Annotated in this window: 45 protein-coding genes (1 of these 45 running past the window's edge); 19 read left to right on the plus strand and 26 right to left on the minus strand. The window is 40.1% G+C overall.

All coding sequences use genetic code 11. The features are described from left to right. Positions 1 to 155 precede the first annotated feature (155 nt). Positions 156 to 641 (minus strand): hypothetical protein, encoded by a 486-nt coding sequence (locus R0J88_RS15215; protein ID WP_410900324.1) that lies wholly within the window; start codon positions 639 to 641, stop codon positions 156 to 158. Positions 642 to 1,159: 518 nt separating this feature from the next. On the opposite strand from R0J88_RS15215, the gene R0J88_RS15220 reads away from it, so the two are divergent. Continuing rightward, on the plus strand, positions 1,160 to 1,645 hold the full coding sequence (locus tag R0J88_RS15220; RefSeq protein ID WP_410900325.1) for a hypothetical protein: 486 nt from the start codon (positions 1,160 to 1,162) through the stop codon (positions 1,643 to 1,645). A gap of 20 nt (positions 1,646 to 1,665) precedes the next feature. On the opposite strand, the gene R0J88_RS15225 is transcribed toward R0J88_RS15220, so the two are convergent. After that, positions 1,666 to 2,871, minus strand: a complete 1,206-nt coding sequence (locus tag R0J88_RS15225) for an anhydro-N-acetylmuramic acid kinase (RefSeq protein WP_410900326.1) — start codon at positions 2,869 to 2,871, stop codon at positions 1,666 to 1,668. Between the two features lie 147 nt (positions 2,872 to 3,018). Here R0J88_RS15225 and R0J88_RS15230 point away from each other — a divergent pair, with 147 nt between their 5' ends. From R0J88_RS15230 to R0J88_RS15240, 3 genes are all read left to right on the plus strand, one after another. Continuing rightward, positions 3,019 to 3,507 (plus strand): GNAT family N-acetyltransferase, encoded by a 489-nt coding sequence (locus R0J88_RS15230; RefSeq protein ID WP_410900327.1) that lies wholly within the window; start codon positions 3,019 to 3,021, stop codon positions 3,505 to 3,507. A 180-nt stretch (positions 3,508 to 3,687) separates the two neighbouring features. Next, positions 3,688 to 4,716 carry an NADP-dependent oxidoreductase gene (locus R0J88_RS15235; RefSeq protein ID WP_410900328.1) on the plus strand — a complete coding sequence of 343 codons (1,029 nt, stop codon included), beginning with the start codon at positions 3,688 to 3,690 and terminating at the stop codon, positions 4,714 to 4,716. A 54-nt stretch (positions 4,717 to 4,770) separates the two neighbouring features. After that, positions 4,771 to 5,388: a glutathione S-transferase family protein gene (locus R0J88_RS15240; RefSeq protein WP_410900329.1), complete on the plus strand. Its 618-nt coding sequence runs from the start codon at positions 4,771 to 4,773 to the stop codon at positions 5,386 to 5,388. 154 nt (positions 5,389 to 5,542) lie between these two features. Here the strand turns inward: R0J88_RS15240 and R0J88_RS15245 are convergent, their stop codons facing one another. Both R0J88_RS15245 and R0J88_RS15250 read right to left on the minus strand, forming a co-directional pair. After that, on the minus strand, positions 5,543 to 6,211 hold the full coding sequence (locus R0J88_RS15245) for a response regulator (protein WP_008130878.1): 669 nt from the start codon (positions 6,209 to 6,211) through the stop codon (positions 5,543 to 5,545). Next, the gene (locus R0J88_RS15250; protein WP_410900330.1) at positions 6,204 to 7,529 is read right to left on the minus strand and encodes a DUF4118 domain-containing protein; all 1,326 of its coding nucleotides are present in this window, start codon (positions 7,527 to 7,529) and stop codon (positions 6,204 to 6,206) included. The genes R0J88_RS15245 and R0J88_RS15250 overlap by 8 nt, the downstream gene beginning before the upstream one ends. A 282-nt stretch (positions 7,530 to 7,811) precedes the next feature. On the opposite strand from R0J88_RS15250, the gene R0J88_RS15255 reads away from it, so the two are divergent. Together R0J88_RS15255 and R0J88_RS15260 are read left to right on the plus strand one after the other, a co-directional pair. Next, positions 7,812 to 8,465 (plus strand): potassium channel family protein, encoded by a 654-nt coding sequence (locus R0J88_RS15255; protein ID WP_410900331.1) that lies wholly within the window; start codon positions 7,812 to 7,814, stop codon positions 8,463 to 8,465. A 2-nt stretch (positions 8,466 to 8,467) separates the two neighbouring features. Further along, a complete protein-coding gene (locus tag R0J88_RS15260) occupies positions 8,468 to 9,832 on the plus strand; it encodes a TrkH family potassium uptake protein (protein ID WP_410900332.1) in 1,365 nt (454 codons plus the stop codon). 36 nt (positions 9,833 to 9,868) lie between these two features. Here the strand turns inward: R0J88_RS15260 and R0J88_RS15265 are convergent, their stop codons facing one another. The 4 genes from R0J88_RS15265 to R0J88_RS15280 form a co-directional block, all read right to left on the minus strand. Continuing rightward, positions 9,869 to 10,177 carry a YkgJ family cysteine cluster protein gene (locus R0J88_RS15265; RefSeq protein WP_410900333.1) on the minus strand — a complete coding sequence of 103 codons (309 nt, stop codon included), beginning with the start codon at positions 10,175 to 10,177 and terminating at the stop codon, positions 9,869 to 9,871. 140 nt (positions 10,178 to 10,317) lie between these two features. Beyond that, a complete protein-coding gene (locus tag R0J88_RS15270) occupies positions 10,318 to 10,725 on the minus strand; it encodes a substrate-binding domain-containing protein (RefSeq protein ID WP_010556059.1) in 408 nt (135 codons plus the stop codon). Between the two features lie 12 nt (positions 10,726 to 10,737). Then, positions 10,738 to 11,811, minus strand: coding sequence for a porin (locus R0J88_RS15275; protein WP_039037250.1), 1,074 nt, complete (start codon positions 11,809 to 11,811; stop codon positions 10,738 to 10,740). Positions 11,812 to 11,928: 117 nt separating this feature from the next. Then, on the minus strand, positions 11,929 to 13,857 hold the full coding sequence (locus tag R0J88_RS15280) for an ATP-dependent DNA helicase RecQ (RefSeq protein ID WP_410900335.1): 1,929 nt from the start codon (positions 13,855 to 13,857) through the stop codon (positions 11,929 to 11,931). Between the two features lie 237 nt (positions 13,858 to 14,094). Here R0J88_RS15280 and R0J88_RS15285 point away from each other — a divergent pair, with 237 nt between their 5' ends. The 3 genes from R0J88_RS15285 to R0J88_RS15295 all read left to right on the plus strand — a co-directional run bounded on the left by R0J88_RS15285 (position 14,095) and on the right by R0J88_RS15295 (position 19,237). After that, positions 14,095 to 15,399: an NAD(P)/FAD-dependent oxidoreductase gene (locus tag R0J88_RS15285; protein WP_410900336.1), complete on the plus strand. Its 1,305-nt coding sequence runs from the start codon at positions 14,095 to 14,097 to the stop codon at positions 15,397 to 15,399. Positions 15,400 to 15,535: 136 nt separating this feature from the next. Then, complete coding sequence (locus R0J88_RS15290; RefSeq protein WP_410900337.1) at positions 15,536 to 17,626, plus strand: cupric reductase; 2,091 nt, start codon at positions 15,536 to 15,538, stop codon at positions 17,624 to 17,626. Between the two features lie 111 nt (positions 17,627 to 17,737). Continuing rightward, positions 17,738 to 19,237: a phospholipase effector Tle1 domain-containing protein gene (locus tag R0J88_RS15295; RefSeq protein ID WP_410900338.1), complete on the plus strand. Its 1,500-nt coding sequence runs from the start codon at positions 17,738 to 17,740 to the stop codon at positions 19,235 to 19,237. Between the two features lie 373 nt (positions 19,238 to 19,610). Here R0J88_RS15295 and eat read toward each other — a convergent pair whose 3' ends face one another. The 3 genes from eat to R0J88_RS15310 are packed head-to-tail and all read right to left on the minus strand — an operon-like array spanning position 19,611 to position 23,336. Next, positions 19,611 to 21,014 carry an ethanolamine permease gene (gene eat / locus R0J88_RS15300; protein ID WP_410900339.1) on the minus strand — a complete coding sequence of 468 codons (1,404 nt, stop codon included), beginning with the start codon at positions 21,012 to 21,014 and terminating at the stop codon, positions 19,611 to 19,613. A 52-nt stretch (positions 21,015 to 21,066) separates the two neighbouring features. Continuing rightward, positions 21,067 to 21,933 (minus strand): ethanolamine ammonia-lyase subunit EutC, encoded by an 867-nt coding sequence (gene eutC / locus R0J88_RS15305; RefSeq protein ID WP_410900340.1) that lies wholly within the window; start codon positions 21,931 to 21,933, stop codon positions 21,067 to 21,069. Then, entirely contained in the window at positions 21,933 to 23,336 is a 1,404-nt protein-coding gene (locus R0J88_RS15310; RefSeq protein ID WP_410900341.1) for an ethanolamine ammonia-lyase subunit EutB, read from the minus strand. The genes eutC and R0J88_RS15310 overlap by 1 nt, the downstream gene beginning before the upstream one ends. A 216-nt stretch (positions 23,337 to 23,552) precedes the next feature. On the opposite strand from R0J88_RS15310, the gene R0J88_RS15315 reads away from it, so the two are divergent. Continuing rightward, positions 23,553 to 24,512, plus strand: a complete 960-nt coding sequence (locus R0J88_RS15315; protein WP_410900342.1) for a helix-turn-helix domain-containing protein — start codon at positions 23,553 to 23,555, stop codon at positions 24,510 to 24,512. 528 nt (positions 24,513 to 25,040) lie between these two features. On the opposite strand, the gene arfA is transcribed toward R0J88_RS15315, so the two are convergent. The 8 genes from arfA to R0J88_RS15355 all read right to left on the minus strand — a co-directional run bounded on the left by arfA (position 25,041) and on the right by R0J88_RS15355 (position 34,873). Further along, positions 25,041 to 25,241, minus strand: coding sequence for an alternative ribosome rescue factor ArfA (arfA, locus tag R0J88_RS15320; protein ID WP_006793520.1), 201 nt, complete (start codon positions 25,239 to 25,241; stop codon positions 25,041 to 25,043). A 171-nt stretch (positions 25,242 to 25,412) separates the two neighbouring features. Then, positions 25,413 to 27,953, minus strand: a complete 2,541-nt coding sequence (locus tag R0J88_RS15325; protein WP_410900343.1) for a TonB-dependent receptor plug domain-containing protein — start codon at positions 27,951 to 27,953, stop codon at positions 25,413 to 25,415. Positions 27,954 to 28,201: 248 nt separating this feature from the next. Further along, positions 28,202 to 29,113: a sensor histidine kinase gene (locus R0J88_RS15330; protein ID WP_276755438.1), complete on the minus strand. Its 912-nt coding sequence runs from the start codon at positions 29,111 to 29,113 to the stop codon at positions 28,202 to 28,204. Positions 29,114 to 29,233: 120 nt separating this feature from the next. Next, positions 29,234 to 30,361, minus strand: coding sequence for an HDOD domain-containing protein (locus R0J88_RS15335; protein ID WP_410900344.1), 1,128 nt, complete (start codon positions 30,359 to 30,361; stop codon positions 29,234 to 29,236). Further along, positions 30,358 to 32,364: an EAL domain-containing protein gene (locus R0J88_RS15340; protein ID WP_410900345.1), complete on the minus strand. Its 2,007-nt coding sequence runs from the start codon at positions 32,362 to 32,364 to the stop codon at positions 30,358 to 30,360. The genes R0J88_RS15335 and R0J88_RS15340 overlap by 4 nt, the downstream gene beginning before the upstream one ends. A gap of 294 nt (positions 32,365 to 32,658) precedes the next feature. After that, positions 32,659 to 33,936 (minus strand): ATP-binding protein, encoded by a 1,278-nt coding sequence (locus R0J88_RS15345; RefSeq protein WP_410900346.1) that lies wholly within the window; start codon positions 33,934 to 33,936, stop codon positions 32,659 to 32,661. Further along, complete coding sequence (locus R0J88_RS15350; RefSeq protein ID WP_410900347.1) at positions 33,936 to 34,511, minus strand: chemotaxis protein CheX; 576 nt, start codon at positions 34,509 to 34,511, stop codon at positions 33,936 to 33,938. Before R0J88_RS15350 ends, R0J88_RS15345 begins: the two co-directional genes overlap by 1 nt. Continuing rightward, positions 34,508 to 34,873 carry a response regulator gene (locus R0J88_RS15355; RefSeq protein WP_008133194.1) on the minus strand — a complete coding sequence of 122 codons (366 nt, stop codon included), beginning with the start codon at positions 34,871 to 34,873 and terminating at the stop codon, positions 34,508 to 34,510. The genes R0J88_RS15350 and R0J88_RS15355 overlap by 4 nt, the downstream gene beginning before the upstream one ends. A gap of 245 nt (positions 34,874 to 35,118) precedes the next feature. Between R0J88_RS15355 and R0J88_RS15360 the strand changes: the two genes are divergently transcribed. Continuing rightward, entirely contained in the window at positions 35,119 to 36,453 is a 1,335-nt protein-coding gene (locus tag R0J88_RS15360; protein WP_008133193.1) for an HD domain-containing phosphohydrolase, read from the plus strand. Between the two features lie 74 nt (positions 36,454 to 36,527). Then, a complete protein-coding gene (gene hemH, locus R0J88_RS15365) occupies positions 36,528 to 37,547 on the plus strand; it encodes a ferrochelatase (RefSeq protein ID WP_006793511.1) in 1,020 nt (339 codons plus the stop codon). Between the two features lie 785 nt (positions 37,548 to 38,332). Here hemH and R0J88_RS15370 read toward each other — a convergent pair. Further along, positions 38,333 to 39,490: a benzoate/H(+) symporter BenE family transporter gene (locus R0J88_RS15370; protein WP_006793510.1), complete on the minus strand. Its 1,158-nt coding sequence runs from the start codon at positions 39,488 to 39,490 to the stop codon at positions 38,333 to 38,335. Between the two features lie 354 nt (positions 39,491 to 39,844). Between R0J88_RS15370 and R0J88_RS15375 the strand changes: the two genes are divergently transcribed. Continuing rightward, on the plus strand, positions 39,845 to 40,543 hold the full coding sequence (locus R0J88_RS15375) for a hypothetical protein (RefSeq protein ID WP_410900348.1): 699 nt from the start codon (positions 39,845 to 39,847) through the stop codon (positions 40,541 to 40,543). A gap of 158 nt (positions 40,544 to 40,701) precedes the next feature. Continuing rightward, positions 40,702 to 41,445, plus strand: coding sequence for a zinc-dependent metalloprotease family protein (locus R0J88_RS15380; RefSeq protein WP_006793508.1), 744 nt, complete (start codon positions 40,702 to 40,704; stop codon positions 41,443 to 41,445). Positions 41,446 to 41,522: 77 nt separating this feature from the next. Here the strand turns inward: R0J88_RS15380 and R0J88_RS15385 are convergent, their stop codons facing one another. Beyond that, positions 41,523 to 42,746 (minus strand): alkaline phosphatase family protein, encoded by a 1,224-nt coding sequence (locus tag R0J88_RS15385; protein WP_410900349.1) that lies wholly within the window; start codon positions 42,744 to 42,746, stop codon positions 41,523 to 41,525. Between the two features lie 191 nt (positions 42,747 to 42,937). Between R0J88_RS15385 and dgt the strand changes: the two genes are divergently transcribed. Next, complete coding sequence (dgt, locus tag R0J88_RS15390) at positions 42,938 to 44,404, plus strand: dGTPase (protein ID WP_410900350.1); 1,467 nt, start codon at positions 42,938 to 42,940, stop codon at positions 44,402 to 44,404. Positions 44,405 to 44,572: 168 nt separating this feature from the next. Further along, positions 44,573 to 46,165: a cell surface protein gene (locus R0J88_RS15395; RefSeq protein ID WP_410900351.1), complete on the plus strand. Its 1,593-nt coding sequence runs from the start codon at positions 44,573 to 44,575 to the stop codon at positions 46,163 to 46,165. Between the two features lie 1,089 nt (positions 46,166 to 47,254). Here R0J88_RS15395 and R0J88_RS15400 read toward each other — a convergent pair. The 5 genes from R0J88_RS15400 to R0J88_RS15420 form a co-directional block, all read right to left on the minus strand. After that, positions 47,255 to 48,352 (minus strand): Fic family protein, encoded by a 1,098-nt coding sequence (locus R0J88_RS15400; RefSeq protein WP_410900352.1) that lies wholly within the window; start codon positions 48,350 to 48,352, stop codon positions 47,255 to 47,257. Between the two features lie 669 nt (positions 48,353 to 49,021). Then, a complete protein-coding gene (locus tag R0J88_RS15405; RefSeq protein ID WP_410900353.1) occupies positions 49,022 to 50,089 on the minus strand; it encodes a hypothetical protein in 1,068 nt (355 codons plus the stop codon). Positions 50,090 to 50,182: 93 nt separating this feature from the next. After that, positions 50,183 to 50,782 carry a DUF1570 domain-containing protein gene (locus R0J88_RS15410; RefSeq protein ID WP_410900355.1) on the minus strand — a complete coding sequence of 200 codons (600 nt, stop codon included), beginning with the start codon at positions 50,780 to 50,782 and terminating at the stop codon, positions 50,183 to 50,185. A 218-nt stretch (positions 50,783 to 51,000) separates the two neighbouring features. Then, complete coding sequence (locus R0J88_RS15415; protein ID WP_410900356.1) at positions 51,001 to 54,156, minus strand: DEAD/DEAH box helicase family protein; 3,156 nt, start codon at positions 54,154 to 54,156, stop codon at positions 51,001 to 51,003. Between the two features lie 8 nt (positions 54,157 to 54,164). After that, on the minus strand, positions 54,165 to 54,767 hold the full coding sequence (locus tag R0J88_RS15420; RefSeq protein WP_410900357.1) for a class I SAM-dependent methyltransferase: 603 nt from the start codon (positions 54,765 to 54,767) through the stop codon (positions 54,165 to 54,167). Between the two features lie 332 nt (positions 54,768 to 55,099). Here R0J88_RS15420 and R0J88_RS15425 point away from each other — a divergent pair, with 332 nt between their 5' ends. The 3 genes from R0J88_RS15425 to R0J88_RS15435 all read left to right on the plus strand — a co-directional run. Then, positions 55,100 to 55,843 carry a transporter substrate-binding domain-containing protein gene (locus tag R0J88_RS15425; protein ID WP_410900358.1) on the plus strand — a complete coding sequence of 248 codons (744 nt, stop codon included), beginning with the start codon at positions 55,100 to 55,102 and terminating at the stop codon, positions 55,841 to 55,843. Between the two features lie 39 nt (positions 55,844 to 55,882). After that, positions 55,883 to 56,620, plus strand: coding sequence for a substrate-binding periplasmic protein (locus R0J88_RS15430; RefSeq protein WP_410900359.1), 738 nt, complete (start codon positions 55,883 to 55,885; stop codon positions 56,618 to 56,620). 220 nt (positions 56,621 to 56,840) lie between these two features. Then, positions 56,841 to 57,671, plus strand: partial view of an ABC-F family ATPase gene (locus R0J88_RS15435; protein WP_410900360.1) — the 5' portion only. 768 nt of this gene lie beyond the right edge of the window; only the first 831 of its 1,599 coding nucleotides appear in the window; its start codon is at positions 56,841 to 56,843; its stop codon lies beyond the right edge, outside the window.

Here is a 57,671-nt window from a genome sequence, read left to right on the forward strand (position 1 = left end):
GCCCAAAAGCTATTAAAATAATGCTAATTATAAAAATGAATTTGGTCACTACTCGATCCTGATAGTTATATAACGCCGTAATAAACGGCACAAAATAGCAGGCTAAAATTGGCGACGAAGGAGCACAAGCCTGCTGTTTTGTGTCCTTTGTTTAATTACTTTGTTAGCTGTACGATTTTTATGATTTTGTTTTCTTTAGCTATTGTTAAGTAGCTAATTTCTAGGCAATTACCATTTTTTATAACTTTACCTGGTAACTCTTTTTCATAGAAAAAAGGTGTTCTTGTATAGCTATTATAAGAAAACTCGACCTCTTTCACTTCGAATGTTGCTGTATTTCCCTTAACTTCGTCTAGACGATAGTTTTGAATACAACCAGATACAAGTGAAAACTCACCCGAATCCATCTGTTTTTTAACATCAATATCTTGTTGTAGCTCTGAGTATGTACCAAACAATGCAATGAAAAAAATCAATCCAAAAATTGTTAAAAGCCAATTTCGTGAAATCTTAACCATGCTTAATACAAGATCAGAGGCGGCTGGCAATCTAACAAAAGCTACAAGCAAAAATAAAACAGGTAACACCCACAAAAAGTAATCAATGTTGGGGGTTAAACTGATTTCAAAATATGGGCTCAAATTTCACCTAGTACAGCTAACATGTTTATAGCGAGCGAATCGCGCGTTTTTCTACCACGGCGGAGCTCGTTTTTCTTGTTTGTTTATTAGTAACAAACTTGCCAACTAATTGCCAGCGTTATTAAAATCCTTCAGTGATCGCTTTTCTTCATAGTATAAAACGAGCAACGGGGTCGTTTTATTGACTATGCGAGCGACCGTACTATGGCTGTATATATACAGCTAAAATTCATAGAATTGAAAATGAAAACTCGCTCTGCGTATATAAATTATATTGCTGCCTACATGCTTACCCCACAATATTTATAAGCACTATTTATACTCTCTTAGGCTGGATCGCAAGTTTCACCTACTTTCACAACAAACGTCACCTAAATTCAATGAAAACCCTATAACGATCTTTTTTGATCAAAATGCAGCGATTATCCGATTAAGTGCAATTTGTCATAAAACTGCAATCTAAGTAGGCGATAATTTAAACTCAAACTGTATTTTTTATAATCTAGAAGACGAAGTAAATGACCACACCTTTAGTGCAACTAACATTTGCACTGCAATCACTTGATGATCCGATGTCTGCGGCTATGAGCCACACCATGGAATACGAAAACCTTTCGCTACAAGCTAATGCGCTTCATGCAATTACATTGCAATGCGATTTGCCAGATGCTGTAAATGAAGGTGATGTTATTTCGCTGAGCGCAACACATCCAAGTGCCCGTGGCGCTCAGTATTTTACTGAGAGCGTTATTACGCAAGCAGATTTAGAGCGTGGTTACGTTAACCTTACTTTAAACAAAATTACCCATAGCCAATGTTTTGTAATGCAGCTTATGTTGCACGGAAAATACGCTACATTAAAAAATAGCCTTCAGTTTGATATGAACATTAACGCATTTGAGGGCGGCTATAACGCGCCACTTGTAAATATCGAGCATTCAAAACCACACGGTTTTCGCCGGTATTTTGCTGGGGTAGGCTCGACCTTTTTATCATTGTTTTAAAACGCTTTTATCAATAGCGGTTAGTCGGGAAAACTTATTTTTCCCATAGTCACTCCCGCAATACCTTGCGCGGTATTATTAAGGTGTTGCTGCTCACCTGCTAGGCATTCGTTGGCTAAAATAGCAAATAACACGGCTTCTTTAGCATCGGGATCTATTCCTAGTACCTGTGTGTTTTTAAACGCTTTAACTTCTGGGCAAAGTGTTAAAAGCTGCTCCATTAATAGTGGGTTATGTATTCCACCACCACTGGCATACACCACACAATTTGCCTCGTGTTTAGCACACTGTTTTATTGCATCGCTTATTACATTAGCACTAAATGCATTGAGTGTTGCCATTACATCGTGGTGAGTTAAGTCAAGCGTATTGGTGAGTCCTTGAGCCGCTTTTAAATACGCTAAATTAAACACTTCTGGCCCTGTTGTTTTGGGCATGCTTAAATTAAAAAAGTCATCTGCGCATAATGCATGAAGTAAAGGCATATTTACTTTCCCTGCTTTTGCTATTTTTGCACCGTCGTCAAAATGCATCCCCTCAAAATATTTTTGTACGTAGGCATCCATTATTGTATTACCCGGGCCAATATCAGAGCTAAATACACTGTTTGCATCACCGCTTTTGGGTAAAAAAGTTAAGTTAGCTATACCACCCATGTTAAGTAAAATACGGTTTTCAACAAGGCTTGAAAAAAACAAGTAATCGCCATATACCGCAAGGGGGGCACCTTCGCCTCCTGCGGCTATGTGCTTTTGCCTAAAATCGCCAATGGTTGTAATGCCGGTAGTAACGGCTATTTGGTCGCTGTCGCCAATTTGTAACGTGCCATTAGTAAAGCTTTTATGATTATGTTGCGACTGTGGGCAGTGGTAAATTGTTTGCCCGTGGCTGGCTATAACATCAATTGTACTAGGGTCCACTTGCCACGCTTTTAAGCACTGATTAACCATATTGCCATGGAGCTTACCTACCCACGGGTGCAATAAGGTTACTAGTTCTAAATCGCACTCTCGTTTGGCAAATACCTGCTTTATTTTAGTTTTATAATCGTCGCTATATTCAACGGTGATAAAATTTAATATTTCAATATGTGTGTTTAAGCCCGCGCCGCTTACCTTACACAGCGCTACATCGAGCCCATCTAACGAGGTACCACTCATTAAACCTACAATTAAACGGCTTGGCTTTTGGGCACTATTATATAGGGCGGCTATGTGTGGGTGCATAAAAGGTATCTTAAACAGTATTATATTTTGCTTATATTAGAGTACTTTAAAACAAAGTTATAGGCGTAAGTGGTTAATCTTTGTGATTGTGCTATCTCTAATTGCTTGCTAAGTTAAACCGTACTCACCCTATACTTAATTTAAACAATGATCACCCTAAGAGACTTTAAACCACAAGACGCGCCACACATTATTAATACCTTAAATGATGAACAGGTTACGCGCTTTTTATCGTCTAAAATTCCATTTCCGTATACTCAAGCCGACGCCGACTGGTGGATAAGTCAAGGTTCTAAAAGTGGAATAGTTAAGGCCATTGTTGTAGATGAGGAATTTGCGGGGTGTATAGGCATAACGCCCGGAGAGTTCGAGTATAGCCGCAGTGGCGAAATAGGCTATTGGCTTAATAGTGACTTTTGGGGGCAAGGAGTAATGACTCACGCTATTACAAAAATTTGCGATGACGCATTTAAAAGCTCAAACCTAAACCGTATTTTTGGCGCCGTATTTGATGGTAATACTGGTTCTATAAAGGCACTGACTAAATGTGGTTTTAAGGCCGAGGCCGTTCTTAACCAAGCCATTTATAAAAATGGCGCATTTTACAATAGCCATATTTTTAGCAAGCTCAAATAATCTGTTTAGAATAATTACTCCGCTTAAGGTTGAATTAACAGCCCCTCGCCCAAAACTCTTGTTATAAAGTACAAATTTGTACATATTTATACTACTTAGCGCGCATTATTGTTTATGACAATCGGGTTATTAAACGCATACACATTCGTTAAGTGGGTTCATATCCAAAAGGAGAATTTTATGTCTACAACTAGTCGTCAACTTACTTTAGCATCACGCCCACACGGTGCTCCAACCGATAAAAACTTTGAGCTTAAAACAGTCGATTTACCAGCCCTTAAAGATGGCGAGGTACTGCTGCGCACTATTTACTTATCACTTGACCCATACATGCGTGGCCGCATGAGCGACGCAAAGTCGTACGCCGATCCGGTAAACGTGGGTGACGTAATGGTTGGCGCTACCGTGTGCCAAGTAGAAGAGTCTAAAAACGATAAATTTAGCGAAGGCGAGTGGGTACTTGCCTACACAGGTTGGCAAAGTTACGCCATTAGTAATGGCGAAGGCCTTATGCAATTAGGCAAAGAGCCTGCTAATCCTTCGTACGCGCTAGGCATTATGGGTATGCCGGGCTTTACGGCGTATATGGGCCTACTTGATATTGGCGCGCCTAAAGAAGGCGAAACGGTAGTCGTAGCTGCAGCAACGGGGCCAGTTGGTGCAACCGTTGGCCAAATAGCTAAAATTAAAGGCTGTAAAGTGGTAGGCGTTGCCGGTGGCAGCGAAAAATGTGCCCATGCCGTTGAAAAGCTTGGTTTTGATGCCTGTATTGATCACAAAGCCGATGACTTTGCAGAGCAGCTAGAAAAAGCATGTGATAACGGTATAGATGTTTATTACGAAAATGTGGGCGGTAAAGTGTTTGATGCCGTATTACCATTACTTAATACCGCAGCTCGTGTACCGCTGTGTGGTTTAGTATCGCAGTATAACGCCACAAGCTTACCTGAAGGCCCTGATCGTATGGGTATGCTAATGGGGCAGTTGCTTACTAAACGTATTAAAATGCAAGGCTTTATAATTTTTGACGACTACGGTCACCGCTACGATGAATTTGCCCAAGACATGCAAAAGTGGCTGCAGGATGGCAAAGTACAATACCGCGAGCACATGGTAGAAGGTATTGAAAACACTGTAAGCGCATTTAACGGTATGATCAGCGGTAAAAACTTTGGTAAAACCGTTGTTAAAATCAACGATGCACTTTAACTAAAATATATAAACACAGCGTTGCTGCAACCAGCAACGCCAACAAGGACTGACATGATAAAACTACACCATTTAAATAAATCGCGTTCTAAACGTATTATTTGGCTTTTAGAAGAACTAGAAGTTAATTACGAAATTGTTGCTTATCAACGTAACAAAGACACATTTTTAGCCCCTGATGAGCTAAAGCAAGTTCACCAACTCGGTAAGTCGCCGGTTATTGAAGACGATGGTTTAATTGTTACCGAATCTGGCGCTATTACTGATTACTTAATTACTAAATACGGTAACGGAAAGTTTGCACCAAAGGCTGGCACCGCTGACTACGTTGATTACCAACAATGGCTGCACTTTGCTGAAAGCTCTGCCATTTTACCGCTACTACTTAAAATGTTTGTGGTTAAAGATGGCGCTAAAACACAATTTTTAGAAGGCTACGCCGACGCCGAAACCGCTAAAGTAATTAGCTACTTTAACGACCGTTTAGAAGGTAAACGTTATTTAGTTGGCGACACCCTAACCGGCGCCGATTTTATGATGTCGTTTATTGTTGAAATTGTTAAAAACTCAGGCCAGCTAGGTCACTTTAAAAACCTAGTAAAATACGACGAGCAATTACAAAGCCACGAGAAGTTTCATACGGCTAATGAGCTAGAAGCTAAATACGACTAATTTTATACGCCTATGACTGTGGAAACACAGTCATAGCAAACATTTTTGTTGCTCTATTTTATTTACACTAATTTGCTCAAGCGTATTAAAATTCAATTAAAAATAATTTATCTGGATAATTGTGCTGTAGAGTAAAACTCTAAAGTTCTCATTTTTAGTCAACCAATCGATAACCCACGGCCGGTTCAGTTAAAATATATTTTGGACTCGCAGGGTTAGCCTCTAGTTTTTGTCTGAGCTGTGCCACATGGACTCGCACATATTCAGGTCGCTCTACATACTGCGCCCCCCAAATATGGCTTAAGATTGCATTATGGGTGAGTACTTTATTTTTATTCTGAAACAGCAATAAGAGTATTGCGTACTCTTTTTTAGTGAGTTTTACCTCACCTCCAGAAGCAGTAACACTGTGCTTTTGCGGATCTATTTTTATATTCCCGCAGGTAAATGCCACACTCGGTTGGCTTTGGGTGCGTAATAAAACCCGAATTCGGGCTAGCAACTCATTCGCGCTAAACGGTTTAGTAATATAGTCATTTGCTCCATTATCAAGCGCTGTGACTTTTTCTACTTCGCCATCTCGAGCTGATAGTACTAAAACAGGTAAGGCACTCCATTGTCTAAACTCAATTAACCAGTCTTGACCATCCATGTCTAACAGGCCTAAGTCTAACAATACAAGATCGTAACTTTGCTCACTTAAACGTGCAAAACCATCTAACCCTTTATCACAAATACTTAGTTCGTAACCACTGGCTTGCAACAAGGTTTTTAAAAAGCTTTGTAGAGGGGGAGAATCTTCTAATATCAAGATTTTAGTCATTACTTTTTTCCCAGATTAACTCTGCGTACGCCATATTTTTTTCTTTATCAATTGTTAATGTAAATGTGCCCTGGTGAAATTTAGCAACCACATCACAAATAATACTGCCTAATCCAACGCCTTCATCGCTACTGGTTTGCCCATTAATTACCAAGTTATTAGTTAGAAGTAACTGATAGCCTACCTTTTGCTGATGAGTACGTCGCGTAAATTCTACGCTCACCTTTTTATCACCATAACGCCATGCATTTTCGAGCATATTAGCCAGCGCAATTTCTAACAAAGTCACATCCCCTTCGCATGTTGTCTGGGCGTCTATATTGGTATTTATGACAAAATCAGTGAGTTGCTGCTGCCTTCTAGCTTTAGCTTCACTAAGTAGTGCTTGTAAGTTTATTGTTTGCCAACTTAGGTTTTCACCCATTTTATTAACTCGGCTTAACTCCATTACTTTATCAAAGTGCTCATTTAGTATTTTACTTTGCTCATAAATATTACTCGCTTGCTCTTTTATCACGATGTCACTGAGGGTAATCTCATCATCTGCAAGCATGCTCGATGCGCCCATAATGGTTGCCAGTGGTGTACGTAAATCGTGAGACAAACTGCGTAAAAGTGCATTTTTAGCGCGCTCTAATTCCGCTTGCACCGAAATAGCAGCCGACTGTTGGCGTAATAATGTTTTTTCATGTACCTGATAAAGAAGCGAAATAGCGGTGTCAGCAAAGGATTTTTGCCCTTGCGTTAACCGTTTAGTAAAATTAAACCCGCCCCAGCTAGGGTTAACTTCACTAAGCAATATAAATTCACTATTGCCTTGCGATGCTACAGGTGTAAAAGTACAACTTGCGTTTAAATGCTTACTAATGCGCTGCACAAAGTACTTTTTTTGTTCATCCAGCGTATCTAGGCTGTTTAAGTCTTTGGCCAGTTCGTACAAGGTGCGACTATTACTTGCATGTAATTGCACATCCCTAACTTTAGTACTGAGCTCGCCTGCCAATTGGCTGATCACAAAGCCAACAATCAACATAACCATGAAGGTTACTAAATATTCTATGTTTTCAATATGAAAAGTAAAATTAGGGGCAACAAAAAACCAATCTGTACACGCCACACTCACTAAGGTGGTTAGTATGGCAAGACGACGATTACTGCGCACAGCAACCCAAGTCACCCACAATAACTGAAGCATCACGATATCGGTGGTAGTAAACCAATTACGTACAGGGTAAATGGCAATAACCACAATTAATGGCATTATAACTGCCAAAAACAATGCGTTATACCAACGTGGTTTAGCCTCTGCCTGATACATTAATTATTCCTCTAACATTTGAACACCTAGATTACTGCCTTTTTGATATTGCCTCTATAAAGTTTTTATAAAGTTTTTTATCTGATTCGTTAAATCTTTATAAAGCTTTTAACACCTACCTACATTGTTACTTCAATAACTCATATTCTAACTTCAGCAAAAGGAATAATAGGTATGTCAGGTTGGATAAAAACAGTGAAGCGTACAGCCTTTGTATTAACTGTTTATTGACCAAATGGCTCTTTACCACTTCTCTCTTTTAACTTTAATTTAGGTATCAACATGGCACATTTTACAGTGATCGGGTTAGGTCGTTTTGGCATTGCAGCAAGCCTTGAATTAATTCATTTAGGGCATACAGTCACAGGGGTTGATAGTAACCCAAAACTAGCTGAAAAATATGTTGAGCATTTATCTGAAACCGTTGTTTGCGACTCCACCGATGAAGCCGCACTTAAAGAGCTTGATTTAGCGAGTAGTCAGGCTGTTTTAGTCGCGATTGGAGAAGACATGCAATCGAGCATTCTGTGCACACTTGCATTAAAAAACTTAGCTGTTGAGCAAATATGGGTAAAAGCGAGTACTAAAGCCCATCACACTATTATCTCTAAATTAGGTGTAACACGCATTATTCATCCTGAAGAAGAAATGGGGGTGCGCGTTGCACAAGCGCTTAATTACCCTGTAGTAAACGACTATATTTCCTTAGGCAATGGCTTATACGTTGTTGAAGTAAGTATAAAGGCGCACTTACATAAAACAAAACTAGGGCATTTACTTAAAGAAATAAAAGGCACTGTAGACCCTCTATTGGTTAAGCGCACCAAGCAAACGTTTGTCAAACTTAATGACGACTTTGAGTTACATACCGACGATACTTTACTGTTATCAGGTAATCGAGTCGAACTAAATTATCTTGCACCAAGGCTTTTATAATTATGGTTTTATGGCACCCTCTCAAAACACCTATTGAGCGCAAACTCAGTGGGCATAAAAAACTCAATGCGGCTCCACCGCTTGTTCTCTGTTGTAGTTTTTTAATATTAATAACGCTAGGGGCATTGGCGTTAAAACTGCCTTTTGCAACCTATGAGCCTATTTCCTGGATACAAAGTGCGTTTACAGCAACCTCCGCGGTGACTGTAACTGGATTAGTTGTTGTCGATACTGGTTCAGTGTTTACTCCTTTTGGACAAGGCGTTATTGCACTATTAATTCAACTAGGTGGTCTAGGTTTAATGACCTTTGCGGTTGTAACCTTAATGGCACTGGGTAATAAAGTTGGCTTTATTCAAAAAACAGTCACCAAAGCTGCTTTTAATCAAACAGATACATCGACTTTGGTCAATACCGCTAAGTCTGTTTTGCTGTTTTCACTAATCGTAGAATCTGTAGGCATTATTATTTTAACGCTGTATTGGCTACCTGAAATGGGTTTACAAAAAAGCTTTTTTCATGCTCTTTTTTATACCATTAGCGCTTTTAATAACGCAGGGTTTGCATTAAGCCCCAATAGTTTAATGCACTATGTAGAAGACCCCATTGTAAATTTAACTATTACCTGTTTGTTTATTATTGGCGGCCTGGGCTTTACCGTATTAATGGATTTATATAAATCAAAGCGTTGGGCAAAGCTCAGTCCCTACAGTAAATTAATGCTGATCAGCACTGTTATTATTAACGTCATTGCATTATTGCTTATTTACGCGATTGAATACGATAATCCAAAAACACTGCAACCACTGTCTGAAGTAGGTAAATGGTTAGCTGCTTGGTTTCAAGCTGTCACTCCCCGTACTGCGGGATTCAATACCATTGCTATTGAAGAATTAAAAAATGCCAGCACCGCTTTAACTATGATGCTTATGTTTATTGGTGGCGGCTCTTTAAGTACCGCAAGTGGCATTAAAGTCGTTACGTTTATCGTTTTAATTTTAGCAACCTATAGCTACTTAAGACGTGACAAAGGCGTCACCGTGTTACGCCGAGAAATAGACAATGATTCTGTATATAAAGCATTAGCCTTAACCGTTATTTCAGCGGGAGTCACATGGTTGGCTATTTTTACATTACTTGTCGTTGAAGATGCAGCTTTTTTAGATATTGCTTTTGAAGCGGTATCAGCACTGGGGACAGTAGGACTTTCACGCGGTTTAACGTCATCGTTATCACCGCTGGGGGAGTTTATCATTATGTTTTTAATGTTTATGGGTAGAATAGGCCCGCTCACTCTCGCCTACTTTTTAGCAAGTCCACGAAGTAAAAAACTAAGGTACCCAAGCGCACAACTCTCTATTGGTTAAAAACACAAACGCGGGTTTATTAGTTAGTCCGTATTTTTAAATACCGGCTATTTCGCGCTCTGTAATACACTCGTTCGAGGCCATTTCAAACTCACGGCAAGTAAGTGGGCGGTTGTCATAAATGGTACACATTAGCGTATTGCGGTCGAGAGCTTGGCACCAACCATCATAGCCGCGTTTCATTACTTCGCTGCCCCACTTGTCATAATCAATATACTGAAAAGGCACACCGGTGTCGGTTACTATGCGCACTTCTAATTGGCAACAACACGCTTGGCAGTTAGCGCAGGTTACGGGCTCAGGTGTAGAGGAAATAGTTTTACTTGGAATAACAGTGTTAGGCATAGTGGCTTAAATAAAAGAAACACACTAAGTAGGATACACGAGCTGGCTAAACGCGCTAGTTAATTTTAATGGTGAATAAATAGAATAATAAAAAGCGTGCTACTCGCTAACACGCTTTATTGTTGGCCTTTAATTTTAAATTAAAAGTTTAATACCACCTTCACATCATCAGACACGGCAGATGCCGAAACAAACCCAATCGTATTTGGGTTAGCTGCAACCATTTTGATCACCTCTGAGTCATTTTCTAGCTCTTTGGGTGGTGTTCCTTTTCCCGTAAAAATAAGCTTTGACCAATAGGCTCTTAACTGCGAAGCACTTTTATTAAGCAGTTTACTGTTAAACTGCTCCGTAGTCGGATTTTTTGAATCTTGTGATATTGGAATGATCGTATTGCCATTACTAAACGACTTTTCTTTTCCTGTATAAATTCGACTAATGACGGACTCATCAAAACTACTCTCGTTTGAAGGATGTACAATAATAGCAAAATCAGCAAAGGCAACATTGCTAAACAAAAACAGTACACATAACATTAATTTTTTCATTTTTAATTCCCCTTAAAATACAACATCAACACCAAGCGTGATTGCTTTACTATCACCCGCTACCGCTAACTCGAATGAATCATCTTTTACCCTGTCGTACTGCATTTTGAGTGCCGCCGAAGGATGAAAATCCCAACGAACCCCCACCGCAAAGGTATTATGGCTTTCAGTATCTCCCTCACCTTCTTGCTCAAAATCTGAAAACATCACATAAGGCGTAATTGCATCAAACCTATACCCTGCACTGATCATATAAGTGTCTAGGTTTCCGTCTAGATCTAAACGGTTAAGTTCGCTTAGTACAAAAAAGTCGCCAAAATCAAAATTGGCAGCTAAGCCATAGAATTTGCCATCACGGCTATCTTTTCCATCCCATAAAACCGGCTCTCCAGAACGAAAGCGTTTATTAGTGTATTGCATATGCGTTACTCTCAGTTCAAGCCAATCATGGCTTAACGAAAGTACACCACCTAGCATATCTTCCCAAATTTCTCGGGTAGGCTCTTGAAAGAAAAAGTCTGATAGCAGTTTGTTGTCGTCATCATCTTCTTTACCAGCATACACATTAGCAGACACACCCCATTCTCCAATCGAGCCAGAATAGAGAAGGTTTATGCCCTCATAGTTAAATACTTGCCATGTATAATTGTCGGCTGGTGCACGCATCCACACATATGCGTAACCTACGTCAAAAAAATCTGAGTAATAAAAAAGAGGCAAACGTTTTTTACCCGCTTGAACCGTCCAATTATCATTTATTTCGTACGAAATATATGCCCACTCAAAATTAGCATCAAAATCATTTACACCTCGGGCAACAATTTGACCTGTGACAGATAAGCCCTCACCAAGATCCCCCGACACTTGTATACCAATTAACGACTCTGGAGAGAAAGATAAGTCTTCTGTGTAGCCACTCACATTAGGGTAGTCAGCCAAAAAGGTTGGCTCAACACCATATTGCGGCACACCACTTCCACTGAGTACTTTACCCGCGTTAATACTTGCAAAGCCTGAAATATTAATTTCAGCGTAACTAGTCCCTGAAATAAACACTCCTAACAGCATCAATTTTTGCAGTTTCATCGTTCACCTCGTTTTATATGACCTTAATAGTCATGTTGAGTATAGTTAAACGCTGAAAAAACAAACAAAAATTTAACATTTTTTATAATTATGCAGGTTTGATCATTACTTTAATGGCTATCTGCCAAGCAGTGTGGCTTTTATATCGCTATACCGCTGTTGCTCACAAAGCGCAAATCCGCTGAGTTGGCGTACCTTATTACGAGCAAACAATGGCACGCTCATACCCGCTAAAAAACGGCACTGGGTTTCAACACCCACGTTATGAACTCCCTTTGTGGCCATATGCGCCAAAAACTCATCTACCTTTTGATAAATAACGTCATCATTAATAGTTACAGGCGCTAATGAGTATTCTAATTTTACAGCATTACCACGGCATACACTGCAATGGCCGCATTGCACTGGCGCATTTTGGTCGTCAAAGTAGCGCGCTAAGTTATAACTCAGGCAAGTTTGTAGCTCAAAAAAGCGCACCAATGCGGCTATTCGTTTAATCTCGGCTTGTTCTTTATCGCTAAAATAGCTGTGTAATTGTTTTGCAAGTTCAGGGTTATTTATAACTTCACTATGCACTTTATATACTTGGGTAATGCGTTTGGTTTCAAGCGTTATAAGGTTTTTTTCGGCTAGGTAGTCAAGCGCGGCCACAACCCGTTTACGGTCAACCTGCGCGGCTTGGGTAAGGGTGTCAAAATTGAGCGTGCCCCATATTTTTTTAAAATCGGTATGGCTAAATATTTGCGTTAAAAAGGCTTGGCGCTGCTCGTCAAACTGGCTAAGTAGCTCGTTTTTATCAACCAAAAACTTGTATTTAAAATCGGCATAATAGGCGTACTGCGGCGTAATTGCGCCTTGCATTTCAAGTTGAACCAGTAATGTTTTAAGTGCTAATTGGCGAATATTACTTTCGCTTGAAAGGCTGTATTCTTGCATTTCCCATTGCTGTTGGGCTTGGCGAATATCGTTAATTACATATTCAATGCCACTCAGCTCAGGGGTGTCGCCATATACAAAGTTTTCTACTGTGTTTAGGCCATCTAAATTAGCAAGCGTGTAGCAGTTTGATGGGTTGCCATCGCGCCCTGCGCGGCCAATTTCTTGGCTGTAGTTTTCAATCGATTTTGGTAAATCGTAATGTATAACAAAGCGAATGTCTGATTTATCAACGCCCATACCAAAGGCTATAGTTGCTACAACTACATTAATTTTACCCGCCATAAAATCATCTTGAATTTGCCACCGGAGTGTATCTTCAAGCCCTGCATGATACGCAACCGCCTGAATACCTTGCGCACTTAGCGTGTTAGCCACTTGCTCAGCACTTTGCTGCAGTGTCACATACACAATACCTGGGCCATTTTGCGCACGCACTATGTTTGTAAGTTCGGTGTTTTTATCAGCCGTTTTTACACTTAGCACGCTTAAATCGAGGTTAGCGCGGTAAAAGCCTGTTTGTACAATGCACTCAGGGGCAATATTAAAACGCTCGCTCATGTCGCGTTTTACTTTTTTAGTGGCGGTGGCGGTAAGCAATAGTACTAGTGGAATATTTAGCTCTTCGCGATATCGCGGTAGTTTTAAGTAGTCAGGTCTGAAGTTATGGCCCCATTCAGATATACAGTGCGCCTCATCTACCACCAGCATAGACAGCGCAACTTGGCTTATAAACTCTCTAAATCGCTCGTTTTTAAAGCGCTCTACCGACACCATTAACACTTTAATTTTACCATTTCGCACATCGTTCATTACGGTGCTGCTTTGCATTTGGTCTTGGCTAGAATCAAGGCTTGCCGCGTAAATACCTTTGCTATTTAAAAAACTAATTTGATCTTTCATTAAGGCTAGTAATGGCGACACCACTAACGTTAAGTTTTCTAAATGCATAGCCGTTAGCTGATAACATAACGACTTACCCGATCCTGTAGGGAATATAGCAAGGGACGATTGCCCATTTAAAAGCTGCTCTATAGTTTGCTGCTGCCCTGCTCTAAACTGATTAAAACCAAAATGTTGCTCAAGTGATTGTAAAAGCGGCGTATTCATAAAAATGTCCTTTTTGGCGTTGATAACACAGGGCTATAACAGAAAAATGCAGCCTAGATGAAGTATTTGCAAGTTAGTATACCGTAAATTAGGTGATTTACTGCTGACATATCCATTATTTAGGCGCACACTATAGCCCCATAAAAGTGAGCTTTGCCAAAATAATTTTCGATACCCAAGTCATTTTAAAAATAATAAAACAGATTGCTTGGGTATATTATTTTTAAGGGCATAGTCATGAACATAACCACTCCTAAAATCGTCGTTATTGGCGGCGGCGCTGGCGGATTAGAGCTTGCAACTCAATTAGGGCATAAACTAGGAAAGAAAAAACACGCAGAAATTCTACTAATAGACAAAAACCGCACCCACATATGGAAACCGTTACTGCACGAAGTAGCCACAGGCTCTATTGACCCCGATTTAGATGGCGTAGTTTACTCTGCCCATGCCGCAAAACATCATTATAATTTCCAACTTGGTACCTTTTGTAATATCGACCAAAGTAATAAAACAATCACTCTCGCACCACTTTTTGACGAACTTGGCCACACTATTTTGCCCAAACGCACAGTACGCTATGACCACCTTGTTATTGCTATTGGCAGTGTAAGTAACGACTTTAATACTCCAGGCATAAAAGAGCATTGCTACTTTTTAGATTCAAACCAGCAAGCTGAGCGTTTTCAACATTCTTTGCTCGATAGCTTTACCCGCCTTCATCAAGACGACAACCAGCAACAATCTCTTGATATTGCTATTGTGGGCGGCGGTGCAACCGGAGTTGAGCTCTCGGCAGAGCTGTATCACTTGTCTGAATTACTAAAGCTTTACGGCCTAACAAACATGTCGTCTAAACGTTTACACATTCATTTAATTGAAGCGGGCCCACGTATTTTACCTGCTCTGCCCGAGCGAATTGCCGTAAGCGCTAAACGCGAGCTGTTAAAGTTGGGTGTAAACGTGCTAGAACAAACCCAAGTAAAAGAAGCCACCGAGCAAGGCTTTATAACAAAAGACGAAGAACACATAGATGCCGATATTATGGTATGGGCGGCAGGCGTAAAAGCGCCAGATTTTATTAAAGACTTAGGTGTTTTTGAGCTTACTCGCAGCAACCAAATTCAAGTAAACAAGTTCTTACAAAGCACCGTAGATGAAAGTATTTTTGTACTTGGCGATTGCTGCGCCTTTAACCAAGAAGACGGAAAACTTGTACCGCCACGCGCGCAATCGGCCCATCAAATGGCACAATGTGTTGAAAAAAATCTTATTGCAACACTTAAACACCAGCCGCTAAGCGAGTTTAAATACAGCGACCACGGCTCTCTCGTTAACTTATCGCGCTACAGCACGGTAGGTAATTTAATGGGTAACTTAACCAGCAACACCTTTTTTATTGAAGGTAAAATAGCCCGCTTTATGTATATCTCGCTGTATCGTATGCACCAGCGCGCCATACACGGTAGCGCAAAAACCTTTGCATTATGGATAAGCGAAAAGGTACTACGTGTTGTGCGCCCTAAAATGAAATTGCACTAATAAATTAAGTCGGCTCACAACACCACAAAAAGCTTTAACAGTTAATAAGTATTCTCTCTTAAAGCTTTTTTGCACTTTGCGTACCTAAAGTAGTACGATGTGAGAATATTTTAATAACATCAAGGGATTGGCGGTTATGAAAAAGCTACTTATCGGACTTATAATTATAGCGGCTTTGGCAGTATATTTATTTAAAACCCAGCCTAACACAGCAGCTGTAGAGCAGAACAACGTGGCTGCACCTAATGTCACTGAGCCTAATTTAGTTAATAAAAAGCAGCCCGCAGAAGGCACACCGCTACGAATAGTCATAGATCTAAAAAAAGATATTCGCCTTTGCAGAGATCAATCACAGCAACAACATATAAAAATAAATAATTTAAACCAATCGCTTGTTTCATTTTTTGTAATTGAGCTTAAAAAAGGGACGTTGGTCCCTACGCTTTTAAAGTATGCAAACCTATCAGAAATCTATAAGCGTCAATACATTGCCCTTTTAAGAGATGCCATAGTTGCAGAGCAAAAACAGCAGCTTAATATTACTAGCTCTTTAAACGAGTTAGCTAATTGGCAAGGCATTGAGGCAATTAAAGGTTTCACCAATGATAAAGTAAAAGAAATGATTCAACAGCTTGGAGATAATAAGCATAGCCCTCCAGGGCTTTCTATGAGCGTACCGCTTGATGAAAATGTACAAAAAGAAACCCTTTATGCTTTATTAAACAACACTGATACATTTACCACTTACTCTAAAACGTTTATTAAACTTGAGGGCAGTGAGGTTATTTCCCCGGCTACATTGTTTGTACTTAATGCAAATAAATTTACTCCAAAAGAGTTTGAGCAGGCAATTTCATCTAACCAATTTACAGTAAATGAAGTGGCTACTGCGATTAAAAACAACATTCCTAATGAGTATATTCTTGCGCTTATAAAGCAGGTGCCGGCACTGAATGCTATGCCGCTATACGAAGAAAAATCTGTTTTGTATAACGTAGCTGATATTGCCGTAAGCCAGTTTAATTTACCGCTTGTAAAAGCATTACAACAACTAGGCGTAACACCAACCAATCAGCCAGGCTTATTTACGGGTTTAGATGTTGCAATAGTAAACCTGCCTAAAAGTGGTAACTTAACGCTAGCCCCTTTAGATGCAAAGCATACTCAAATGTTAAACTACCTTACAGAGCAGGGCTATAAAGCTCATAGCGGTAATGCTAATGACGATCCAAATAACAAAGGCGTTTTTTTTGTAAGTGACTTTATTTACCAGCAAGGCGCCTATATTAATGCGCAGAAAAACCCTGAGCAATATGCTTACTTTAATTCTATTGGTAAAATAGACAACACCACAATGCCTCAAGTGAGTGACCCCGATAATTCTGATGTTGCACGCTTTTTAGTAAATTTGAAGCAACAAAAGAAAGATCTAGATAATAATAGGCAAAACTGTGAACTATTACAGCAGCAGTTAAGTGATACTGAGCAATTACACTCTACTATGCAAGCATATAATACGGTGCTAGAGGTAAAAAAAGAGCACGGTAATAACTTCGAATATGTTTTGCAAGAACAAGACCCCGTATTAGTTAATTACTGGTGGAGTATGCTAAGTAATCAGCTTTCAAACGATAGAAGTCATAGCGATTTCAGCGAATATTTGTCAAAAGAAAATTACCAAAAAGCTTATGAGTACAGCCTTAGTACACCATTAACTCAAACAGAAACTGATACACTTTTTACATTACTGCTATTAGAGCCTCGTGACTTTATAACGATCTGGGAAAGCCGAATTGAACCTAAGCCACCAAGTGATTTAGCAAGATTAAGTCGTTTTCCGCTTGAGCATTGGCAAAAGCTAAAACAAGCTGGTTTTGATTTTTCGATTACCGACATGTTTGGCCGCGACGTATACATACAGGCAATATTTGCCTCAAACGATATAGTGCAATTTTTAATTGATAATAAAATACCGACTGTTCCCAGTAAGCTTGGTGTAGATATACTCGACTTAGCACTAGAGCAAAGTTATACAAAAGGTGAGTTAACCCCAATGATTCCTTTAGCTTTGCAGCTTGTGGAAAAATTTGAGCCAAACCACTTAGCCCGCGTTGCCAGATTAAAAATGTTTTACCCTGCGATTTATCAGCAGTTAATTCAGCTAAACCCAGCGCTTAAGCCTGCCCAGGGCACAGAGCTAAATCATTATATGTTTGATAATCACTAAATAACCCGCAAAGCACGCTAACGCCACTTAGCGTGCTATTTGAAAAATTAATGTCTTTAATATTTAACATTCCCTGTGTAGAGTATTTAAAACAATTAAAGGATTAGGGCTATGACGGGTAAAACGCTAATTTTTAATTTTGATGGCACAGGAAATGAGCCTCGCGATGCAGAGCAATTTAGCTCAGACCACTTTAAAGAAGACAGTAGTATTTCTAATATTCTTAAGCTGCATTTATTATTAGGCGGCAAACTCGATGACTCCCCCACCACTCCATTTACAAACCAGCTTAGCTTTTATTATCAAGGTATTGGCACTAAAGGTAGCCGCTTAAAACGTATTTTAAACCAAACTCTAGCGCCACGTGGTGACGATGTTGCCAGTATTTTAAATCAAGCCATGAGTGATTTTAAAGCGTATTACCAACTAGGCGATACCCTTTTACTTACCGGTTTTAGCCGAGGTGGCGCTCTCGCTAGACGTTTTGCAAAAATTCTGGAACCTTTGATTAGTAATAATGTGTACGTATGTGTATTTGATACCGTGGCCTCAATTGGTTTATCAAAAGTGAGTAAAGCTACACGCGGCGCCGAGCACGTTATTTTTGAAAACCACACCATTGCTAATAATATTTCCCAAGCACTGCACTGCGTGGCACTTGATGAAAAACGCCGTGCGTTTGAGCCTACGCTGATGAACCATCAAAATAACATTACTGAACTGTGGTTTGCAGGCGCGCATTCAGACATTGGCGGTGGATACTACCGTGATGGTTTAGCTGATATTTGCTTACGTTATGCACTTGAGTGGATTATTGAGCAGCCGTTAGCTATTTCATTGTTAACAAGTCACGATATTAACTACAAAACTCTTCTTCCAGATAGTAATTTAATTGCACAAGACGATCTCACTGTTATCCCCGACTCACTTGCACTGAGCCACCAGCAAAATTACTTTTGGTTAAACTCGTTCTTTAAGCTGGTAGATAGAGAGTGCTTTGTGCTGGTGGACAACGAAGCGAGTAATATTAAGCCATTAGTTCACCACAGTGTAGCTACACGAATTAATAAGCTCACCAGCTACCGTCCAGAGTCACTTAAAAAGCAGTCATACAACGTTAGCTACAGTGACAACAGCACCTTAAGTTTTACCGGCTTAAGTGCGCACATTACGCTTGCTAACCAAAATATGAGCGTATTAAGTATTGGCCAAAGCCAAGATGTGGTGGTATTCGCCAGTGAGTTTTATAACAAAACGGGCTTAATGCTTGAGCAAGGTGCAACTTATCGCTTTACTCCCTACCCTGATCAACATTGGTTTGACGACGGCATAAAGTGTACACCTAAGGGATGGCATCGAGATGACGTGCAATTAGGCGTTAAAGAAATTCCAATGGCATTACTTGAACCATTCAGGCGACTTCCAGATGCTCAGTGGTTCTCATTAGTTGGCGCAATTAATAATAACGAAGAATTTTTATTTAAAATAGCTAATGGCGCTACGGTGACTATTACTAAATCAGGTGAATTTAGTCCTTTCGCCAATGACTTAAGCCGCTTTTATGGGGCCAATGCAGGAAAAATAAAAGTAAAAGTAAGCCGCATAAGTTAAATGGGCTGAAGACGCGCAGCTTGATGGCGTTTAAAAGCAACGCTTTAACTGGGAACCACCGAGAAGCGAAGAAGAATACCTAGAGAAGTGACTAAACGATAGGGTGTTTTCAATGTGTAGCGCGAAGCACCTCGGTTTACTCGGTGGTCATATACAGATAACTTATACTAATTTGCTTTGGCTGCTCGTTTACTCCTCTCTCTTTGTGCATTTTTGTATTAAAGATCAATAAATCACTAAAGGGTTTAAAATCTACAAGCGCGATATAACATCGCGCCTACATCGAGTCTTAACAGCAGAGCTTAATGACCTCCGAAGACGCGCAGCTTCCTTGCGTTTTAAAAGCAATGCTTTTACCTAAGTGATAACCCACTTAATTTGAGGCGGCTAAGTCCGCTTCAGCATCAGCTAACATGGCAAACTCTTCATCTGCGGTTTTAGCGACTAAGCGCTTAGAACTGTATCCAAAATAATACGCCGCTCCGAATGCAAATAAAATTACGGTGTATAAAAACGCGCGAGGGTCAAAGGCATATACACCGGTAAGTGCAACAAGTGATAATACAAGTGCAATACCCGAGGTAACAACACCGCCTGGCGTTTTATAAGGGCGGACTAATTCAGGTTGCTTTATACGCAGCATAATATGGCTTAATGCCATTAATGCGTAAGAAACCGTAGCACCAACAACTGCCATGGCTAGCATTAAGTCACCTTCACCACTTAGTGAGGCAATAAAACCAAAAATAGCAGGTACTATTAACGCACGCGCTGGTACTTTGCGCTCTGTAGTAATTGATAGAGATTGTGGTAAATAACCCGCACGAGAAAGGGCAAACACTAAACGGCTGTAACCATAAATAATAGAGAAAAAAGACGCCACCAAGCCCGCTAAACCTAAAATATTAACCGTCGTAGCTAAGCTGCTATTGCCTGTTGCATTAAGCGCATCTACCAGTGGTACTGCACTGGCCCCCATTGCATTTGCACCTGCGGCACCAGGCACTAAAACAACCACTAATAACGCAGTGAAAAGTAAAAATACCATTGCTCCAATAATGCCTTTTGGCACATCTTTAGCGGGATTTTTTGCTTCTTCTGCTGCAAGTGGGACACCTTCAACCGCTAAAAATAACCACATTGCAAATGGCAATGCAGCCCACACGCCATACCAGCCAAGCGGTAAAAAGTCGCTTGCGCCTGCTGCATCGGTTACGGCTACATCAAATAAATTTGAGGGGTCAAAGTTAGTAACGAGCGCAATCGCAGTGGCAACAATAGCAAGCACCGCTAAACCACTTATTACCATCATTACTTTTAGTGCCTCACCTACACCCGCTAAGTGAATGCCCACAAATGCCAAGTAAAACAGCGCATAAACCCATGGACCATTAAACCCAGTTAATGCTTCTACCGCAGAGCCAATAAATATAACAATAGCAGCCGGCGCAAGCGCGTATTCAATCAATACGGCAAGGCCTGTTAAATAGCCACCAGCGGGACCCATTGCTTGGCGGGCAAAGCTATATCCACCACCTGCGGCTGGAATAGCAGCCGACATCTCAGCAAGCGAAAGTACCAACGTTAAATACATAATAGCCATTAATACTGCTGCAATGGCAAACCCACCCCAACCAGCTTCAGCTATGCCAAAATTCCAACCTGCAAAATCGCCCGATATGACATACGACACCCCCAAACCGGCTAGCAGTAACCAACCTGCAGTGCCACTTTTTAATTGCCTTTTGGCAAGGTATTCTGAGTTTTTGTTCGACATTGTTCTCTCCGTTGATGCTTGATTTTTATTGTTTTGATTTTTTAATTGCTTATTATTTGGCAATTAAAAAGTTGGTATTAGGTTGTTGATGTTCAATTACATCGTCTTGTGTTCGATCTTTTAGGTTAACGCCTGTTAATTTGAGCTTTTTTGCTTCGCGTAATAAATACACAGTACGGCGGGCGGCTTCTTCATACGACAACCCAGCGGGTCTAATATTTGAAATACAATTTCTGCATGCATCGCTCAACCCTGCTTTTGGCGCCCATGTTAAATAAAGCCCCAAACTATCTGGGGAACTCAGCCCTGGTCGCTCACCTATAAGTACCATGACTATTTGCGCATTTAACAACTCACCAATATCATCGCCAATGGCTACACGCCCTTGCTCTACTAACGTTATTGGCGCTAGTTTTAATTGCTGACTTTCGCCTAGCTGTCCTAGTAGTTCGCTAATAAATGGTTGTGTATTTTGTTGAACAGCCAAAGAAGAGAGCCCATCAGCCACAACAATAGCTAAATCATATTTAGACTCAGTGTGTTGCTTTTGTTCTGTCATAAAATTAGCTAATGCTGTGCGACTTGATTGGTTTAACTTACGCCCTAAGTCGGGACGTTGTAAGTAAGTAGTACGATCATCCGCTTGACTGTGAAGATGCAAAACAGGTGCTGCTGGATTTAAATCGCTCAGTCTGCATGACATTTCGTTAATATTAAGCGCAAAGCCAACAGCATCCCGGGCTTGCGCATGAGATAACTGAAACGCCAGCATTTCTGAGGTCGGTAGACTAATACCCGCTCTACCAAGGCCTATACGGGCATCGGTAAAGCGGCGTAAATCGCTCCACGGATTATGTACCACCTTGCCATTACTTTTATGATCAGTGTTTGCATTGAGGGTTTTAGGATTACTTCCCATTAGCTCCCCCCTGCTATTGCATTAAGCGGCTTGGCAAACGCTTCTGGGATTGTATTGGCTAAAATGATGTCCTGAGCATTTTGCATTATTTTCATTTTGCTTAACCAGGCCTCAAACTCTGGGGCAGGTCTTGAACCTAAAACTCTGCGCACATAAAGCGCATCATGAAACGAGGTAGTTTGGTAGTTAAGCATAATGTCGTCAGAGCCTGGAATACCCATAACAAATGAACATCCCGCTACACCTAGTAGTGTAAGTAAATTGTCCATGTCGTTTTGGTCGGCTTCAGCATGATTGGTGTAACACACGTCGCACCCCATAGGGATACCGAGTAACTTACCGCAAAAATGATCTTCAAGGCCTGCGCGGGTAATTTCTTTACCATCAAATAAGTATTCTGGGCCAATAAACCCCACAACGGTATTAACTAATAAAGGGTTAAATTTTCGCGCCACAGCATAAGCACGCGCCTCACAAGTTTGTTGATCAAGCCCATGGTGCGCATTGGCCGAAAGCGAGCTGCCTTGTCCGGTTTCAAAATACATTACATTATTACCAACCGTGCCTCGTTTTAAGCTAAGCGCAGCGTCTTGCGCCTCTGCTAACGTATTTAAATTAAAACCAAAGCTTGAATTTGTAGCCTCTGTGCCGCCTATTGACTGAAAAACCAAATCAACCGGTGCGCCAGCTTCTATGCACTCAATCGTATTAGTTACATGGGTAAGCACGCAGCTTTGTGTTGGAATTTCATATTTTTGGATTACATCGTCCATAAGCGTCATCAGCTTAATGGCTTGAGCAACATTGTCGGTGGCAGGGTTTATACCTATTACCGCGTCACCATTTCCGTAAAGCAGGCCATCCAGCATACTAGCCGCAATCCCGTTAATATCATCGGTTGGATGATTAGGCTGTAAGCGGGTAGATAAATGCCCTGGCAAACCAATTGTATTTCTAAATGCACTGGTTACATGGCACTTTTTAGCAACTAAAATTAAATCTTGATTACGCATAATTTTGCTAACCGCTGCCGCCATTTCGGGAGTTATAGCAGACCTGACGCTAGCCAGTACCGCTGGGGTTGCAAAATCACTCAATAGCCAATTACGAAAATCTCCGACCGTTAAATGTGAAATGGTCAAAAATGCATTCGCATCGTGCTCATCCATAATTAGGCGTGTTATTTCGTCATCTTCGTAAGGAATTAACGCATCATTTAAAAATGTTTTAAGTGGCACCTCTGCTAATGTCATTTGTGCTACGGCTCGTTCCTGCGCCGACTGCGCAATAACTCCTGCCAACCTATCGCCCGACCGCTGCACGGTTGCTTTAGCCATTAACTGGGCTAAATCTCTAAATTTATAAGTTTGTGTACCAAGCGTGTAACGATACGTTTGCCCCATTTTTTACCTCATTTAACTCTTTCAAACCTTGGTACAGGTTTTGCTGCAGCACTATTTATAATTATGTTTAATTTAAATACTAAAAGCTTAATTCGTACCAAAGCACTATCGAATTTTGGCAAATCGGTTTTTTCACAATAATTCAGTAACTTAAAAGAGTTTATAAACGGTTAAAGTTTCTTAATAAGCAATATAAAAATAAAGAGAAAACCCAAAATGGCGCATCAGCATTTATCAAACGCACCACAAAAGAGCAAAGTGGATACTCACGACATTGATGAGCAAGCAAGTAACCTCGTCAATTGGCAACAAAAGTATGATCAAGTCAGTGAGGGTGGCTTTTTTGGTTGTATTGAAGGCGTTGCTCATTCTAATATTCACGTATTTGAAGAGTACACAGAGCGTGCGCTTCGCCAGCAATGTGTTATTGCCGACGACTCTATTTGGTTGGGGATCCCTAAAACATCGTGCGAGAGTAAAATTAATGGCTTAGATGTTCTAAGTAACCAATTTATGTGCCGCAGTAGTCACAGCGATTTTGAATTAATAACACCTGAAAAGTTTAATATTTATGGGGTAGTCATTAACTGGCAATCAATTGAATGCATGGCGCAACTGCAAGGTATTAATTTACAAAACATGAATGCATTTGGCGCAGAGCGACTCACAGTAAATAACCCAACTCTTAACAGAGCGCGCAGTATTATTAACAGCATGGTTAATCATGATGCCCATGGCTTAAACGCCAATTTACAACAAGAAATGCTTTACATGCTTGCGCTAAATTTATTAAAAACTGAAAGTCAGCAGCACAACATTGCGCCAAGTTATAAGCATCGCAAAGCCGTAGTAGACAAAGTAAAAGCACATATCAAAGTTGATCCACAAAGCACAGTGACTATTACACAATTATGCGAACTCACGCATGTAAGTCGGCGTACTTTACAGTATAGTTTTGAAAGTATTTTAGGTATTAACCCGCTGCGATTTTTACGCTTAACACGTTTAAATAATGTAAGGCGTGAACTTAAAGTAGTTGGGCAAACTAAGCCAATTTCTGTTATTGCTGCAAACTGGGGATTTTGGCATGCGGGGCAATTTACTAAAGATTACACTCAGTTGTTTGGTGAGAACCCATCACAAACCATCGCAAATACTTTAAAGGAAGGTCGCTAAAGTTATGATCGGGTAAATTATCTTGTAGACGCGCAGCTTGCTGGTGTGACGAGCGATAGCGCGTAAATAAAGCCCATTATTCACAAAGAGGTTTAGAAACGCTTCGCTTTTAGAGAAAAAAATAGCATCTTGCGCGAGCAAGCTTAGCGCCTACAGCTTTTGCTCCTCATTTACTTCTCTTTGTGCATTTTTAATAAAGATCAATAAATTACAAAGAGGTTTGAGATGCTTCGCTTTTAGAGAAATAAATAGCATCTTGCGCGAGCAAGCTTAGCGCCTACAGCTTTCACTTCTCATTTACTCCTCATTCCCTTCTCTTTGTGCATTTTTAATAAAGATCAATAAATTACAAAAAGGTTGAGACGTGCTTTGTTCGGGCTAGAGCTCATACAGCAAATGCACTTCTTATTGCGTTAAATTTACATATCGTAGGCGCCTCAAAGCACCATATTATAGATAAAGACAACACACTTACCCGCATGCTGCGGCAAAAGTAGGTAGTTAAAAGTCTTATTTGATCGGTGCTATTTAAGCCGCGATTAAATAAGACTCTCGTCCTACGTGTTTGTTATTGCGTTTAAACGAGCCTTTGCCTTTTTTAGCTTTTACCACTTGAGGTTTAAACACTTTAGAGGTTACTAAAGCCGCCAGCGCATTATGATTAATAACACCTCGGCCGGTGTCTACCGCACTATTATTTGCGGCTTTGCTTTTCGATTTTTTAGCCATTTTATTTCCTAACTATTTATAACAATAAGAACCTTAAGAAGTGGCGATTGTATGCCTAATTTTCAAGCTTGCAAGTGTTTTTATCATTACACAACGCTCTTTTTTCATAATAAATAAACATAAAAAAGCGCAGTAAATAACTGCGCTTAGTAACAGGTTTAGCTCAAGTAATTAAAATTCAAAGCTTACTTTTGCATAATATGTACGCCCGTCAAAGCCATAAGGCAATGCACGTACAGGGTATTTAAACGCACCATTGGTAATAAAGTTAAGTACTTCGTCATCACCTAACTCATCGGGTGTTTCATCAAATACGTTGTCGGCACCAACAGAAAGCGTAAACATCTCATTAATGTCATAACTTACGTTTACATCAACCAACACTGCTGATTCAACTGTACTTGTTGGTTTAAACGACCCCGTTGGAGAAAGCTCTCCCGGTAATGAAATATGGTCGTTACCAAAGTATTTTACATCGGTTTCGCCAAAGTAATTAAAACGAAGTGTTGAAGTATATGCGTCGCGCGCATAATCAAATGTCAGCGTGGCACGCTCACTTGGCTGTCCATCAGTAAAAAAGCTACGTTGTAAGTCATCAAAGGCAACCGCTTCTGGAATACCTTCTTCTGCATTTACGTTATCAATTTTAGTGTCGTTCAAATTACCAGCAAAAGTAACACCCAAATTAGCCCCGTCGATCTCAGTACGGTATGAAGCAATAATATCAACACCTTGTGTAGTAGAATCAACGGAGTTTGAGAAGTAATTAGCCTGTACTGCGCCTGTAGCTTGAAGCGCAGCAAGCGCATCTGGGCTAAACGATACGTCGTCAGCCGATAACAAACTTCCTAACGTTATGCGGTCTTTAATTTCCACACGGTAAAAGTCAACTGTAAGTGAAAGCTCGCTGCTTACATCGTAAACAAATCCCGCGCTGTAGTTAGTTGAAGTCTCAAGCTCTAAAGTATCAACCCCTAACGCACTTGGAAATGCCGTGCCTGTGTTAGCAGTAAACGACTGAGTTAACGAGCCATCCGATCCTAGGTTGGTTGTAAAAGCTGTATAACCGCTTTGCTGAAGCGAAGGCGCTCTAAAGCCAGTTGATACCGCACCACGAACAGCAAAGTCATCATTAAACTCGTAACGTGTCGCTAGTTTACCAATTAAATCGTCACCCGCATCTGAAAAGTCTTCATAGCGAAGTGCACCACTAACGTTCCATGCATCTGTGATCATCGTTTCTACATCTACAAATATCGCGTAGCTATTTCGATCACTTTTATTTGCCGCTTCTGGGCGAAGGCCGTTATACGCCTGAAATCCACACTGCGCAAATTGATTTTCGTCATTGACTGACGGATAAGAAGTATCAGTATTAGCTAAACCACAAGCATACGACGCTTGGCTGCCTGGTACTATTTCGTAATTTTCTTTACGGTATTCTGCGCCAATAGTTACGTATAGTGGTTCACTGCGACCAATATCTACAATGCCGTTAAAATCGGCATTAAATGTAGTTTGATCAAATCTAAATCCACCTGAATAGCCACCGGTTGGGCCTGCATTAGCTGCAATATCAGCATCGCTTGCATCAGGGTTATTAAATAAGTACTCGGCAGCGTAAGACGCATTTAAGGTATTACGCGAGGTAAAATCGTATTGGTTTTCACCATATACAGCCGACACATCGTAAGTCCAATCTGGGTTTATATCCCCTTTAAACCCTATTGCAAACGAAAGATCTTGTGCTTCATTGTATATACGCGGTAAAAAACCATCACTGTATACTTGAGTCACGTTTTTAGACGCTTCGTTAAAGTTACGATAAAAACCATTACCTAACGCGCTTCGCTCTGAGAACCCACCAAACGAGTAAAGCTCGCTATCGCCAACAGGCAGTGCCATATTGTAAAACAGCGATGTAAATTCGCTATCAGCGTTACCCTGTCCCCAGCGAACATCCTCTGAAAGCATTCCGGGTTCTACATTTAACGAACCACCCGTATCGCGTTCTGCACGGTTAGTCCCGTCAGCATCTCGGTATTCTAGTGATAAATTAATAAAACCACCTTCGTTACCTAACTCAAAACCACGGTTTAAACCTGCAGTAACTGTGTCGCCGTCGCCTTCGCTTGTGCCGCCATACTGAACAAAGCCCGTTGTTACACCTGTTGAATTATTAAGTGATAAGTTGATTACACCCGCTATTGCATCGGAGCCATATTTTGCCGCTGCGCCATCACGAAGTACTTCAACGCCTTTAAGCGCAGTTAACGGAATTGCGTTCATATCGGTACCGGCAGCACCAGCACCAACCGTCCCATTAAGACCAAAAATAGATTGATTATGACGGCGTTTACCATTGACCAATACCAGCGTTTGATCGGGTTGTAAACCACGAAGTGTAGCAGGTCTAAATAAGTCAGAACCATCTGACACCTGCGTACGCGAAAAGTTAAATGACGGTGCTGTAGCTTGTAGGCTTTGGCCAAGCTCAGTGTAACCGCCTTTATTTAAATCATCTGAGTCTATTAAATCTATTGGTGAAGATGACTCTGTTGAGGTGCGATTAGACACCCGAGAGCCTAATACAGATATTTGTTCAATATTTTTAGCAGCTTGAACGGGGGCTTCTTGCGCGATAACAACGCCTGGTGCGCATACTGCAAATGCAACTGCCGCTGCAAGTGTATTTAAACGATATGTTGACATAGTGACGACCCTGTTTATGTGTGTTCTTATAGTTTATTTGGCGATTTAGCATCGCCAATGAGGAACATCCTAGCAACATTAGCAAATAAAAAGAAATGAAAAATTTTAAATTAAAGGCCTAAGTATGCAAATAAAGTTCAACTTAAGAAAAAAACACACCAAAAAGGCTAAAATTAATGCAAACAAGGAATTAAACTTACAAAATAAATACTTAACACATTATTTACATTGAGTATTTATTTATTAACTTATTCTTTCAAGGGGAGTGAGCATAAAATGGACGTACCTGTCTCTATTATGCTGTTAACTTGTATCTTTCCTGCGTGTTCTTGCACTATTGAGTGCACAAGAGTTAGCCCCATCCCACTATTTTTTCCTACTTCTTTGGTCGTGAAAAAAGGGTCAAACATCTGTTCTTGTACATGGTTTGTCATGCCACAACCGTTATCTTTTATCTCAATACAAATAAAGCTATTTTGTTCAAAAACACGCACTTCAACAATGCACCCTTTGGTGTCATTATGCTCACAGGCTTCTCGGGCATTAATGAGTAAATTAACAAAAAGCTGATTAATTGAAGCTAAATTACAATAAATAGGCGGTACATTTTCAAAATCGGTTTTTATAGCGCACAGCGATAGCTGACTTTCAAGAAGCTTAAGCATATTTACAGCAACATCGACTATGTTGACGAGCTGAACTGCATGACATTCATTAGATTCAGAAAAATTAAGTAAATTTTGAACGCAATAGTTAACCTGCCTTAAGGTGCTCGCGCTGTCTTTTATTTTGGTCGACAAGTCATTGCCAATCCAAGCAAATGGGTGTTGTAAATTAAGTAAGTCGAGCTCGTGTTTAAACTGGCTTTCTTTGAGTTCACCGTTTAAGTATTGCTCGCTGATATTTAGTAATGTGGAGATTATTGGGCTGCTATGGCTAAGGTTATCTATCGTATTAATTGCTTGTGACAATGGGGTGCTTATTTCCGAAGCCGCATCAACACTTAGCGTACCCAATGTTGCCATTTTAGTACTTTGGACAAGCATTTTTTTATACCGTGCTAATTCGGACTCTTTTTCACTTAGTTGCTTTTGTAACGACTTAAGGTTTTTTTCATCGTTTAAACATACACTTTCTAAATGACTCTCTACTTCATTCATGCCAGTATCCCTGTAGCTTGTATAACTAATATTTAGTTGCCAAACTGAAAATACGCAACCAGATCTCCTTTTTGTTCTGTAAATAAATGTGTAAATTGACAATAAACAGGCAGGTTAAGCTTAAAACACTTCCCACTCAAACGTATTTATTGCTTCACAAAAGGATGAACAAACCCCCTGTTGCTGACAACCAACAATTAGGGCCTCGTTAGACTGCTTTTGAAATAACTTTTGATGAACAATATAAAGAGTATTACTCAAATTATCAGCGGGGGTTTTTAGGTCATTAGAGTTTAAAATTAATGTGCACACCTGCGTACTCTGCCCCCATAATTTCATGATATAAGCAGATACATGAAGGTAATTTATACTTTGCTCAGGGTCAGTTAATTTGTGTTGGTCCGTCACTTCTTCAACATTTATTAATTTACCAACAAAACTCAATAGCGCCACTGAAAATAGCAAAGCCTGCTCTTTTAAGTTCATACCTATATGTTGTGCAAATTTTTTAACACAACTAGCATAATGTGTTGCAACATGTATTTGCTTTTCGTGATCGATGGCCGATATAGAAGGAGGCAAATTTTCTGCCATTAATAATGATGTACTAATTGACAATAAAATAGTCGTACCAAGGCGAGAAACGGCCTCTTCTATAGAGACTGTTTTACGTGTAAAGCCCAAATAGGCCGAGTTAGCAAGTTGCAGCAACTTAGCAACAATAACAGGCTCCTTAGAGACAAGCTCGGCTACTTCAGCTAGGTCGAACTCTCCACTATCAATAAGCGTATTGAGCTCTTGCAGCAGTGAGGGATAAACCGGAAAGCTAGACATTGCCCCCAGTTTTCTTCTCATACTTTCTGAAAACGGGAGTGCTTTTAATTCTGCCACATTGTTAAACAAAAGTATTAAATCTTCTTTATTAAATGGTTTAGCAAGGTACATATGCACAACGTTACATTGACGCATTTTTTCGGTTAACGACGGGTCCCCCGTGAGCAAAGCCCTCACTGGGTACGAATTTTCAATTAAACAGCGCTCTAACACATCTAATCCATTAACGTGCGGCATTAAGTAATCGCTTATAATTAGGTCTATTGATTTATTATTTTTAAGCACAGACCAAAATTCATTTATTTCACTCACCGTAATAACGTCAGCAGCGGGATATATTCTGTTAATAGTTCTATGTAGCGCCTTTAATATAAAAAGCTCGTCGTCAAATAAAACTACTCTCATTGTTTTCATTCATCACCGCGCACATTTGTATTTATTAAGTAATCATAAAACTCATCAGCAGGCAAAGGTCTAGAAAAATAAAAACCTTGAATATAATCACAGCCAAGTCTTTCTACCAATTTACATTCGTGAGCCGTCTCGACTCCTTCTGCAATCACCTTTAAATTAAGATCATGGGACATACGCACAATGTTTCTGATCATACTTTGCATTTCAAGGGATGAATCTAAACCACTTATCAGCTCCTTATCTAATTTTATGCCATCGATTGATAACTTTGAAAGATACGCAAGTGATGAGTAACCTATACCAAAATCATCAATTTGGACTTCAAACCCTAAGCTTCTTAATCTGGTTATTTGCAGTTGGCATTTTGTTAGATCATCCATTAAGTAGGTTTCTGTTAACTCAAACTGAATGTTTGATGCACTGAGGTTGTTCTCATTTAGAGACTCAAGCATAAAGTCTATCCATTCAGGGTCTTCTTTAATTTGCCGAGCAGAAAGGTTTATAGCGAGTTTACCTACTTCAACTTTTTGCAAGTTCCATTGCTTAAGCTGTTTAAAACTTTGTGAAATTACAAATCGACTTATAGCGATAATTTGGCCATCGCATTCAGAAATAGGTATAAATAAACCAGGAGACACCCATCCATATTTTGTTGGTTCGTACCACCTAATAAGCACTTCGGCACCACTTACTTTATGTGTTTTTAAATCTATTTTTGGCTGAAAATATAAACTAAATTCTTCGTTATCAATTGCTTTAAAAAGCAGCCTACTTAGTTCAAAGTTTTTTCGGTAATCGTTTACTAACTCTGCATCAAAGCGGGTAAAAAATCGTTGCTGTTTTTTTGCTAGGTAATTCATGTTCAGGCTAAGATGATTTATAAGTTCTTTGCCTGACAAAACATCTTCAGGAAAAATGCCGTAAACCCCATAAAGCTCTAAACTCATTCCTTTATAACGCTGGGGTATCGCATCGCTAAATAAGCTCATTGTTTTATTAAGAGCGGCAAGTAATGTGGCATCGTTACTTGCGTGAGGTACAGATAACATAAACTGGTTAGAATGCTTTTGACACATTCTCACCTTTTCACCAAAGGTATTGTGCAATACTTTTGCAAGCAAATGTGTAAACTCATAAGCGCTTTGGTAATCTAATAAATCAGCAATAAGTTCAAATTTAGCAATACCGATAAAAATAACCGTGTAGCTAGTGTTTTCACCTTCATACTCATTTAGCTGTTGATAAAAAGCAGGCTCTTTAATTAAAAAATCACCAAAGCTTTCTATTAAAAATTTGTCACTCGACTTACTAGGGTTAACCGACAGCTTAAGTAACTGACAAAAATCATCAGACCAATAACGTTCCAAAATAAACTCGTATTCTTTTTCGCTTTCTGCGCATTTACGAGCAATAAATAACATATTGGTTTTATTACTTAAAAAGGCCGTCAAATCGTCTTTATTTGGCTGTGCGTCTATATTAATTATGTAATCATCAACAAAGCTGTATAAACCTGAAAACAAAGACTGCGCAGGCGCATTAAAACGGTTTATTTTACCATTTTCGTCTATTTCAATAAGCGCGGTAACGCTACCTAAAAGTAGTTGGTCACGCTCGTGCTGAGCAATACGCTTGCAATAGAGTTGTTGCGCTTGTTGAATGGTTGTTATCAGTTCATTTTCATTCCAAGGCTTTTGTAAAAACTTAATCGCCAGTCCTTGGTTAAGAAGCTCAACCACCGAATTAAAATCAGAATGACCGCTAAGCACTATATTTATTATTTCTGGCCAGTGAATTTTAACTTCTCGAAGTAAATCAGCCCCAGTCATATTAGGCATTCGGTAGTCAGTCACAATAATAGATACGTCGCTTGTTTTTAAGTATTCAAGCGCCTCAGGGCCACTTTCGGCTACACTTACCTTAAAGCCGGCACGCTGCAATACACGCCGTAAAGAGCGCAAAACATTAACTTCATCATCAACCAAAAGGATACTAGGTTCCACTATTGGCTCCTATTGTTATTCAATCTTAAAAAAGATCAAAACAGCTAATACAACAGTACTTAAAAGGCCTGCCGTCATTAAAATGATAGGGTAACAGTAATTTACATTTAAATAACATGTAACCCTAATGCAAATATATCACTTGCTATCTACAAATCACCAACCCAATCATAAAGAATTAACATAATAAAAAATACTAATCCAATATAATTAGCTAATAATAAACAATACCAGCAACACTATTCAATCAACCTTTAGTCACAAAACACACCTCTCTTCGCGCTGTTTTTTAACTCATGAACTTTTTGGGGTATTGAAAACAAACACAAAGCGACTGCCTTCACCCACTTTACTCAGTACATCAACACTTGCTTCGTGCTCTTCAATAATGGTGTACACCTCAGACAAGCCTAAACCGGTACCTTGTCCAACCTCTTTGGTTGTATAAAAGGGGTCAAAAATTCGCTCTAAATCAGACTCAGCAATACCTGCGCCAGTGTCTTCAATAATAAGCCTTATTTTGTCTTGTTCTTGCTTACACTCAATGGTCAGTGTTCCTCCAGTGTCCATAGCTTGCAACGAATTTAAAATCACATTAAATAAGAGCTGCCTTATTTTGCCAGCTTTACCCTTTATAAAAACCGGCTCTTGGGGTAAGTCTTTTTCAACCTGAATTTTATATTTAAGCTCATTTTTAAGCACAACTAGCGTCGACTCAATCTCAGCGCATAAGTCTACTTCCATCCAGCTTTCTTCATCGCTTAATGCAAAATCTCGTAAGCTATTAACAATTTTTTTAACTCGCTCTGCGCCATCTAGCGACTCATCGAGTAGCTCCGGTAAATCTTCTAGTATAAAGTCAACACCCTGGCGTTCGTATACATCCTCAAGTAATTTAATAAAGCGATCTTCAGCCTGTTTTACAATGATTTTTTTTTGCGTCTGCGTTGTTTTTATTAGTTTTAACGCATAATCCTTAAGCGTTTCTAGGTTTGAGCTCACAAACCCTATTGGGTTATTAATTTCATGTGCAACCCCTGCGGCCAACTGACCTATAGACGCCATTTTTTCTGATTGCAGCATTTTCTTTTGCGCTACTTTTAACTCTTGATGCAGTGCCTTTAATTGTTGATGCTCGTCTTCTAGCGCATTTTTTAAATCAGATTGCTGAATAAAATAACTGGCCTCTGCGGTTACATCTGTCACAAAAATACTGACATGCGTAACCTCGGCATTTTCATTTGATAACGGCATAAATTGCACATTTTGATACATTTGCGACTCATCCCCGGTAATAGGACGAGTGCTTCGCATGGGAAATACATGGGGGCGTTGTTGCCAGTAACTAAAGCTTGGGTTTTTTAAAATAAATACACTGTCAATTTTACGTTTTAAAAAACGCGCTTGTTCTTCAAATACAGTTAATAGAGGTTGGCCAACTAAACCGGGTTGGCGAATGGTTAATCCACCTAAAAACGTAGGGTTAGCGAAAGTGATTGTCATATCCTGATTTATAATACAGGCACCAATAGGAAGTTGCTCAATGACGCGTTCAAACTCGCTTTTTTCCATCAATCCTCCAATAAGGCTTTGATTGGTATTAACAGCTGTTCTATAGACCCTTCACTTAAGCCAATGAGTATGCGCGCATCAAATTGCATTTGCTCAATAAAAAATTCAACTTCTATAATTAAAATAGACGACCACTCATTACTGTGAGCAGATTGCACCGGATAATAAAACGCAGGCATATTTAATTGCGTTAATAACTCAAGCTGACTGGTAAAGCCTTGTAGGCAAGCAGCAGATAAAATATTGGTAATTTCTAAAACAAGTTCTTCTGTTGCGGCTTCATCAAGCGGTAAGTCAAAATCCATTACTTCAGCCAACGCATTGCAACCGTCTTTATGCATACTCATTATCACTTCACCACGAATAGTGCCCGTGAACGACTGTCGTGCAAACCAGTTATTTGAAAGGCTATTAATCATTCCCTGAAAATCTTCAGGAGACATTGCTTGAATAGCAGGAATAGACAAAGACACTTTGGTTTGAATCAGTCGAGCAAGCGCATCGGCCGCTTGCCCCATAGAAATGTTCATTATTTCTTGAAGCGCATCGCGCTCGTCTTCGTTTATTTCAATCATAACAAGCCAACATCCAGCAAGGTTTCGCGTAATTGGTCGGCTTTTAAAGGCTTTTGTAAAAACCTAAAAGCGCCCATAGAGCTAACAAGCGCCTGTGCTGCAGGTTGAATATCTGCGCTAATCACTATAACAATGGTTTTTTGATGCTCTTGCTGCAGCTCTTTTAACACTTCAAAGCCATCCATTTGTGGCATTTGCAAGTCTAAAAACAGTACCTCTGCTAACCCGGCATGCACAGCATCTAGCGCTTCAACCCCATTTTTGGCTTCGTGAATTGTAATATCCCAATCTTCAGGAAGTGCGCGTTTAATTGTTTTTCTTGAAAGTGCTGAGTCATCAGCTATTGTAACCGGTATTGGCATACAGTCCTCGCTATACAATATTAGTACGTAACCTTCTGTTTTAGAGTAGAAGTAATTAGTAATTTCTGCAAAAAAAATAGCCTAAAATTCGCTTTTTATGCTGGGTTTTAATTGTTTTTTTATGCATTTTAAATTGACACTTTAATAAAGTTTGTTGCGATTAATAAAATCTGCCAATTCAGTTGTTTATAAGCCGAGGTTAGACTAAATTTAACGGTATATTAGATTTGGCTGGCTTTACTTTTATGCAAAAAACCTCTGAACTAGAAGAATTTAACAACAGACCTGCCCACATTCTATGTCTAGACGACGAAGCAAGTGTTTTAAAGTCACTTGTACGGCTGTTACGAATGAACAAATTTAATGTGGTTGTATCGACCGACGGACACGACGCACTTCAAAAAATGACAGCCACACAGTTTGATGTGGTCATAAGTGACATGCGTATGCCCAAAATGAGCGGCGCAGAGTTTTTAGCAAAAGCAAAAAAGCTAGCTCCTGACACTCAACGTATTTTGCTAACGGGCTATTCTGATCTAGAGTCAACGGTTAGTGCAGTAAACGATGGGGGTATTAACGCCTACATTCAAAAGCCTTGGCAAAACGATCACTTAATCGGTGTTATAAAATCAGCAGTTGAAAAGTTTCGCTTAAAAAAGCACAACGAACTACTTCAAGCGCATGTCAAAAAACAAAATGCGCAATTAACCGAACTGAATCAGTCGTTAGAACTCAGAGTAGAAAAGCGTACAAAGCAAATAAAACAAGTGCTCAGGCAGCTTGAAAAAGCAAATGAACGAGAAAAAAACGAGCATAAATCTACCGTAGAGCTGCTCTACAATTTTATCAATGCAAACCCTTATCTCGATGGCAACAGAGCACAAAACATTGCCAATACCTGTACGCATATAGCCTTGTATCTAAATGCATCGCAAAAAAGTATCGAACTTGCGCCAACTGCGGGTTACCTAGCACAAATAGGATTGCTAGCCATGGACCCCGATCTTTATAAAAAACCAGTGAATAAACTAACCGAAGCACAACGCAAAACCTTTTACACACACCCAAGCACCGCGCAGCTAATGCTTATGCCTGCACTGCATTTACACGATGTATCTGATGCTATTTACTATCAATATGAGCGCTATAACGGCAACGGGTTACCTAAAGGGCTTTCGGGTAACGAAATACCCATTGGCGCCATGGTTTTAAGCGTTGCACGTGATTATTGGGAAGCCTATGAACAAAGTGTGGGCGATAACGAGGCCGAACATCATCAGCACGCACTCGACACTATAAAACTTTACAGCGGTACTTTTTATCATCCAAAAATTGTGCGAGCACTTGAAGCCAGCCACAACAAAATGAAAGAGAAGAAAAGTACAGCGGGTTCGGTCACTATTTGTAATGCTCAAGAGCTTAAAGAAAATATGGTATTAGGGAACTCGATACAAAGCCACACTGGCATTATGTTACTGCCCAAAGGCCATGTGTTTAGCCGTAAATCAATTGAAAAGTTACAACAACTTGAAGCAAAAAAACCAACCCCCTTTAGAATTATGATTAAAAGCGCTAAATGATTGATCTAAAGCAGGCTTTTTTTCGTTACAATAAGCCTAAAATATACATATAACTTTGCTTGAAGGAGCACAACGTGTCGCGATTTTCTGCCGTAACCGACAATCCCCACGACGGGCGTTTTAATCAAAAAACGGGAATACTGCTTACTAACTTAGGGAGCCCAGACGCCCCAACAGCCGCGGCACTGCGTATCTACTTACGCGAGTTTTTATCTGACCCACGCATAGTAGAAATACCACGCCTTGTTTGGATGATCATATTACATGGCATTATTTTAAGAGTACGTCCAAAACGTTCAGCAAAGTTATACAAAAGTATTTGGACAGAAAACGGGTCGCCCCTCACGCACATTACGCGCCAGCAAAGTGAGAAACTCAACACATTGTTAAAGCAAAAAGGCTACACAAACACCGAAGTTGTTATGGCCATGCGTTATGGCAACCCTTCAATAGAAGCTGGCCTTGAAGAGCTAAGAGACAAAGGCCTCACGCGCATAATTATCATGCCAATGTATCCTCAGTATTCAAGCCCTACAACAGGGTCTACATTTGACGCCGTATCAAGCGTGCTACGCAAATGGCGCTGGGTGCCTGAGCTTCACTTTATAAACGGTTACCACAAAAACACCACTTATATTGAATCGTTAGCTAATAGCATAAGCGAAGATCTAGCAGCCAACGGGATGCCGCAAAAAATTGTTTTTTCGTACCACGGTATGCCAAAATTATTTTTAGACAATGGCGACCCATATCATTGCCTGTGTTTACAAACAACGCGACTTGTTGTTGAAAAGCTTGGCCTTGATAAAGACAATGTCATTAGCACTTTCCAAAGCCGATTTGGTAAAGCAGAGTGGTTAAAGCCCTACACCGATGCAACGCTAGAAAGCCTGCCAGCCGAAGGAATTAAAGATGTGGCAATTATAAGCCCCGCTTTTAGCGCAGATTGTCTTGAAACATTAGAAGAGTTAGAAGGCGAAAACCGCGAAATATTTGAAGAAGCTGGCGGCGAAAAATACCGCTACATCCCAGCTTTAAACGACAGAGACGATCACATTGAAGCCATATTTGATGTGTTAAAACCGATGTTGTAATCAACTCAATATCAAAAAGGCGTTAATATTAACGCCTTTTTTTATGCCAATAATTCACAAAAAGGTTAAGAGACGCTGCGCTTTTAGAGTTAGTGAAAAGCCCATCATTTACAATGCCATGGCTGAATTTACCTGTAGACGCGCAGCTTGCTGGCGTTTAAAAGCAACGCTTTTACATTTAGTCGATTTATTCGTAAACGTAACTAACTTAACACCGAGAAGTGACCAAACCAATATTTTTTAAACTCTGTGTAGCGCAAAGCGCCTCGGTGTGCTCTGTGGTTATATTTATTTTTAAATAACAAGAAGCTGCCGCTTCTAACGTGAGCAAGCTCTACGTCTACAAAAACAAACTAAACATTGGCTTTGCCCTGATCATTCACTCCTCTTTGTGCATTACAGTTTTATAAGCTCATTGTTTCTAAATTTACTGGTAGACGCGCAGCTTGCTGGCGTTTAAAAGCAACGCTTTTACGGGGTATAAAGTAATTAACTCACCACCGAGAAGTGAAGGCCAGGAGAAGTGACCAAACCAATATTTTTTTAACTCTGTGTAGCGCAAAGCGCCTCGGTGTGCTCTGTGGTAATATTCATTTTTAAATAACAAGAAGCTGCCGCTTCTAACGTGAGCAAGCTCTACGTCTACAAAAATAAACTAAAACACCGCTTGTCACTTTAGCTGCTCATTTACTCCTCATTCACTTCTCTTTGTGCATTACAGTTTTGAAAGCCCATTATTCACAAAAAGATTAAAAGGCGCTGCGCTTTTAAGTAACCCACCATCATTAACCCTTACGAGTGATCATTACTGTACATACGCCCGCTATAATTCCCCAAAAAGCAGATCCTACTGAAAACATCGTTAAATCAGACGCCGTAACCAAAAACGTCACTATTGCAGCCTCAGTATATTGCGAACCCGTTAACGCTTGCTGCAAACTATTTGCAATAGTGCCAAACAAAGCGATACCCGCCAGCGCCAAAATAAGTGCCTGCGGCAAACTTGCCACCAAACCGACTAAAGTTGCAGCACACAACGCCATTAAAATGTAAAACACACCGCCTGCAATACTTGCCCAATAGCGTTTATCAGGGTTTTTATCAGCCTCATCACTCATACAAATAGCCGCCGTAATTGCAGCTAAATTAATTGAATACGCTCCAAACGGCGCACAAAGCACATTAACTAGCCCCGTCACATTGAGCGATGCCGAAATAGGCGCCTTGTAATTATGCGCCTTTAACACAGCAATACCTGGCAGATTTTGAGAGGTCATTGTCACAATATATAAAGGTAAACCAATGCTTATACAGGCTTGTAAATTAAACGAAGGCGCAATATAGGTAAAGTGACTCATTTTCCACTGCAATGCGCTGGTATCTACATGGCCAAATTGCCACGCTAATAACACCCCCACAATCAGCACGCTTAGCATGGCAAAGCGCGCAAAAAAGCGCTTACCTACAAAATAAACCAATACCATTAACCCTATAACTAAGGGCATATCATTCATAAAATTAAATACATCAATACCAAAAGTAACCAGCACGCCCGCTAACATGGCACAGGCAAGTTCGCTGGGTATTCGGTTCATTATTTTTTCAAACCAACCCGTTATACCCGACAAAAAAACCAACAACGCGGCAAACATAAATGCTCCAACCGCCTCGTTTAGGTTATATCCCTGTGCGCTTGATATAAGCAAAGCAGCCCCAGTGGTCGACCATGCAATTAAAACAGGAACTTTGTAATAGTAAGATAAACCTATTGAGGTTGTTCCCATTACTAAACCTAGCATTAAAATCCAGCTCGCAACTAAATCAGGCGTCCCCCCTAGGGTGATCACAACCTGATAAATTAATGCAATGGAACTTGCAAAACCAATGATCACAGCCACTAATCCAGCGGTTGCTCGGTTAAGTAATTGATCTGAAAACGCCATATATCCCTCTTGCATTTATTTTTATGCACACAACATACGTTGCTCATTTTTACAATGCAATTAACTATTAGTGTAAGAATCGTGAATTATTTTCATTTTTATTTTAAAAAGTTTTGAGCCTTTAAATTATTGCATTTTAAAAAACAAACAAGTACCTATAAAAGCGCCACAGGCCGCATAAAGCCTACAAAAAGCAATACCTAAAATGTACTAAAAACAAGCTAACCATTACTTTACAACAACTTAAAAAATCAAAAAACAATACATTAATACTATAAAACCAAACTTGATCTAATTACTCACTTAGTATAAAACGTAACAAATAGTTAACCAAAAACACCAAAAGAGAAACAAATGAAGCGTTTAATCATTGCTGCCATTGCTACTGCGGTACTCGCATTTGCCATTTACAAAGGAATAATTGAGACCAAAAAAGCCGAGGAGCCTACTGCTCCAATAGCGATCGATTTTGTTCCTATTGATCTGCAAAAAACACGCACAACCAAAGCGCCAGCGCCTATTGATATGAGTAAAGACCCTATAAAAACCACGCCAAAAATAGAACAAACAGCTCCATTTGAAAGCTTTGACGCGGTAAACCGCTTATCAGATCGTGCCAAAGCAGTACTTACCAATGCCAAAGTACTGCCTACCGATCTTAATAACGAGGCCTACATAGAGTTTGATTTAGCCACTTTACAAGCACTAAAAACAGGCGAAAACTTTGATTTAGCTATTCCACAAACAACCGAAACTTACACCGCCGAAGTCACTAACGTTATTGAGTCAGCAAATGGTGACAAAAGCATTTTTGGAAAAGTACTCGGCGTTGACGGACGTATGCACAACACGGTACTTACCGTTGGGAAAGACGCTATATACGGCCAATTTACCGCGCCTTCTGGAAACTACGTATTTGAAAGCAAAGGCCAATACGGCTGGATAGCCGCTAAACGCGATTTATATAAAAGCCATATTGAGCACGACGTAAGTACCCCACAACCAAAAACCGATAACACTGGCGATATGTTTGCGCCTAAAACCGACGGCTAACCACTATTCCGCCCGCTTAATTAAATACTATCGCGGATTGCTATTACCTAATTTTTTATATTAAGCCCCATTAAATGGCTGCTTAAGCGTGCTCGTTATGCTTAAGCAAAATTTAATAATAACTATATTAACCACTACAAAAGTAAGGAAATACAACAATGAAGAATGTAATCATCAAAACAGCAGTAGCAGCTGCATTGTGCGCTGCAAGCACAGCTCAAGCAGAAACGATCGATATTGGTATTTTATATACCGACCAATCGGCTGCAGCAACCAGCAATATTAATACAAAAATTAACCAGCTTATTGCATTTAGTAATCAAGTTTACAGCCAAAATGGCGTAGACATTACGCTGCGTTTAGTGGGTTCGCAAAACTTAGGCGACTACGCAATTACCCCATCAGAAGATTGGCTTAATGCAGTAACAAACAGCAGCTACGTAGATAACCTGCGCACAGGCTGGAAAGCCGATATGGTAGCAGTGCTAGGTATGGGTCAAAGTGCAGGTGCTGGCTTAATTTCATGTGGTTTAGCATGGGTTGGACAAGGTACAAACGGCAACCTTTACAGCTCTATGAGCGATCGTATGTACTCAATTACAGCGATTGACTGTGGTGCAAGCACATTTGTACACGAGCTAGGCCATAACCAAGGCTTAGCGCATTCACGTAAACAAGGTGATACGTCGGGTGGTGTTTACACTGACGGCATGGGCCACGGTGTACAAAACGAGTTTGCAAGTATCATGGCGTACCCACAAGTATTTGGTAGCGCAACACAGTACGATTACTTCTCTAACCCAAATTGGAGCGTAAACGGTATTCCTTACGGTATTACTAACCAGGCATACGCAATTCGCACGGTAACGGCAACAAAAACAAGTATTGCTAACTTTAAGTAAAATAGTAAAAAGCGGGCATATGTAATGCCCGCTTACGTTATTTTGTTAGTCCCTTTGGAGCGCGTTATGCGCTCTTTTTAATGCACAACAACCTTTTGCTTAATAGCCGGCATTAACGTTTTGCCATCGCCATCTACTTTATTTAATAGCTTTAAACCCATTACTTTTGCAAGCACTGGGTAAATGTCGAGGTTATTTACTTTTTTAAGGCTTACACCTTGTTTAAATGCAGGTCCAGTGGCAATAAACGTGGCTGCCATGTCGTCTGTGTAAGCATAACCATGTGTGCCAACATACGTCGATTTACCCTTACTGGTAAATACAGCAGGCGCGTTAGTTTGCACTATAATATCGCCCACACGGCTCCCTTTATTATAATGATACCCAGCTAACTGCTCATCGGTTAATACTGCATAGCGGCCTTTTGCCGCGTCGCGTAAGCGTTTTTTGTAATTGGCGATGTTAGCTGGGCTGGTTTCGGGTTTTGCATAAATAAGTAAGCGAGGCCCCGTGTTTTTAACTATAAAACCGTCATCACTAGGTAACGTGTTTAGTAAAATGCTTTTATTAGGGTCAACAACCGCCATACCATGATCCGACACAATCACTAAATTCACATCTTGTTCTAATTTACTCAAACGCGCTTGCAACTGCCCCATTAACGTATCGAGCTGTTTAACTGCATCGCGTGTTTGCGGTGCGTCGGGGCCAAATTCATGCCCCATGCTATCGACTAACGAAAAATAACTCGCAACAAAGCGAGGGCGCTGCGCTTTGGGTAAGCTTAACCACTGAATAATTTGATCAACCCGGCCTTGGTACTCACTATGTTTAGAATAATGATAAAAATAGTCGGGAGTCATACCATTAAACCTCGCATCCGACTCAGGCCAAAAATACGCCGCCGACTTAAGCCCCTGCATTTTAGCTAAGTTCCACAGCGGAATGCCTTTAACCCACGTACTGTCGCCTAATGCTTTACCCATGCTGTAACATTCGTTATTACGCGCTTTGTCGCAAAATTTGTTATCAACAATGCCGTGATTTACTGGCAATAACCCAGTCACAATAGAAATATGATTAGGAAACGTTTTAGTGGGGTAAACCGGTATTAACTTTTGTGCTCTTACGCCTTTATCAGCCATGGCTTTTAAATTAGGTGCACCGTGTTTTTCAATGTAGTCCCATCTAAAACCGTCAATCGACACAAGCACTACTGTTTGCTCTTTTGCCGCAAATGCTAAATGGCTAGTTAGCACCAAAGATGCCAATATCATTACCTTTAAAAACACATACTTCATTATAAATACTCGCCTACATTAAAATGCGTTAAATACTGAAAAACATAGATTTATAATACAATTGCTGGCCCTTAAATGATACAAGCACCTGTACCTAACTCGTCTAGATGTATATATTAACAAGTAAGTATTAAAAAAGAATGACACCGCGCACTTACTTTGCCAGTCGTCAACACCAAACAAGGACACCGATGACTATCGACTTTAGTAAAAAAATAACCCCCGCGCGCATGTACCGAACCACCTCTAATTTACAAATGGCGCTTGAAAGCGACCGTGGTCGCATAATCAACAGCGCCGCTATTCGTCGCTTACAACAAAAAACACAAGTATTTCCGCTTGAGCGAAATGCCGCTGTGCGTTCAAGGCTAACCCACTCCCTTGAAGTGCAACAAGTTGGCCGCTTTATTGTACAGCGTATTTTTGCCAACCTAAGCTTTGAGCAACAAAAAGATTATGGCTTAACCGACCTAGAACGCCCACTCGAAAGCCTAGTAGAAATGGCTTGCCTAATGCACGACATTGGCAACCCACCTTTTGGCCACTTTGGCGAAGCCGCAATAAACCACTGGTTTAATACTAATTTAGCCAGTGTAACTCCCGAGCGATGTCGCGAGCCAAACACAGGCATAGGGGTTATTTTTAAGCACCTAGCGCAAGACATTTGCAACTTTGAAGGCAACGCCCAAGGCATGCGTATTATTCACTCGTTGCAAACCCTTAACCTAACCTACAGCCAAAGTGCAGGTATTTTAAAATACACCCGCCCAGCAGGGCTTGATATAAAAGACATACCCCAAAATAAAAACTACTTAATGAAAAAAGTAGGCTACTACTACAGTGAAAAAGCCTTTATTGAAGCATTACAAAACGAATTAACCATAGAGCCTTACTGTCGCCATCCGGCCAGTTACATAATGGAAGCCGCCGACGATATATCGTACTGCCTAGCCGACATAGAAGACGCAGTAGAAAAAGGCATAATAACCATTGAGCTACTGTGCACCGTTCTTAAAAATCACTATCAAAAAGTACTTATAAACCTAACAATTGACGACACCGAACACCAAGACTTTGTTAGCAAAGCGGTAAACTACGCACTAGAGCGTGGCAAAGCACAACCGTATAACTTTAATAGTGAATTTTTTATATACCTGCGTGTAGCCCTGCTGCACCCGCTAGTTAATCATGCCGCAAAACGCTTTATAGAAAACATAGAACCCATTTATCACGGCGACTTTAACCATGCCCTACTAGAAGACCGAAGCCACTTGCACGCCGTAACACAAACACTTAAACACGTTGCCCAAGCGCATGTGTTTTCAGATAAAGAAGTAGAAAAGCTTGAGCTACAAGGCTACAGAATCATTAACGGCCTACTCGACAGCTACAAACCGCTACTGCAACTAACAAGCGACGACTTTAAACGCGCCCTAAATGGCGACAAACGCCTACTAATAGAATCAAGGCTTGTTAAAAAGCTCTCTAAAAAGCACTTAAACAGCTACCAACATGCAATAGACGCTATGCAAGAAGAGCCCGACCACTATGCAGCCTACGAATTTTATTACCGATGCCGGTTAATTCAAGATTACATTAGCGGCATGACCGACCAATTTGCCTACGACGAATACCGCAGCCTAATGGTAATAAGCTAATTAAATAGCGCTTACTCAGCGCTATTTAATAACCGCCAGGCTAAGCTTTAATATTAAAGCAAATAAGCTTAGCCATATTCGCCCGCCATTAAGCGTAATACTCCCCTAGATAATTTTTAATTTTACGCTTAAAATCAACTTATTAATGTTTAAACGCTAACCGCCCTTATGACCACTTTACTCAGACGCCTGACGCTTTGTTTTGCCTTATTTTATAGTGTTAATAGCGCTGCTTATAACGAAGCAATGTGCATACTTATAAAGCAAGAAGTACAGCAATACAGTAATAACAAAACAAGCGAAAAATACCGTAAAGCGGCGCGTGACTATAAAAAACATTGCAACAAACCTAAGCAAGTACTTACTCAGTCTAAACCAGTAGTAAAAGAGCCAGAGCCAAGCGTAATAGTAACCCAACCACAACCAAACAATGTGCAACCTGCTCCGGTTATTGAGCCCACCAACCAAACCACCGATGGGCTAATTGACGAAAAAACACTTAACTTAACCGATGAGCAAAAACAGCAAATTAGCGACATGATTGACGCTAATGCAAGCGAAATAACCATTAATATGGAGTCGGCGCAAACAACCCTCGTTGAAGAAAACGAGCCTAACAACACAGCTGCCGACCAAACACTAGCAGAGCCAATAACAACTCAAAAACCTGAACAAGCACCAGAAAAAACACAAAGAGCAACGCCAATTAAAACAACAGAGCAAGCTGCACCCGTTATACAAAACCCAGAACCAACAGTAGCGCCGGTGATAAAACCGGCGCCAGTGATTGCCCCGCAACCAGCGCGCGAGCAGCCTAGCTCGTTATTATTACCAAGTTTTGTATTGGTGCTGGTTGTGCTTATTGGCGCAATGGTGATCATTCGTTTGCGCCGCGCAAAACAAAGCAATGCCAGCGCAGCCGTTACAACAGCAAATACGCAAACACAAAATACGCAAAGCGCCGAAAAACAAACAGCTAATGTAACCTCAGAGCAACAGCAACCAAAAACTACACACAAAACACCGGCACCCAGTGAGCAATCGGCTACAGAAACAGCCCAGCCAAAAGCCCCTACTAACGACGCTGTTACTAATGACAAACCACGCGAAGAAAAACCACAACCTAATACCGCCGAGTTTGAAGCCGCAGCTAAAACTACGTTAGAGCGTATTAAAAACGCCAGCAGCTTTAACGAACCGCAAGTACGCGACTTTGATCCAGATGCAAAACCTGTAAAAAAACAGCGCAAGCACAGCCCAGTAAAACCAGAGCCAACACCAGCTGAGCCTGTAGAAAATACTGAACAACCAGCAGAGAAAATACCTGAGCCGCTACCAACAAGCACACCCGCTAAATTAGATAAGACCGAGCCAGAAGCGCCTGCATTAAAAACGGAACACGACTTTAAAGAGCCCGAAGTACGCACGTTCGATCCTAATGCACCACTACCCGGCAAAAAGAAAAAACCACATAAAACAGAGCCAACACAAACCGTGCCGGAGCCACCAGCGCCACAAAACACCTCTGAAACAATTCAACCAGAGCCAGAAGCATCTGAAACAAAAGCCGAGCCTAAAACCCCTACAGCTGAGCCTAAAAAAGCAGATACCAGCAATCCATTTGCCAACCTATCACTTGATGCAAGTTGGGACCCAAACTCAGCCGAAAAACCCAAAATAGAAGAAAAACAACGCGCCCCTAAATCACAAGCACTAATAGACGCAGAAGAACGCGCTAAAAAGCTACAAACAAAAGAGTAGCAACCTCACTCACTCCTCTTTGTGCATTAAAGCCCTAAAAGCCCATTTTTCACAAAGAGGTTAAGAGACGCTGCGCTTTTAGAGAAGTGATCGAGTGACTCGTGATTAAAACCAATAACTTAAATCAAGTAGCTTTGCTCTTCTCATTTACTACTCATTCACTCCTCTTTGTGCATTACAGTTTTATAAGCTCATTATTTCTAAATTTACTGGTAGACGCGCAGCTTTCTGGCGCTTAAAAGCAACGCTTTTACGGGGGTTAATAAAATGATTGTGTTACCACGGATAAGTGAAGGAGAAGATCAGAAAAAGTGACCAAACCAGTATTTTTTAACTCTGTGTAGCGCGAAGCGCCTCGGTGTACTCTGTGGTGATATTTATTTTTTAGCAAGAAGCTGCGCTTCTAACGTGAGCAAGCTCTACGTCTACAAAACCAAGCTAAAAGTAGCCCTATTCACTCTGGCTTCTCATTCGCTTCCCTTTGTGCATTACATCTTTAAAACCAATGATTCACAAAGAGGATAAGAGACGCTGCGCTTTTAGAGAAGTGATCAAGTGACTCGTGATTAAAAAACCAATAAATCAAATGGCTTGGCTTCTCATTTACTCCTCATTCGCTTCTCTTTGTGCATTAAAGCCCTAAAAGCCTATTATTCAAAACGAGGTTAAATTTACTGGTAGGCGCAAAGCTTGCTCGCGCGAAAAGCAAAGCTTTTACGGGGGTTGAAAGGTGATTGTTTCAGCACCAAAAGTTAGGAAAAAAGATGCGGAGAAGTAACTAACATTACTAATGTTTTCTCTGTGTAGCGCGAAGCGCCTCGGTGTACTCTGTGGTGATATTTATTTTTTAGCAAGAAGCTGCGCTTCTAACGTGAGCAAGCTCTACGTCTACAAAACCAAGCTAAAAATAGCCCTATTCACTTTGGTTCCTCATTCGCTTCTCTTTGTGCATTAAAGCCCTAAAAGCAAAGCTTTTAAATTATGGACGAAAGTTTACCTTTCGCTTTAATTAAAGCATTCAGCACTACTCGTTTAACTTAAACACACCTATTTGCCTCAATTAATGAGTCAAATAGCCATTTAATTGCCTCATTGAGCAAATGTGTAACGTGTACTGCGCCCACCGGCAGCTGTTTTTGTTATGAAACCTAATGTTTGTAAATCGGCTAAATGCCGTGTGGCAGTCGCACGACTGACTTTAGCTACCTTTTGATACTGACTGGCACTAATTCCGTGCTCAAATTGGCCATCGAGTAATTTATTAATTACTTTTACTTGTTGCTCACTTAGTTTTGTTTGCTCTTTACTTGCCCAGTAATTAGTTTTAAAAACTGTTTGCTCAATATTTTTAAGCGTATGGTGTATCGCATTATTAAGCGTATTTAAAAACCATTTAATCCACTGTGTTATACAAAGCCCGCCACGCTGCGTGGCTTCTAGCACCTCGTAGTAGCTTTTTCGATCGTCTAAAATAGCCACCGACATAGCATAAAACCGAATAGACTCTGCATACTTTTGTGCTAAAGCCAGATCGGTTATAAGTCGTGTTATGCGCCCGTTACCATCTTCAAGCGGATGTATTGTTACAAACCACAAGTGTGCGATAGCAGCACGAATAAAAGGGTCTATTTGTGGATCGTTTTGCGTGTTGTTAAACCAATCAAAAAATAGCGACAGCTCTTTGTTCACTAACTTTTTAGGTGGCGCTGTAAAATGTAATACCGGTTTATCTAAACGCCCTGATACCACCTGCATTGGCTCACCGCCACGCAACTGCCCGCCCTCAATATTAGTAAACAAGCTTTGCTCATCTGCAAATAATAAACGATGCCAGTTAAGCACCCTTTCTAAACCAAGCGCTGAATCTGTGTTAGTTATTGCATCAAGCATAATTTCTGCAAGATTGTCGCTTTGCACAGTTGTGGGATAAGGCTTCTCTTTAATATTGAGCTTTTTAGCGAGCGAAGAGCGAACCGAAAATGCATTAAGCTTTTCGCCCTCAATCGCACTAGAGTGAATAATATTTGCTAATAAAGTATCAAGAGCTTGCTGCTTTTGATGGGCACTTTGCACGCCCATACGGCCCACTAATAAGCCATGGTTATATGGAAGCTCACTTAGTAAGGGAGCAAGCGACGCATCATCCCACGTAAAGTTTGGCCAGTTTTGTTGTTGCCATATCCACATAGTCTTTAGCCCTTAAGTTAGTTAACTTCAGTCTATATGATTTAATTGCCTCATACAATGAGGCGATTAATGGCATTAATTGCCTCATTGTTTTGCAAGCACCACCGCTTTTTAAATTATAGGCAACCGTAATTTAAATATTTGTAGATGCAATTTTACTTCGCGCTTTGACTACTCATTTTCTTCTCATTCGCTTCTCTTTGTGCATTAAAGCCCTAAAAACCTATTATTAAAAAAGAGGTTAAATTTATTGGTAGACGCGCAGCTTGCTGGCGTTTAAAAGCAACGCTTTTACGGGGGTTAATAAAATGATTGTGTTACCACGGAGAAGTGAAGGAGAAGATCAGAAAAAGTGACCAACCCAATATTTTTTAACTCTGTGTAGCGCGAAGCGCCTCGGTGTACTCTGTGGTGATATTTATTTTTTAGCAAGAAGCTGCGCTTCTAACGTGAGCAAGCTCTACGTCTACAAAACCAAGCTAAAAGTAGCCCTATTCACTCTGGCTTCTCATTCGCTTCTCTTTGTGCATTACACCTTTAAAACCAATGATTCACAAAGAGGGTAAGAGACGCTGCGCTTTTAGAGAAGTGATCAAGTGGCTCGGCTCTTCTCATTTACTCCTCATTTTGTTCTCTTTGTGCATTACGCTTTTAAATAACTAACACACTTTAATAAACAGGAATAAACTCGCCCTCAACCTGCTGCGATGCCTTTAACCACACTAAATACGCCTGCTCGTAATCTATAAAATAGGTAGAAAGCGCATTTAAAATCACCTCATTCTCAAGCGTATTGCACGGGTTTTTAGCCTCAGCCTGCACAATCGCCTTTAACACCCTTCGGCCTTGCTTATGCTGAATAAAAAACGCCAACCAATTATTCGCATTTGCATATAAATCGCTTCGGTAAGACTGCTGCTCCCACAATGCCTCTGAGTCAATTAACGACCTAAACTCCATATACGTACGGCGTACACGGTAGGTAGGAATAGCAATAGTTCGGTTAGTTTTATAAATCAGCGTGTTTTCAAAAACCTCAGCTATTCCCTCGTTTAACCAACTAGAGGTACTGCCAATTAAATTAAAATTAATAACATGCATAGCCTCGTGAATTGCTACGCGTAAACTACTTTGCGGATCGGCCGGGTCAAACCTCACCAACGCCGTATTATTTTTACCAAAATAAATCCCCGCATTGTTGCTTGGTAAAGCCCCAAAGCGCGACACATAATCGTCGTAATAATTATTAGGTAATACAACCAAGTTCATTAAAATGGGTTTGTCGGGGTATAAACCAAATAAGTTTTGATACTTTTCGTATGCTTCAAATAAACGAATACGCAGCGTTTTATGATAATCGTCATTTACATTAGGGGTAATTAAATTAACAGAGGTGTAAGGGCCAATATCAAATTGTTCGGCTGTAAAATCGAGATTATCGTTTAACTGCGACAGCTCACTTTGCGCGTATTCAAGTTCTTCAGGGTCGTGAACCAACTCACAACTATTTTGTTGCACTGGAGCAGCTTTAGGCTGGGCTTTAGCTTTAGTGGCCACATTACCAACACGTTTATCGTTCACGGTTTCAGTAGTATACACATGCGTATAACTCTCAGCATTTTCAGCTTTGTGCGTATAGTTATTTACTTCAACCACAGCGGTATTTGGTTTATAAAAAAAGTGTAAAACCAGCAACACCACAACCAACAACAATACATGACGTGTTTTTATTTTCATTAAATTAGCCCAGCATAATAGTTAAACAACAATACTTAAAAAACAAAACTCACACTAGGGCTAACGCTAAAAATAACTAAAATGCCATTGTTATTAAAAGTTATGCGCCTTAAACGGTGTTTTTAACCACTGGGCATAAACCTTACTAAAATTAGGAAACTGAGAGTACAGCATGTTTTTTAACTGCTTGGGCTGCAATTTATTACAAGGGGACTCCTGCTCGGCTAGCATTATATTTTTAAGTAATATTCTCCCCTGTGATGAATCCATCAAAAAGTAAATTGTCGCCCAACTACTTGCGTATAATTTACTCGTATTGTTTTGTTTCCACGACTCTTCTGAACCTATTAACCTGCTAATATTAAAAACGCCCTTAGCGAGTTTATTATTTATTGTCCACGAATTATTAGGCTCTACAATACCGGTTTGCATATGGTTTTTAATAATTTCAAAGTACTCCGCAAACCCTTCATTTAACCACCTAGGCGTATAACCTAGTACAGCTTTATTAATCGCATGAACCGCTTCATGCACCGCTGTGCTCATTGCATTTTGCGTATTTCTATACTCTATAAACGCAGAGTTACTAGCATGAAAATACATGCCCACTGAATTTCTAGGGTCGCCACCGCGCTGCTTAATAGCCACCTCATAAGAGCCTCTAGTAGGCAAAACAGTCAAATTTAGCTTCACTTTTGGGTGCGCCGTGGGATTCCAAAGGGCGGTCGGCGGCAGCCGCCCTTTGGTTGCCATCGCCAATGCGATAAAACCTCGAATAGAGGTTATTAATCCCTCCACAGTCCCTAATATTATTAATTACATTGACGCGCTAAAGCACGACCTACAAACTTAAAACCTGCGCTTTTCGCGCGGGCAAGCTCTGCGCCTACAAGTTAAAGCGCGACTACAAACTACTCTGCAACCACTTGTTTAAACCGCGCGAACGTTCGCATGCTTTCATCAGCAATCATTACTTCGTAATCTGGGTTTTGAGCAATTAGCTCATATTGCCCATTTGGTAATTTATTAACTTTGCGCAGTAAATACTGCCCTTCCCCGCTTATATCATCTCGCTCTATCGCGACTATTTGGCCGCGTAGCGATCCTGCTTTATCGGAAGTTATAAGCTCAAGTAACAGTAAATCACCATCAAGTATTGGGTGTTTACCACCATTCATAGAGTTGCCCGAAGCGCGTGCTAAAAAATGCACGTTTGGATCAAGCTTGCCTGCACCAAATGGCGCATCTAAATATTCAACATCGCTGCTATCGCCTGTTTTAAAATGTCCGCAGGCTATTTTAATATTAGGGAAGTACGGCAACTTGATTACTTCATTTACAGTTTTTAATTGGCTTGTAAATAACTCCTCATCATTACTGATTTGTGTAGAAATGATATCCACGGCGGTGTTATCAACTGGCTCTTCAAGTTGTAGTAATGCTTTAAAGTGTTGGTTTTGAAGCTTAAAACCTATTTTTTGGTAATAATCTTTACCGTCTTGAATATATTGCTGCTTGATTTCGGCAAGTGCGTTTTCATCTAGCTTTTCCCAGAGTACTGAGTCAAACGAAATAATATTGAGGTCTTTTGCGTGATAAATAAAACGTTTACGCTCGAACTTTTCAAACGGGTTTGCTAATAAACTACGAGTTAAATAAGCAGTATCGTTCAAGCGTTCTTTATCATTAAGCGGGTTTTTGTCTTTTTCTGCTTGGCCGAACTCTTGTTGTAACTGCTTGTAAAAATTTTGATATCGCAACACAAGTTTTGAAATTTGAGCTTCTCCTTGAGTATTACATTCACTTATAAAGGCAAGTAAAAAAGCGATTTTATATGAGAATGAATAGTCTCGCTTTTGTAAAAACTCAAAGAAATCATCTCGCCTTGAATCTTCTGTACGTTCTTTAATATTTTTGTCTATTTTTATTTGTTTTAACTGCGGTTCACTAAAGTAGTTCAATGTGTGCTTACCAAATGGGTGTGTTTTTGCTGGGGTAATATCTCCTTTTTTAACCCAACTTTTTACCGTACCTGTTGAAATAAATAATTCACGAGCAAGCTGATCTTCATTTAATAAACCGCCGAATTCATGTTCAAAAGTAAATATGTCTATCTTTTCAATACGGCGTTCACCTTCGTATAAACGATCTAATTCAATCGCTTCGTTTTCGGGTGTTGGTACTTCTGTTTTTATTATATTTTCAAATGGCTTGTAAGTAGAAAAGTTAAATAAGCCGTGTACCGACATTGGCTGTAATGCTGCGCCATAGCTGTCTACAACATCGATTACAATAAGCGCTTCTTTGTCTTTATAATTTCGCGTCCCACGCCCTAACTGCTGGGTATAAAGCACTTTAGACATTGTGGGTCTCGCCATAACTAAAATTTCAGTTTGTGGAGCATCCCATCCTTCGTTTAGTAGGTCGCAAGCACATAAAAAGCGTATGTTTCCTTTTTGATATTCTTCAAGCCCTTTGCGGTCTGAACCATGTACTGCTTGCGCACTAATTCCGTGTTTATTAAATAACTGCGCCATTCGTTGAGCGTGTTTTATATCAGTACAAAACACAACACCTTGCTTTAATAATTGCCCTTCAATTAAAGGTTCTGCAAAATATTTATTGATCAAATCTACAATTAATTGATCACGCGAGGGTATAAGTACGGTTTTATTTAAATCAGCCTTTACATAATCTTTACCGTTAAAGCGCACTTGCGATAAGTCTATATTTGACTCAAGTCGGTATGCTCTTATTTGCGGAGCAAGTCCTTTTTTAATTGCTTGTTCTAAAGTTAAATCAACTTTATAGCGACCAAATATGTCTTGCAGCTTTTGGGCATCGGGCCTTTCGTCTGTAGCAGTGAGCCCTAATAACGTTTTAGGTTTAAAGTATTCAATTACTTTTCTTAACCCTGTTGCAACTGCATGGTGAGCTTCATCTATCAGAATATAATCAAAAGATTGTGATTGTATAGTGCTATAATGGCGCATCATATAAGCGCTGGTTTGCACTACAACATCAAGCGTTGAGTCTGTTAATAACTCACCCACTTTTAATAAGGGATGTCTTAAATTTAATCGCTCTTTTAATTGCTTTTTTAAAGCAGTGCTAGGTACTACTGCCAATGTTTTTTTGCATATACCCGCATCTATTTGATTTTTTAAATCTTCTATAAATACTTCTGTTTTACCTGTACCAGTGGGTAGGACAACTAAAAAGGTGCTTTTACCTTTTATGCGTTGATTTGAAATACTATTTACGGCTTGGTCTTGATGTTCTAAAAGCTGAAATGATAAATCACGCTGTGCTAAGTAATTAGGTGCGGCACTAAAGTTTTTAGGATCACCAAAATAATCACGCATTTGATCACTAAACTTGTAATGGTCACTCATACCTCTGCTTGACCATCGAAAAACTAAATAGCCATCATAAACTAATGAGTTTTGCTTAAATAATTGCGAACGATATTTTTTTAAACCAATTATAAGCGGGTGATGATAACGCTCTCCGTTAAGCTCTATAGCTATATTACTTTGGTTTTTAACATCGCTACCTCTTGTTAAAACGAAATCTATATAGCGAATGTGCCCTGCACTATCAATATATTTACTTTCAGCTTCAAGCGCATGTAAATATTGAGCGCCGAAGACGTCTTCAAATAAGCAGGTAAAGTTATACTCCGGTGGTGTTGGATCAGTGTGGCTTTCGCTTCGGTCAGAGCCAAATGTTTTTATTTTATCTGGTTGTTGTTCTTCTGAGCCTAAAAATATATCAAGGTCGGTTTGAAATTTAGTTTGTGATTCAATAGACAAAGAGGTGTTTAAATCATAAACGAAACGATACAAACCTTGATATTTGTGCATCAGTTGATTTTGATAACTTGTGTAATCAACGTACGGATAACTAGATAAATCTAGTTGAAAAAGAGTTGTATCGATAAACACTGCAGGACTATCATTTTTTGTATACAACCTACCTACTGTGTTTTGCTCATGTAGCTCATAACCATACTCCAAAAGTACTTGGTCACAATATTCAAACTGATTTCTAACACTCATATTCATTACAGTTATTAGCCTTTACCAATAGCGTATTTAATTAACGCATTGAGCCATACTTCACTCTCGCGCTCTGGGCGTTGGTCGACCGTTTGCCATTGTTTTAGTATTTTAAGCTCGGTGTGGCCGGCAATTAATGCGGTTAGGCCATCTTCATTTAGATCGGTAAATTCACGGCCATTATGTACACGCTCTTGCGTGCCATATTTAAACGATACATATAAAACGCCATCGGGCTTTAAGGCTTTTTGCAACTTTAAAAACACTTGCGGTAACTCAGCTTTTGGCACATGTAATAAACTCGCGCAGCACCAAATGCCGTCGTATTTATTAACACACTCTAGCCCTTGAAATGTTTTAATCTCTACCGGTTGTTGTAAGTAATTACTGGCTAACTTTGCAAGTACTGGGCTTGCGTCAAACGCGCTGACAGTAAACCCTTGGTTTTTAAAGTAAGCGGCATCGCGAGCTGAGCCACAGCCAGCGTCAAGAATATGGCCGTGCTGTTTTACATGCGGTAAAAACTCAGCATATAACGCCGACATATCAACATTAAGCGTTGAGTCGCTAAAGATTTGTGCGTTGTTATTGTAGTAAGTGAGTGTGGTACTTGGCACGATACACCCGCTCCTTGGCTAATCGTTTAACAGCTAAGCCGCTGTTAATATTAAATTCATAGGTGTTCAATCTACAGGAGCAAATAAATAAAATATAGACTTAGTAGTGGAATATTTTAAATTAATACACCCTTTTTATTATTCGCCCGCACACATTGCAAGTTTAACGATTACAAAAATGAACATGTTAGCTTAGCCCTCCCAACATATTGATTATAAATACATAACTTTATAAACCCAATAATACTATTTATATGCTTATACAAAATTTACGACTAAATTTTTAGGCTGGTTTATACTGTACGTATTGCGTCGCTAGCATGAGGGATATTATGCATAGATTAAAAAAATACGGGTTGTATTTGTTAGTAGCTCTCTCTTTTGGGAGTGGGGCTTGCGAAAAAAGGTTTTTTGTCGCGTCGCACGATACCTATTGGCCGCCTTACGTTGTTAATGTAGACGGCCACGCACAAGGTAAAGAGGTAACGGCGCTTTGGCTTATATTTGCGGGGTCGCCTTATTGTGTTCAGGTTGAGTTTTTACCCAATACAGAGCGTGCATTTGTTGAACAAACTAAAGGTCGAATGGATTTAGGCTGGGCTGCCAGTTTTACTGAAAAACGTGCAGAGCATGTTTATTTTTCGGATAGTTACCGCAACGAGGTGATGTGGTTGTATCAGCATAAAAATAAACAATATAATGTTAAAAACCTGCAAGATGCGCTTGAACAGGGCTACACCGTGGCCGCCCATGTAGGGAGTTATTACGGCGAGCAATTTGAGCACTTAAAAAATATTTATCCAAAACAAATTATTTTTACCGGTGCGGCAAAAACGCGCTTTGCTTTATTGGCTAAACAACGGATCGATTTTATAATTGAAGACCAGTTAGTGGGTGAGTACTTTGTTAGCCAGTCAAACAATATTAAGCAAGTTAATACTACAACTTATGTTAACAAGGGCTCTATTCATTTAATGCTGAGTAAAAATACGTCTACTATGCAAGATGTTATTGAGGTTAATAAATTAATACAAAGCCGTAAGGCACAATTAGCAGAACTGTTTGAAAAATTATAACTTAACACACACTAAAAACCGTTTACAAAAGGCTGTAGTTTGAAAATATTATTGTTTATAACCCTTTTTACTTTTAGTGCATTTAATACCTGGGGATGCACTAAAACGTTAACAGTGGCTACTAACGAAAGTTACTGGCCGCCCTATGTCATTTTAAAAAACAATACGCTGGACGGTGTTGAAATAGACGTACTTAAGGCTATTTTTAAAAGCTCACCTTATTGCTTAAACTTTAGTGTGTTACCTAGCTCCTTACGTGCATTTGAAGAGCTAAAACAGGGCCGTGTTGATTTAATTTTTGCCGCCAGTAAAACGGCAGATCGCGCTGAGTATGCCCACTTTACATTACCTTACCGTGTTGAAAAAATGCTGCTATACACACACGCCAGCTCGCCTAATGTGAATAGCATTAACGAGTTATTTAAAAAATCGCTTACGGTGGGTGTAAACAGAGGAAGTGTTTTTGGCGATGCGTTTGAGCAATTACGCATTCAGTATGCAAACCAAGTGGTGCTTACGGGGGAGTCTAAAAAGCGTTTTATTTTGCTTAACAAACAGCGCATTAATTTTTTAATTGATGATTCGTTAGTGGCGCAATATTTTACAAAACAGTATTCAAACATTAAGCCTGCGGCATTGGTTGAGCCCATAAACGTTAATAATGTGCATTTTATGCTGAGTAAAAAAACGGTTACTGCTGACGATATGGCGGCTATTAATTCGTATATTACTAACAATAAAACGGTTATTGAGCGTATTTACCAAACCCATCAATAGTTTTATTTATTTAACCTTCCTTATTTACTAAGCAAATTTTTAAAAGCTTTTGCACCGTTAAAGTGCGTTTAAGGTTGGTTATAAATTAGCTGCCTTTTACCTTTCATTAATTGTGGCTGATCTGTATAATTCGCCAGCTAATTTACCCTATTGCTTGATGTTGTTTGTGGCCTTTTGCTACAGCAAGCTCCTGTCAGTACTCATTCTAGGATTACCCTTTTTGATCTCCACCGCAAATATTACGATGCAGTTTGGCGCAGAGCCGTTGTTTGAAAACATTTCAGCTAAATTTGGTAACGGTAACCGTTACGGTTTAATTGGCGCTAACGGCTGCGGCAAGTCGACCTTCATGAAAATTTTAAGCGGTGCGCTTGTGCCTAGCGCGGGTAATGTGTCGATTACCCCGGGGTTAAAAGTAGGTAACCTTAGCCAAGACCAGTTTGCATTTGAGCAATACACGGTGGTAGATGCGGTAATTATGGGCGACGTTGAGCTTTGGAAGGTTAAACAAGAGCGCGACCGTATTTATTCTTTACCTGAAATGAGCGAAGAAGACGGCATGAAAGTGGCCGACCTTGAAAGTGTATTTGCTGAAATGGACGGATACACTGCCGAAAGCCGCGCTGAAGAAATACTTATAGAAGCGGGTATAGATAAAGAGTTTCATTACGGATTAATGGCAAATGTTGCCCCAGGTTGGAAACTACGTGTGCTTTTAGCGCAAGCTTTGTTTGCAAACCCAGACATACTGTTACTCGATGAGCCTACCAATAACTTGGATATTCATACCATTACGTGGCTTGCAAACGAGCTGAACAAGCGTAAATGTACGATGATTATTATTTCGCATGACCGTCACTTTTTAAACTCAGTTTGTACACACATGGCCGACATTGATTACGGCGAGCTGCGTATCTACCCGGGTAATTACGAAAAGTATTTAGAGGCATCGGGCCTGCAACGCGAGCAACTTTTAGCTGAAAACGCTAAAAAAAGTGCTGAAATTGACGAGCTACAAGACTTTGTTAACCGCTTTGGTGCTAATGCCTCT

This window comes from Pseudoalteromonas sp. SIMBA_162 (assembly GCF_046535955.1).
GTDB lineage: Bacteria > Pseudomonadota > Gammaproteobacteria > Enterobacterales > Alteromonadaceae > Pseudoalteromonas > Pseudoalteromonas marina.

Coding starts and splice junctions, on each gene's coding strand:
- R0J88_RS15220 (WP_410900325.1), top strand. CDS start 1,160: ATGACCACACCTTTAGTGCAACTAACATTTGCACTGCAATCACTTGAT.
- R0J88_RS15225 (WP_410900326.1), bottom strand. CDS start 2,871: ATGCACCCACACATAGCCGCCCTATATAATAGTGCCCAAAAGCCAAGC.
- R0J88_RS15230 (WP_410900327.1), top strand. CDS start 3,019: ATGATCACCCTAAGAGACTTTAAACCACAAGACGCGCCACACATTATT.
- R0J88_RS15235 (WP_410900328.1), top strand. CDS start 3,688: ATGTCTACAACTAGTCGTCAACTTACTTTAGCATCACGCCCACACGGT.
- R0J88_RS15240 (WP_410900329.1), top strand. CDS start 4,771: ATGATAAAACTACACCATTTAAATAAATCGCGTTCTAAACGTATTATT.
- R0J88_RS15245 (WP_008130878.1), bottom strand. CDS start 6,211: ATGACTAAAATCTTGATATTAGAAGATTCTCCCCCTCTACAAAGCTTT.
- R0J88_RS15250 (WP_410900330.1), bottom strand. CDS start 7,529: ATGTATCAGGCAGAGGCTAAACCACGTTGGTATAACGCATTGTTTTTG.
- R0J88_RS15255 (WP_410900331.1), top strand. CDS start 7,812: ATGGCACATTTTACAGTGATCGGGTTAGGTCGTTTTGGCATTGCAGCA.
- R0J88_RS15260 (WP_410900332.1), top strand. CDS start 8,468: ATGGTTTTATGGCACCCTCTCAAAACACCTATTGAGCGCAAACTCAGT.
- R0J88_RS15265 (WP_410900333.1), bottom strand. CDS start 10,177: ATGCCTAACACTGTTATTCCAAGTAAAACTATTTCCTCTACACCTGAG.
- R0J88_RS15270 (WP_010556059.1), bottom strand. CDS start 10,725: ATGAAAAAATTAATGTTATGTGTACTGTTTTTGTTTAGCAATGTTGCC.
- R0J88_RS15275 (WP_039037250.1), bottom strand. CDS start 11,811: ATGAAACTGCAAAAATTGATGCTGTTAGGAGTGTTTATTTCAGGGACT.
- R0J88_RS15280 (WP_410900335.1), bottom strand. CDS start 13,857: ATGAATACGCCGCTTTTACAATCACTTGAGCAACATTTTGGTTTTAAT.
- R0J88_RS15285 (WP_410900336.1), top strand. CDS start 14,095: ATGAACATAACCACTCCTAAAATCGTCGTTATTGGCGGCGGCGCTGGC.
- R0J88_RS15290 (WP_410900337.1), top strand. CDS start 15,536: ATGAAAAAGCTACTTATCGGACTTATAATTATAGCGGCTTTGGCAGTA.
- R0J88_RS15295 (WP_410900338.1), top strand. CDS start 17,738: ATGACGGGTAAAACGCTAATTTTTAATTTTGATGGCACAGGAAATGAG.
- eat (WP_410900339.1), bottom strand. CDS start 21,014: ATGTCGAACAAAAACTCAGAATACCTTGCCAAAAGGCAATTAAAAAGT.
- eutC (WP_410900340.1), bottom strand. CDS start 21,933: ATGGGAAGTAATCCTAAAACCCTCAATGCAAACACTGATCATAAAAGT.
- R0J88_RS15310 (WP_410900341.1), bottom strand. CDS start 23,336: ATGGGGCAAACGTATCGTTACACGCTTGGTACACAAACTTATAAATTT.
- R0J88_RS15315 (WP_410900342.1), top strand. CDS start 23,553: ATGGCGCATCAGCATTTATCAAACGCACCACAAAAGAGCAAAGTGGAT.
- arfA (WP_006793520.1), bottom strand. CDS start 25,241: ATGGCTAAAAAATCGAAAAGCAAAGCCGCAAATAATAGTGCGGTAGAC.
- R0J88_RS15325 (WP_410900343.1), bottom strand. CDS start 27,953: ATGTCAACATATCGTTTAAATACACTTGCAGCGGCAGTTGCATTTGCA.
- R0J88_RS15330 (WP_276755438.1), bottom strand. CDS start 29,113: ATGAATGAAGTAGAGAGTCATTTAGAAAGTGTATGTTTAAACGATGAA.
- R0J88_RS15335 (WP_410900344.1), bottom strand. CDS start 30,361: ATGAAAACAATGAGAGTAGTTTTATTTGACGACGAGCTTTTTATATTA.
- R0J88_RS15345 (WP_410900346.1), bottom strand. CDS start 33,936: ATGGAAAAAAGCGAGTTTGAACGCGTCATTGAGCAACTTCCTATTGGT.
- R0J88_RS15350 (WP_410900347.1), bottom strand. CDS start 34,511: ATGATTGAAATAAACGAAGACGAGCGCGATGCGCTTCAAGAAATAATG.
- R0J88_RS15355 (WP_008133194.1), bottom strand. CDS start 34,873: ATGCCAATACCGGTTACAATAGCTGATGACTCAGCACTTTCAAGAAAA.
- R0J88_RS15360 (WP_008133193.1), top strand. CDS start 35,119: ATGCAAAAAACCTCTGAACTAGAAGAATTTAACAACAGACCTGCCCAC.
- R0J88_RS15370 (WP_006793510.1), bottom strand. CDS start 39,490: ATGGCGTTTTCAGATCAATTACTTAACCGAGCAACCGCTGGATTAGTG.
- R0J88_RS15375 (WP_410900348.1), top strand. CDS start 39,845: ATGAAGCGTTTAATCATTGCTGCCATTGCTACTGCGGTACTCGCATTT.
- R0J88_RS15380 (WP_006793508.1), top strand. CDS start 40,702: ATGAAGAATGTAATCATCAAAACAGCAGTAGCAGCTGCATTGTGCGCT.
- R0J88_RS15385 (WP_410900349.1), bottom strand. CDS start 42,746: ATGAAGTATGTGTTTTTAAAGGTAATGATATTGGCATCTTTGGTGCTA.
- dgt (WP_410900350.1), top strand. CDS start 42,938: ATGACTATCGACTTTAGTAAAAAAATAACCCCCGCGCGCATGTACCGA.
- R0J88_RS15395 (WP_410900351.1), top strand. CDS start 44,573: ATGACCACTTTACTCAGACGCCTGACGCTTTGTTTTGCCTTATTTTAT.
- R0J88_RS15400 (WP_410900352.1), bottom strand. CDS start 48,352: ATGTGGATATGGCAACAACAAAACTGGCCAAACTTTACGTGGGATGAT.
- R0J88_RS15405 (WP_410900353.1), bottom strand. CDS start 50,089: ATGAAAATAAAAACACGTCATGTATTGTTGTTGGTTGTGGTGTTGCTG.
- R0J88_RS15415 (WP_410900356.1), bottom strand. CDS start 54,156: ATGAATATGAGTGTTAGAAATCAGTTTGAATATTGTGACCAAGTACTT.
- R0J88_RS15425 (WP_410900358.1), top strand. CDS start 55,100: ATGCATAGATTAAAAAAATACGGGTTGTATTTGTTAGTAGCTCTCTCT.